46 protein-coding genes and 1 pseudogene are annotated in these 49,345 nt (G+C 75.1%); 32 read left to right on the forward strand and 15 right to left on the reverse strand.

The genetic code is table 11. The features are described from left to right. Positions 1-279: 279 nt before the first annotated feature. Genes ACI2LW_RS23935 through ACI2LW_RS23945 form a run of 3 tightly spaced genes read left to right on the forward strand, consistent with a single transcriptional unit; the run spans position 280 to position 3,034 of the window. The gene (locus ACI2LW_RS23935; protein ID WP_404733270.1) at positions 280-1,362 is read left to right on the forward strand and encodes a thiamine pyrophosphate-dependent enzyme; all 1,083 of its coding nucleotides are present in this window, start codon (positions 280-282) and stop codon (positions 1,360-1,362) included. After that, on the forward strand, positions 1,359-2,012 hold the full coding sequence (locus ACI2LW_RS23940; protein ID WP_404733271.1) for an SRPBCC family protein: 654 nt from the start codon (positions 1,359-1,361) through the stop codon (positions 2,010-2,012). The genes ACI2LW_RS23935 and ACI2LW_RS23940 overlap by 4 nt, the downstream gene beginning before the upstream one ends. Next, positions 2,009-3,034 carry a 3-oxoacyl-ACP synthase III family protein gene (locus ACI2LW_RS23945; protein WP_404733272.1) on the forward strand — a complete coding sequence of 342 codons (1,026 nt, stop codon included), beginning with the start codon at positions 2,009-2,011 and terminating at the stop codon, positions 3,032-3,034. The genes ACI2LW_RS23940 and ACI2LW_RS23945 overlap by 4 nt, the downstream gene beginning before the upstream one ends. Before the next feature lie 117 nt (positions 3,035-3,151). On the opposite strand, the gene ACI2LW_RS23950 is transcribed toward ACI2LW_RS23945, so the two are convergent. Continuing rightward, positions 3,152-3,643, reverse strand: a complete 492-nt coding sequence (locus tag ACI2LW_RS23950; RefSeq protein ID WP_404733273.1) for a GNAT family N-acetyltransferase — start codon at positions 3,641-3,643, stop codon at positions 3,152-3,154. Between the two features lie 100 nt (positions 3,644-3,743). Here ACI2LW_RS23950 and ACI2LW_RS23955 point away from each other — a divergent pair, with 100 nt between their 5' ends. Continuing rightward, positions 3,744-4,907, forward strand: a complete 1,164-nt coding sequence (locus ACI2LW_RS23955; protein ID WP_404733274.1) for a PP2C family protein-serine/threonine phosphatase — start codon at positions 3,744-3,746, stop codon at positions 4,905-4,907. 25 nt (positions 4,908-4,932) lie between these two features. Here ACI2LW_RS23955 and ACI2LW_RS23960 read toward each other — a convergent pair whose 3' ends face one another. After that, positions 4,933-5,754, reverse strand: coding sequence for a helix-turn-helix transcriptional regulator (locus ACI2LW_RS23960; RefSeq protein ID WP_404733275.1), 822 nt, complete (start codon positions 5,752-5,754; stop codon positions 4,933-4,935). 135 nt (positions 5,755-5,889) lie between these two features. On the opposite strand from ACI2LW_RS23960, the gene folE reads away from it, so the two are divergent. Further along, positions 5,890-6,594 carry a GTP cyclohydrolase I FolE gene (gene folE, locus ACI2LW_RS23965; RefSeq protein ID WP_404733276.1) on the forward strand — a complete coding sequence of 235 codons (705 nt, stop codon included), beginning with the start codon at positions 5,890-5,892 and terminating at the stop codon, positions 6,592-6,594. Positions 6,595-6,713: 119 nt separating this feature from the next. Here folE and ACI2LW_RS23970 read toward each other — a convergent pair whose 3' ends face one another. After that, on the reverse strand, positions 6,714-8,354 hold the full coding sequence (locus ACI2LW_RS23970) for an FAD-dependent monooxygenase (RefSeq protein ID WP_404733277.1): 1,641 nt from the start codon (positions 8,352-8,354) through the stop codon (positions 6,714-6,716). Positions 8,355-9,065: 711 nt separating this feature from the next. Between ACI2LW_RS23970 and ACI2LW_RS23975 the strand changes: the two genes are divergently transcribed. From ACI2LW_RS23975 to ACI2LW_RS23985, 3 genes are read left to right on the forward strand one after another with little or no spacing between them, the layout of a single operon-like run. After that, positions 9,066-9,752, forward strand: coding sequence for a FadR/GntR family transcriptional regulator (locus ACI2LW_RS23975; protein WP_404733278.1), 687 nt, complete (start codon positions 9,066-9,068; stop codon positions 9,750-9,752). Further along, positions 9,749-11,131 (forward strand): hypothetical protein, encoded by a 1,383-nt coding sequence (locus ACI2LW_RS23980; protein WP_404733279.1) that lies wholly within the window; start codon positions 9,749-9,751, stop codon positions 11,129-11,131. The genes ACI2LW_RS23975 and ACI2LW_RS23980 overlap by 4 nt, the downstream gene beginning before the upstream one ends. Further along, positions 11,128-12,963, forward strand: a complete 1,836-nt coding sequence (locus ACI2LW_RS23985; protein ID WP_404733280.1) for a GMC family oxidoreductase N-terminal domain-containing protein — start codon at positions 11,128-11,130, stop codon at positions 12,961-12,963. Before ACI2LW_RS23980 ends, ACI2LW_RS23985 begins: the two co-directional genes overlap by 4 nt. Positions 12,964-13,158: 195 nt before the next feature. Here ACI2LW_RS23985 and ACI2LW_RS23990 read toward each other — a convergent pair whose 3' ends face one another. Then, on the reverse strand, positions 13,159-13,611 hold the full coding sequence (locus ACI2LW_RS23990) for a flavodoxin family protein (RefSeq protein WP_404733281.1): 453 nt from the start codon (positions 13,609-13,611) through the stop codon (positions 13,159-13,161). Positions 13,612-13,737: 126 nt separating this feature from the next. After that, positions 13,738-14,742: a GAF domain-containing protein gene (locus ACI2LW_RS23995; RefSeq protein ID WP_404733282.1), complete on the reverse strand. Its 1,005-nt coding sequence runs from the start codon at positions 14,740-14,742 to the stop codon at positions 13,738-13,740. A gap of 718 nt (positions 14,743-15,460) precedes the next feature. On the opposite strand from ACI2LW_RS23995, the gene ACI2LW_RS24000 reads away from it, so the two are divergent. The 12 genes from ACI2LW_RS24000 to ACI2LW_RS24055 all read left to right on the forward strand — a co-directional run bounded on the left by ACI2LW_RS24000 (position 15,461) and on the right by ACI2LW_RS24055 (position 28,358). Further along, the gene (locus tag ACI2LW_RS24000; RefSeq protein ID WP_404733283.1) at positions 15,461-17,413 is read left to right on the forward strand and encodes a beta-ketoacyl synthase N-terminal-like domain-containing protein; all 1,953 of its coding nucleotides are present in this window, start codon (positions 15,461-15,463) and stop codon (positions 17,411-17,413) included. Further along, the gene (locus ACI2LW_RS24005) at positions 17,410-18,954 is read left to right on the forward strand and encodes an amino acid adenylation domain-containing protein (RefSeq protein WP_404733284.1); all 1,545 of its coding nucleotides are present in this window, start codon (positions 17,410-17,412) and stop codon (positions 18,952-18,954) included. The genes ACI2LW_RS24000 and ACI2LW_RS24005 overlap by 4 nt, the downstream gene beginning before the upstream one ends. 237 nt (positions 18,955-19,191) lie before the next feature. Then, positions 19,192-20,376, forward strand: coding sequence for an FAD-dependent oxidoreductase (locus ACI2LW_RS24010; RefSeq protein WP_404733285.1), 1,185 nt, complete (start codon positions 19,192-19,194; stop codon positions 20,374-20,376). Positions 20,377-20,624: 248 nt separating this feature from the next. Continuing rightward, positions 20,625-23,477, forward strand: coding sequence for a nitrate- and nitrite sensing domain-containing protein (locus tag ACI2LW_RS24015; protein ID WP_404733286.1), 2,853 nt, complete (start codon positions 20,625-20,627; stop codon positions 23,475-23,477). Positions 23,478-23,489: 12 nt separating this feature from the next. Then, positions 23,490-23,921: a roadblock/LC7 domain-containing protein gene (locus ACI2LW_RS24020; RefSeq protein ID WP_404733287.1), complete on the forward strand. Its 432-nt coding sequence runs from the start codon at positions 23,490-23,492 to the stop codon at positions 23,919-23,921. Then, a complete protein-coding gene (locus ACI2LW_RS24025) occupies positions 23,914-24,288 on the forward strand; it encodes a DUF742 domain-containing protein (RefSeq protein WP_404733288.1) in 375 nt (124 codons plus the stop codon). The genes ACI2LW_RS24020 and ACI2LW_RS24025 overlap by 8 nt, the downstream gene beginning before the upstream one ends. Continuing rightward, complete coding sequence (locus tag ACI2LW_RS24030; RefSeq protein ID WP_404733289.1) at positions 24,269-24,865, forward strand: GTP-binding protein; 597 nt, start codon at positions 24,269-24,271, stop codon at positions 24,863-24,865. Before ACI2LW_RS24025 ends, ACI2LW_RS24030 begins: the two co-directional genes overlap by 20 nt. A gap of 292 nt (positions 24,866-25,157) precedes the next feature. Next, entirely contained in the window at positions 25,158-25,514 is a 357-nt protein-coding gene (locus ACI2LW_RS24035) for a PRC-barrel domain-containing protein (RefSeq protein ID WP_404733290.1), read from the forward strand. 25 nt (positions 25,515-25,539) lie between these two features. Next, positions 25,540-25,713: a hypothetical protein gene (locus ACI2LW_RS24040; RefSeq protein ID WP_404733291.1), complete on the forward strand. Its 174-nt coding sequence runs from the start codon at positions 25,540-25,542 to the stop codon at positions 25,711-25,713. A gap of 126 nt (positions 25,714-25,839) precedes the next feature. Next, positions 25,840-26,055, forward strand: coding sequence for a hypothetical protein (locus ACI2LW_RS24045; RefSeq protein WP_404733292.1), 216 nt, complete (start codon positions 25,840-25,842; stop codon positions 26,053-26,055). Between the two features lie 66 nt (positions 26,056-26,121). Next, positions 26,122-26,784 (forward strand): ArsR/SmtB family transcription factor, encoded by a 663-nt coding sequence (locus ACI2LW_RS24050; RefSeq protein WP_404733293.1) that lies wholly within the window; start codon positions 26,122-26,124, stop codon positions 26,782-26,784. Between the two features lie 194 nt (positions 26,785-26,978). Further along, the gene (locus ACI2LW_RS24055) at positions 26,979-28,358 is read left to right on the forward strand and encodes an MFS transporter (RefSeq protein ID WP_404733314.1); all 1,380 of its coding nucleotides are present in this window, start codon (positions 26,979-26,981) and stop codon (positions 28,356-28,358) included. Between the two features lie 228 nt (positions 28,359-28,586). On the opposite strand, the gene snpA is transcribed toward ACI2LW_RS24055, so the two are convergent. Then, complete coding sequence (snpA, locus tag ACI2LW_RS24060; RefSeq protein WP_404733294.1) at positions 28,587-29,297, reverse strand: snapalysin; 711 nt, start codon at positions 29,295-29,297, stop codon at positions 28,587-28,589. Between the two features lie 185 nt (positions 29,298-29,482). On the opposite strand from snpA, the gene ACI2LW_RS24065 reads away from it, so the two are divergent. Beyond that, the gene (locus ACI2LW_RS24065; RefSeq protein ID WP_404733295.1) at positions 29,483-30,427 is read left to right on the forward strand and encodes a LysR family transcriptional regulator; all 945 of its coding nucleotides are present in this window, start codon (positions 29,483-29,485) and stop codon (positions 30,425-30,427) included. A gap of 124 nt (positions 30,428-30,551) precedes the next feature. Here the strand turns inward: ACI2LW_RS24065 and ACI2LW_RS24070 are convergent, their stop codons facing one another. Next, positions 30,552-30,686 carry a winged helix-turn-helix transcriptional regulator gene (locus ACI2LW_RS24070; RefSeq protein ID WP_404733316.1) on the reverse strand — a complete coding sequence of 45 codons (135 nt, stop codon included), beginning with the start codon at positions 30,684-30,686 and terminating at the stop codon, positions 30,552-30,554. 12 nt (positions 30,687-30,698) lie between these two features. On the opposite strand from ACI2LW_RS24070, the pseudogene ACI2LW_RS24075 reads away from it, so the two are divergent. The 5 genes and pseudogenes from ACI2LW_RS24075 to ACI2LW_RS24095 form a co-directional block, all read left to right on the forward strand. Continuing rightward, positions 30,699-31,031, forward strand: a pseudogene (locus ACI2LW_RS24075) (FMN-dependent NADH-azoreductase); the annotation flags it as partial. Positions 31,032-31,401: 370 nt separating this feature from the next. Continuing rightward, complete coding sequence (locus ACI2LW_RS24080; RefSeq protein WP_404733296.1) at positions 31,402-32,877, forward strand: dihydrolipoyl dehydrogenase family protein; 1,476 nt, start codon at positions 31,402-31,404, stop codon at positions 32,875-32,877. A gap of 373 nt (positions 32,878-33,250) precedes the next feature. Then, the gene (locus ACI2LW_RS24085; protein WP_404733297.1) at positions 33,251-34,690 is read left to right on the forward strand and encodes an amino acid permease; all 1,440 of its coding nucleotides are present in this window, start codon (positions 33,251-33,253) and stop codon (positions 34,688-34,690) included. A 212-nt stretch (positions 34,691-34,902) separates the two neighbouring features. Continuing rightward, a complete protein-coding gene (locus tag ACI2LW_RS24090) occupies positions 34,903-35,835 on the forward strand; it encodes an SGNH/GDSL hydrolase family protein (protein WP_404733298.1) in 933 nt (310 codons plus the stop codon). A 185-nt stretch (positions 35,836-36,020) separates the two neighbouring features. Further along, positions 36,021-37,259 carry a spore photoproduct lyase family protein gene (locus ACI2LW_RS24095; protein WP_404733299.1) on the forward strand — a complete coding sequence of 413 codons (1,239 nt, stop codon included), beginning with the start codon at positions 36,021-36,023 and terminating at the stop codon, positions 37,257-37,259. Positions 37,260-37,409: 150 nt separating this feature from the next. On the opposite strand, the gene dps is transcribed toward ACI2LW_RS24095, so the two are convergent. Beyond that, complete coding sequence (gene dps / locus ACI2LW_RS24100; RefSeq protein WP_404733300.1) at positions 37,410-37,973, reverse strand: DNA starvation/stationary phase protection protein Dps; 564 nt, start codon at positions 37,971-37,973, stop codon at positions 37,410-37,412. 234 nt (positions 37,974-38,207) lie between these two features. Between dps and ACI2LW_RS24105 the strand changes: the two genes are divergently transcribed. Next, a complete protein-coding gene (locus tag ACI2LW_RS24105; protein ID WP_404733301.1) occupies positions 38,208-38,912 on the forward strand; it encodes an alpha/beta family hydrolase in 705 nt (234 codons plus the stop codon). Between the two features lie 530 nt (positions 38,913-39,442). On the opposite strand, the gene pgm is transcribed toward ACI2LW_RS24105, so the two are convergent. Together pgm and ACI2LW_RS24115 are read right to left on the reverse strand one after the other, a co-directional pair. Continuing rightward, positions 39,443-41,083 (reverse strand): phosphoglucomutase (alpha-D-glucose-1,6-bisphosphate-dependent), encoded by a 1,641-nt coding sequence (pgm, locus tag ACI2LW_RS24110; protein WP_404733302.1) that lies wholly within the window; start codon positions 41,081-41,083, stop codon positions 39,443-39,445. Positions 41,084-41,285: 202 nt separating this feature from the next. Further along, positions 41,286-42,140, reverse strand: coding sequence for a DUF4232 domain-containing protein (locus tag ACI2LW_RS24115; protein WP_404733303.1), 855 nt, complete (start codon positions 42,138-42,140; stop codon positions 41,286-41,288). A 277-nt stretch (positions 42,141-42,417) separates the two neighbouring features. On the opposite strand from ACI2LW_RS24115, the gene ACI2LW_RS24120 reads away from it, so the two are divergent. The 4 genes from ACI2LW_RS24120 to ACI2LW_RS24135 all read left to right on the forward strand — a co-directional run bounded on the left by ACI2LW_RS24120 (position 42,418) and on the right by ACI2LW_RS24135 (position 45,101). After that, the gene (locus ACI2LW_RS24120; RefSeq protein WP_404733304.1) at positions 42,418-42,792 is read left to right on the forward strand and encodes a hypothetical protein; all 375 of its coding nucleotides are present in this window, start codon (positions 42,418-42,420) and stop codon (positions 42,790-42,792) included. Positions 42,793-42,995: 203 nt separating this feature from the next. Then, positions 42,996-43,361, forward strand: coding sequence for an ArsR/SmtB family transcription factor (locus tag ACI2LW_RS24125; protein ID WP_404733305.1), 366 nt, complete (start codon positions 42,996-42,998; stop codon positions 43,359-43,361). Between the two features lie 233 nt (positions 43,362-43,594). Next, positions 43,595-44,017, forward strand: coding sequence for a DUF6003 family protein (locus tag ACI2LW_RS24130; protein ID WP_404733306.1), 423 nt, complete (start codon positions 43,595-43,597; stop codon positions 44,015-44,017). Positions 44,018-44,471: 454 nt separating this feature from the next. After that, positions 44,472-45,101 (forward strand): hypothetical protein, encoded by a 630-nt coding sequence (locus tag ACI2LW_RS24135; protein ID WP_404733307.1) that lies wholly within the window; start codon positions 44,472-44,474, stop codon positions 45,099-45,101. Between the two features lie 181 nt (positions 45,102-45,282). Here the strand turns inward: ACI2LW_RS24135 and ACI2LW_RS24140 are convergent, their stop codons facing one another. Both ACI2LW_RS24140 and ACI2LW_RS24145 read right to left on the reverse strand, forming a co-directional pair. Further along, complete coding sequence (locus tag ACI2LW_RS24140; RefSeq protein WP_404733308.1) at positions 45,283-45,591, reverse strand: SHOCT domain-containing protein; 309 nt, start codon at positions 45,589-45,591, stop codon at positions 45,283-45,285. A gap of 75 nt (positions 45,592-45,666) precedes the next feature. Then, a complete protein-coding gene (locus ACI2LW_RS24145; protein ID WP_404733309.1) occupies positions 45,667-46,125 on the reverse strand; it encodes a DUF6325 family protein in 459 nt (152 codons plus the stop codon). Between the two features lie 460 nt (positions 46,126-46,585). Here ACI2LW_RS24145 and ACI2LW_RS24150 point away from each other — a divergent pair, with 460 nt between their 5' ends. Next, positions 46,586-47,575: an aldo/keto reductase gene (locus ACI2LW_RS24150; protein ID WP_404733310.1), complete on the forward strand. Its 990-nt coding sequence runs from the start codon at positions 46,586-46,588 to the stop codon at positions 47,573-47,575. 120 nt (positions 47,576-47,695) lie between these two features. On the opposite strand, the gene ACI2LW_RS24155 is transcribed toward ACI2LW_RS24150, so the two are convergent. The 3 genes from ACI2LW_RS24155 to ACI2LW_RS24165 all read right to left on the reverse strand — a co-directional run bounded on the left by ACI2LW_RS24155 (position 47,696) and on the right by ACI2LW_RS24165 (position 49,254). Further along, on the reverse strand, positions 47,696-48,544 hold the full coding sequence (locus ACI2LW_RS24155) for an RNA polymerase sigma factor SigF (RefSeq protein ID WP_404733311.1): 849 nt from the start codon (positions 48,542-48,544) through the stop codon (positions 47,696-47,698). Positions 48,545-48,664: 120 nt separating this feature from the next. Beyond that, positions 48,665-49,012, reverse strand: a complete 348-nt coding sequence (locus tag ACI2LW_RS24160; RefSeq protein WP_404733312.1) for a hypothetical protein — start codon at positions 49,010-49,012, stop codon at positions 48,665-48,667. A 35-nt stretch (positions 49,013-49,047) separates the two neighbouring features. Next, the gene (locus ACI2LW_RS24165) at positions 49,048-49,254 is read right to left on the reverse strand and encodes a hypothetical protein (RefSeq protein WP_404733315.1); all 207 of its coding nucleotides are present in this window, start codon (positions 49,252-49,254) and stop codon (positions 49,048-49,050) included. Positions 49,255-49,345 lie beyond the last annotated feature (91 nt).

The following is a 49,345-nucleotide window of genomic DNA, read 5'->3' on the forward strand; positions in this document are numbered from 1 at the left end:
GACCACCACGCGCCGAACTCAGGCACGCCGACCCCGAGGCCGGACCGCCACACGCCGGCCCCGGACACCCCGACCACGGCGCCCGACCATCACCGCCCGGCCTCGGGCGCCCCCACCACGGCGCCCGACCATCACCCCACGGCGCCCGACCGCCACCCCGCGAGCGCTGCGGCGCCGGCGGCGTCGGGCGCACACGGTGCCGCGGCGCGCCCGGACGCGGTGTGGGAGGCGGCTACACCGGGTCCGGGAGCGCCGGTTGACGCCGCCGCGGTGGCCGGCGTGGCGGACGCGCTGCGCGGGGCCGCCCGGGTGCTCGTGATCGCCGGTGACGAGGTCGCCGCCGCGGACGCCCGGGCCGAACTGGCCGAACTGGCCCGGCGGCTCGGGGCGTGGGTGGCGGTCACCCCGGACGCCAAGGACGTCTTCGACAACCGCGACCCCCGTTTCGCGGGCGTGGCCGGTGTGATGGGTCACGCCAACGTCGCGGACTGCCTCGGGCGGGCCGACGTCTGCCTGCTGGCCGGCACCCGGCTGCCGCTGCTGGCGCGCGGCGGCCTGGACCGGGCGCTGTCCGGCACCCGGGTGGTCTGCCTGGGCTCCGAGCCGCCGTTCGTCGCGGCCACCACGGTGGACGGGGACCTGCGCCGGGCGCTGAGCGCGGTGACCGGCCGGCTTCCGCCCGGCGACCGCCCCAGCCCGGCGCACGCCGGCCCCCGTCCGACCCCGCCGCGGGGTCCGGTGGCCGCGACCGGTGGCCGGACCATCCCCTACGCCCAGGCGGTCTCCGCCGTGGCGGCGGCTCTCCCCGAGGACGCGCACGTCTTCGTGGACGCCGGCAACGCCGGTGCGAGCGCGATCCACCTGCTGCCCGCCCCTGCCCGCGGCCGCTTCGTCGTCGCCGTCGGCATGGGCGGCATGGGCTACACCTTCGGCGCCGGCATCGGGGCCGCCCTGGCCACCGGGCGGCGCACCTACGTCCTCGCCGGCGACGGGTCCTTCCTGATGCACGGGCTGGAGGTGCACACGGCCGTCCAGCACCGCGCGCCCGTGACCTTCGTGGTCTTCAACAACAACGCCCACGCGATGTGCGCCGTGCGCGAGGAGCTCTTCCAGGGCGGTGTCCGGGACGACGACCTGTTCACCCGCACCGGCCTGGCCGCCGGCGTCGCCGCCGCCTTCCCCTCCCTCGACGCCACGGCCGCCCGCGACGCCGCGGAGCTGCGCGAGGCGCTGCTGCGCGGCAACGCGGGCGCCGGGCCCGCGTTCGTCGAGCTCGAGTGCGAGCCGTGGGAGATCCCCCCGTTCCTTCCCTTCCGGTCCCTTTCCGTTCCCACCCCCCGAGCGCAAGGAGACGAAACATGAGCGAGCAGCCGTCCGCCCTGGCCGGCATCCCCGGTCTGATGCGGATCGAGGAGACGGGCAAGGAGGCGCTGGCCGCCCACTGCCTGGAGCTGACCCGGGCCGCCTACCCGCACGAACAGGTCCACGGCCGGTTCTGCACCGTCCACGCGCACATCGACTGCCCGCCGGAACAGGTCTACGACTACCTGCGCCAGGGCCACCACCTCGAGGAGTGGACCTGCAGCCTGCGCGACTTCGCTCCCTCCGGCACCCCCGGGGTGTGGGCCGGCCGCGACCTGCTGGAGGCGGACACCAGGATCTACTGCAAGGTGGTGGCCGACCCCGGCGCCCTCACCGTGGACTACCACTGCTCCTGGGACCAGGGCGAGAAGCTGTGGATGATCTACCTGATGCGCGTCGTCCCGGCCCGGCTGGTGCTGGACCGGCCCGGTTCGGTGGTCACCTGGACCAACTGCCGCCACCCCTACTACGACGCCAACCCGCGTCCCGAGCTGTCCCCCGACCCGGGCCGGCCCTGGGTGGGCGACTACTGGGACCTCTTCTACGCGGGGCACACCGTGGAGATGAACAACCTCAAGGCGATCCTGGAGCACCGTCACCGCAGCGGGCTGCCGGTGAGCGTGCCGCCGTCGAGGACGGTGACGCGGTGACCGCCGCGGTCGGCATCACGGACGTGGCGAGCTATCTGCCCGGCGAGCCCGTCCCCGCCGAGTTCTACACCGGCACCGCCGCCGCCGGGGACGAACTGCGCGGCCACCCCATGTTCAAGGTGCCGCGCTCACGGCACCACGTCGCCCCCGACGAGACCAACACCGACATGATCGAGCGGGCCGTGCGGCCCCTGATCGAACGGCACGGCAGGAAGGCGATCCGCGGCGTCGACGTCCTGCTGGTGCACAGCCAGCTGCCGGACCTCCCGTTCGTGGGCGCGGGCACCGAGGTGGCGCGGCGGCTCGGGCTCGCCCCCGAGTGGCTGGTCGACGTGGCCAACGCCGGCTGCGGCTCGTTCGTCCACATGCTGAAGCTGGCCCGGCAGATCATCGGCACCACCCGGGCGAGGAGCGCGCTGATCTGCAACGCGCAGAGCGCCGCCGGCCAGTGGTTCACCCAGTCGGAGGTGCGCCGGCTGGCCCAGGCCGCCGTCCCCGGCGACGGGTGCGGCGTGGCGTACGTGACGGAGTCGGCGCGGACCCCGGTGCTGGACGTGGAGGCACGGCACATCGCCGCCCACGCCGGGGACATGACGGTGGCGGTCGACGACGGCCGCAAGTACTGGGAGCCGGGCGAGTCGCAGGTGCGGATCGGGTTCACCGAGGCCGGCGTCGCGAAGGTGCTGGAGCGCGGCAACCGGCTGGTCCCGGAGGTGGTGACGGCGTTGTGCCGGCGGCTCGGCGTGAAGACCGGTGACATCGACGTCCTCATCACCAACCAGCCCAACCGGACCTTCCTGCGCAACTGGCGCGACGCTCTCGGGCTGCCGGCCGAGCGGCACCTGGACACCTTCGACCGGTGCGGCAACCTGTTCGGCGCGGCACTGCCCGTCACGCTGGACCACGCGGTGCGCGCGGGACGGGTCCGGGACGGCGACCTGGTGGTGCTGGCGGCGTTCGCGCACGCGGGCGACTTCGCCGGCGCCGCGGCCGTCCGCTGGCACGGCGGCGCGAGCGGGTGACCGGGAAGCGGCCGTCCCGGTGCGAGCGGGCACGGTGACGGCCGCCGCGTCGGGCGTCGGGCGCGGGGCGCGGGGCGCGGGGCGCGGGGCGCGGGGCGCGGGGCGCGGGGCGCCGGCTCAGGGTGCACCGAGGTGCCACACCGCCTCGAGGACGGCCTGCTGCCACTGCCATGCGACCCGGCCCGGCGCCAGGTGCCGCACCAGACGTCTGGCCCGGCCGTTGGCCGCCTGCACCGAGAAGGTGACGGCCGGCACGCCGGCGTCCGCGGCCCAGGCCGGCACCGCGGCCATCAGCCGGGTGCCGATGCCGCGGCCCTGATGGGCGTCCTCCACCAGCAGCGCGAGTTCGGCGGAGGGTGCGTCGGGGGTGTCACGCAGGAGTTGCAGACAGCCCACGACCGCGGGGCCCGCCGTCGCGACGAGCACCGCGCCCGGCCCGTCCCGCAGGGTCGCCCGCAGCGAGCCGGCGAGATCGCCGCGGCGGGTGCCGCCGTGCATACGGTCCTGGATGCTCTCGGCCGAGCAGCGGGCGACCATGCGCTCCAGCTCCTCGAGGTCGCCCGGGTGCGCCCGGCGCACGGTGACGGCCCCTTCTATGACGGCGGTCATAGCACCCAGGCTGCTTCATGACAGTCGTCATAGTCAAGGGACGGACAACCGCGCCGCCCCCGCGAGGTCGTGACCGTTGTGTGCCGATATGATGCAATTTGTGATCATTCCCGGTCGGCTGTGGCGTCGTCTCCCGTTCGAGGGTCGGCAGGAATCCACCGCCGTGCTGCCGCCGGTGATCCTCACGGTCGTGATCGTCGCGCTGGCGTTCTCCACGCCGCGCGAGATCGCCTTCAGCCGGCTGCTGCCCGCCGCCCCGGCCCTGGCCGCCGCGATGTGGCCCGTGCTGCCCACGATCGCGCTCGGCGCGTTCTGCCTGGTGGCCATGGTGGTGCTCAGCTTCTTCTACACCGATCTCGGCACGCCCTACACCGGCGCGGCGATCGTCACGGTCACCCTCGCCGCGGCGTACGCGAGCCATGTGCGCATCCAGCGGGAGCAGGCCCTGCTGCACGTCCGGCTCGTCGCCGACGCGGTGCAGAAGGTGCTGCTGCGCCCGCTCCCCACACGCATGTGCGAGATCGAGATCCAGTCGCTGTACCTGGCCGCGCAGGAACAGGCCCGGGTCGGCGGAGATTTCTACGAGGCGACCGACACGCCCTACGGAGTGCGGGTGCTCATCGGGGACGTACGGGGCAAGGGGCTGTCCGCCGTGGGCGCGGCCTCCTCGCTGATCAACTGTTTCCGGGAGGCCGCGCACGACGAGCCGGACCTGAGGAGCATCATCCACCGCCTGGAGACCAGCATCACCCGGCACTCCGCGATGTCCTCCGCCCCGGACCTGCCGGAGCACTTCGCCACCGCGCTGATCGCCGAGATCCCGCACGGCGGCGGCCATGTCCGGCTGCTCAGCTGCGGGCACCCCCCGCCACTGCTGATGCGGCAGGGAAAGGTCACCGTGCTGGAGGCGACCGCGCCCTCGGTGCCGCTGAACCTGTCGACACTCGTGAACGACCGCAGCTTCGTCGACACCGTGGATTTCATCGCCGGCGACCAGCTGCTTCTCTACACCGACGGGGTGACCGAGACCCGCGACCGCCACGGCGAGTTCTTCCCGCTCGACCAGTGGCTGCACCAGCAGTACCTGGAGCGACCCCGTGACCTGCTCGACCAGCTCCACCGGGACCTGCTGCACTACAGCCGGGGACGGCTCGACGACGACATCGCCGCCCTCGTCGTACGGCACACCGGCGACCCGGCGGCCGCCACGGCTCCGGCCGCCCCATCGCCATCGCCGTCGCCATCGTCACCGCCGTCGCCGTAGCGACTCGGGCACGGGCAGCCGGCCGTCAGCCGCCTTCGCCGGGCTCCGCGCCGTCGTCGGCGCGGGCCGACTCGTCCGCGCGGGCGGCTTCCTCCGTGCCGTCCGTGCGGGCGGACCCGTCCGAGCGGGCCGGGTGGCCGGTGCCTACGGGGGCGAGCCGTACGCAGCATTCGCCGGGCCGGGGGTCCAGCACCGCGTCGATTCCGCCCACCCCCAGACCGTCCAGGCAGCCGGCGAGGAAGGCGCGGTTCATCGCGCACACCAGCTCCGGCGCCCTGGCCGCCAGCGGATGGAAGGGGCAGTTGCGCAGGCGCAGCCCGGTGGGCGACTCCCGGAAGGGCTCGTAGCCCTGCTCGTCGAGCAGGCGCTCGCAGACGGTCAGCCCGCGTTCCGCGCCGAGGCGCCCCGGGCGCGCGCGGTCGCGCTCGGCCTCGCCCAGCTCCTGCCCGCGTCGCCGGGCGACCCGCACCGCCGCCTCCAGGGCGTTCTCGTCGCGCCCCTCGTCCAGGACGGCGTCGACGAGCAGACCGGCCAGGAGCTCGTGGCGCCGGTCGGGGATGTTCAGGGTGATCTGGGCGTCGGTGGCCTCGTAGACCTTGGGCTGCCGGCCGACCCTGCGGACGCCGTCGGGTGCCGCGTAGCGGGCGCGCAGCAGGCCGGCGTCGACGAGCTTGTCCAGGTGGAAGGCGGCGAGCTTGCGGGAGATGCCGACGCTCGCGGCCGCCTCGTCGCGGGTGACGGGCCGGCGCGCACGGCGGATGAAGGCGAACATCCTCCGCCGTGAGTCCTCGCCGAGGACGCTGACCGAGTCGATCACGGCGTCACCGGCGGGCTGGGGCTGGGTCATGTCGGGGGGCACTTCTTCACAGTAGCTCGCATCGGTATGGGAACGGCAGTGTTTCCGAGCCTGTCACCAGGGGCTCTTGACCGGTCGGAGAAATAAGACCAAGATTTGTTGGTGAAAAAGAGAGGAGGTCCGCTCATGGACACGTCCGCGCGGATCGTGGACCGGACCGCCGTACCGGGCACCCCCGCCACCCCCGTCGCCCCCGCCACCCCCGTCGCCCCCGCCGTCTCCGCGAGCCCCGCGGCCGCTCCGGCGCCCGCGCTGCGGGTGGTGCGCGACACCGGCGGCGTCGATCTCGCCGCCGCCGAGCAGGCCGCGGGCCGGTTCCTGGAGGCGCTCGGCGTGCGCACGGACTCCGAGAGCCTGCGCGGCACGCCCGGCCGGATGGCGCGCGCCTACGCCGAGCTGTTCAGCCCGCGCCCGTTCGACCTCACCACGTTCCCCAACGACGAGGGCTACGACGAACTCGTCCTGGCCCGCGGCATCCCGGTGCGCTCGGTGTGCGAGCACCATCTGCTGCCGTTCGTCGGCACCGCCCACGTCGGCTACCTCCCGGGGCGGCGCATCCTGGGCCTGTCCAAGCTGGCGCGCGTCGTGGAGTTCTTCGCGTGCCGCCCGCAGGTGCAGGAGCGCCTCACCAAGCAGGTCGCCGACTGGCTGCACAACCAGCTGGAGCCCAAGGGCGTCGGCGTCGTCATCGAGGCCGAGCACAGCTGCATGACGCTGCGCGGGGTCCAGGCGGGCGGCACCAGCACCCTGACCTCCACCCTGCTCGGCACGCTGCGCAGCGACGCCCGCTCCCGCGCCGAGTTCCTGGCCCTGACGGGCATGCCGCGCTGACCGCGCCCCGCGCCCCGCGCCCCGCGCCGGGCGCCGGGCGCGGGGGCGGGGCCGGGCGAGGGCGGATACGGCCGCGGTGGGGCGGGATGTCGGCCGCGGTGGGGGCGGGCGGTCGCCGGTCAGGCGAAGACGCGGGTGAGCGCGGCCAGCACCCCGACGTGCCCGGCCGGAGCGGTCCGGGCGGCGAGATGACCGTCCGGGCGGATCAGGAGGGCGGTCGCGCCCTCGGCGCCGTACGCGCGGCGGAACTCCCCGCCGCCGTCCCGGATCACCGGCGTCATCAGGTCCGAGGCGTCCACGTCCGGGGCGAGCAGGGCGTAGCAGACCAGTGCGCCCCGCGCCACGTTCCCCGCCTCGTCGGTGAGTTCGTCGAAGCCGTCCAACTGCTCCCGGGCGTCGGCGTAGAGCAGCAGTACGTGGTCGCGGCCGCGCAGCAGGTCGTACAGGCGCAGCGGGTGGGTGGTGATCCGGTCGCGCAGGCCGCCGCAGTCGGGGGCGCGGTCGCCGGCGGCGGGCCCGGGCCCGTCGGCCGAGGGCTCGACGACGGGGCTTCCCCGGTAGGAGACCAGCAGCTGCGCCTCCCCCAGTACCACCGTGGCGGCGTCCGTTTCCCCCTCCGACCCGTACCCGCGCGTCGCGTGCCGCACGGTGCGGCTCACCACCTCCTGCCCGACGGGCCGGCGCTCGGTGCCGTAGCTCTCCAGCAGCCGGGGCTGACCGATGCCCTGGACGGTGAGCGCCAGCTTCCAGGCCAGGTTGTGGGCGTCCTGGATGCCGGTGTTCATGCCCTGGGCGCCGGTGGGCGGGTGGATGTGCGCCGCGTCCCCGGCGACGAACACCCGGCCCTCGGCGTACCGGTCGACGATCCGGTGGCTGACGCGGTACACCGACGACCACCGCATCGTGGAGGCCGCGACCGGAACGGGCGACAGGCGCTTCAGGGCGGCCTCGATGTGCTCGGTCCGGGGCGCCTGCGGCATCTCGAAGCCGTGCTCCTCCTCTTCCGCCTGCCGCGTCCGGGCCGTCCCCGGCTCCTCGGCCCGCGGGCTCCGCAGCTCGGGGGGCACCCGCGTGGCCACGCGGTAGCGGCACGGGCCGGGCAGCGGGACGCAGACCAGCGAGTCGTCCACGGAGCCGTCCGCGGCGCGGTGCAGGGCGCGCACCACGTAGCCGGCCGGCAGGTCCCAGTCCAGCTCCACGTCGGCCAGCATGTACTCCTCGGGGAAGGCGCCGCCCTCGAAGGCGAGCCCCAGCCCCTTGCGCACGGTGCTGTGCGCGCCGTCGCAGCCGACCAGGAACTCCGACCGCACCTCGGTCAGTCCGCCGTCGGCGGTGCGCAGCACGCTGGTGACGCCGTCCGCGTCCTGGGTGAAGGAGACGAGTTCGGTCCCGCGCGCGACGGCCGCGCCGTGCTGGGCCAGCCGTTCCTCGAGGACGCGTTCGGTCTCGCACTGCGGCAGCGCGGCGAAGCCGTACGGCACTTCGGGCGGCAGCGCCAGCTCGACGTGCTGCTGCTGCGCTCCGTCGGCGTACACCAGTTGTCCGTGCACGGGGACCGCCGCGTCCAGGGCGGCCCGCACCACTCCCATCCGGTCCCAGATCTCCAGGGTCCTCGGCGTGATGCCCACGGCCCTGGAGTGGGGCAGACGTTCCGGCAGGCGGTCGACGACACGGCAGTCCACTCCGCGTCGCCGCAGTTCCAGGGCCGCGGTCAGGCCCACGGGGCCGGCTCCGGCGATCAGGACTTGGGTATGGGTCATGCGCGTCTCCCCACGAAGGCAGCGCGCGCAGACGGTCCCTGCCCGGTGGGATCGCGTCGATCGTCCGCGCGGCCCGGATCCGTTCCCCTCGATGGTCGCGCGCCGCGCGGACGGCCGCCACCGGACGCCGGGGCACCTCCGTACGACCGCCACCGAACGCCCGGACACCTCCGTACCCACCGGACGCCCGGACACCTCCGTACCCACCGGACGCCCGGACACCTCCGTACCCACCGGACGCCCGGACACCTCCGTACGACCGCCACCGAACGCCCGGACACCTCCGTACGACCGCCACCGAAGGCCCGGGTGCCTCGGTACGGCCGCCGGGGCGCCTTCGCCAGCCCTGCGCCCGGCCCCTGCGGCGCCCGCGCACGACTCGGCCGCCCCGCGCGGCGCCGGCGCCCGTCCATGGGCCCCGCCCGGCGAGCGGGCGGTCGCCAGGGGTGATCCGCAGGGGTCCGGCCTTCCCGTCCCCCCTCCTCGGCTCTCCGCACGCCGCACCCGGTCTCCGGCCCACGCCCCGGATGCGGATCCGCCCCCGGCCCACGTGGGCGAAGGCCGCGTCCCCCGTCCCTCCCCCGTGTTCCCCCGTCCCCGCCCGACTTCCACCGCCCTTGTCAGGCACGGGGATTGACGGCACGTCACCCCCACTGGTTCAGTGGCTCAGCCACTGAACCAGTGGGCCACCGTACGACCGGAGGAGGGATCGTGGAGGCGCTGCCCCGCGAGACGATCGTGGACGTCCTGGAGAGCCGGCTGCGCGAGGACATCCTCGACGGCCGTCACCCCGCGGGCAGTTACCTGCCCCCGGAGCGGCAGCTCGCCGACGGCTACGGGGTCACCCGCACCACCCTCAAGCACGCCTTCGGCCGGCTCGTCCAGGCCGGTCTGCTGGAGACCCGGCACGGCGTCGGCACCCGGGTGCGCGACTTCGCCCGCCTCGGCGGCGCCGACCTGCTGCCGATGCTGGTGCGCCACGATCCGCGCTGGATCCACGAGGTCTTCGAAGTACGGCGCGGCATCGGCGCGTTGATCGCCGAACGGGCCGCCGCGCGCGCCACCGCCGCCCAGCGCCGGGAGCTGGCCGCCGCACTGGAGGCCGTACGGGCGGCGCACACCCCCGACGCCGTGCAGCTGGCCGACGTCGAGGTGCACCGCGCCCTGGCCCGGGCCACCGGCAACCGCGTCTACGTGCTGCTCACCAACACCCTGTTCAACGCCTATCTGCCGGTGCGCGCCGCGCTGCGCGGACCGTTCACCGACGCCGGGGCCGCCCACCGCCGGCTGGCCCCCGTGGTCGACGCGGTGGGCTCGGGCGACACGGCCGCGGCGCGCCGGGCCGCGGACGCCTATCTGCGGGACACCGAGCGGATCATGCTGGAGGGACTGTCATGAGGGGCACCACGTTCAGCGAGACCCTGTTCGGCACCGTCCGGCTGGACGGCGACACGCGTGACCGGCGGATACGGCTGGACCTGCGCGCGGAGGCCGACGAGGTGCTCCGTCCGCACCGCACCACCCTGGCCCGCCTCAGCGGCCGGCTGCGCATCGCGGAGCTGGCCGACGACGCCGGCGTGGCGGGCGGGATGGAGATCTCGCCGCTCGCCCGCCGCCGTATCCGCTACCGCCTGTCGTTCACCGCCGGCGGCCGCACCCTGGCGCTCGACGGCTGGAAGTCGGTGACGCCCCGGCACCCGGTGGCCTCGATGACAGTGCTGCCGTTCGCGGTGCTGGAGGACGGGGCGCGCGTCGGCACCGGCACCCTGCGCTTCCCCGTGGCCACCGGTCTGGTCCCCTTCCTGCTCGGCTTCCGCTTCCCCCGGCGCGAGGAGCCCGGCCGCTACGCCGCGCCCCGCTGGGACGGCAGCCCCGGCCGCACGGAGGTCTGGTACACCACCCTCACCGACCCGGCCACCGGCACCGGTGTGTGGCTGCACCACGAACTGACCGTGCCCACCGACGGATCGGGGCCCACCGCCCACGGCTGGGTGGCGACGTTCCCCCGGGAGGGGAAGGTGCGCCACGCCCGGTTCGGGCCCGCCCCCTGGCCCCGGCCCGCAGGGGGATTCAGCGCCGCCGGGGTCACCGCGGCCGGCGGCCGGCTGACCGGGACGGCGGGCGACTTCCACTGGGACCTGGCCGAGGAGCCCCTGGACACACCGCTGTTCACCTTCCCGCGCTGGTCGTGGCGGCACGCCGTGCTGCCCGCGGCCCACCTGCTCCCCGCGGCCCGCGCCGCCTACCGCGGCACCCTCCACGACGGCGAGCGCACCCTCACCCTCGACGGCGCGCCCGGCGCCTCCGCGCGCATCCACGGCCACGGCAACGCGCGACGCTGGGCCTGGCTCCACGCCGACCTGGGCCGGGGCGACGTCCTGGAGATCGTCGCGGCCACCTCCACCCGCCCCGGTCTGCGCCGGCTGCCCCCGCTGGTGTTCCTGCGGCTCAGACACCGCGGCCGCACCTGGCCGCGGCGGCCGGAGCGGTCGGCGGCCGGACTGCTGGGCCTGGGCCGGTTCCGGGCCCGGATCGGCCTGCCGGTGTGGACCGTCACCGGCCGTACGGCGCTGCGGCGGATCCGGGTGGAGGTCACCCAGCACGCCGACCGCACCCTCGCGCTGGACTACCGCGACCCGGACGGCGCGGCGGCGGTGTGCCGCAACAGCGAGACCGCCGACGCCCGGGTCCTGCTGGAACGCTGGTGGGGCCGCTGGCGCACGGAGGCCGTGTGGACGCTGGCGGGCACGGCGCACGCGGAGGTGGGAGACCGGTGAGCGCCGAGGGACTCGTCGCCGCCCTGCTCGCCGACACCGGCCAGGAGGCGTGGGCCGCCCGCGTGCCCGGCCGGCTCGACGCCCTGCTCGCGGCGCTGCCCGGCCCGGTGCGGGCCGCCAATCGGGCGGGCGCCGCGGCCGTCGGGACGTACGCCGTGCTGCGCACCGGTCGCCGTCTCGCCGGGCTGACCCCCGACGAGCGGGAGGCGGTCCTCGCCTCGCTCGCGGGCCGGCCCCGGCTGCTGCCCCTGCTGGACCTGCTGAAGGTGCCGGTGCTGCTGGCGGCGGGCACCGAACGCACGGCGCCCGCCGCTGTCCCCGCACCGCCCGAGGACCCGCCGCTGGACTGCGTGCCCGCCGCCCACTGGCCCGCCCGGTGCACGGCGGACGCCGTCGTGGTCGGCTCCGGGGCCGGCGGAGCCGTCGCCGCCCGCGTCCTCGCCCGCGCCGGACTCGACGTGGTGATCCTCGAAGAGGGCGACCACCACTCCACCGCGTCCTTCGCCCGCCGTGCGCCCCTGGACCGCTTCACGGACCTGTACCGCGACGGCGGCGCGACCGCGGCCGTGGGCGCCCCTCCCCTGCTGCTGCCCGCCGGGCGCGCCGTGGGCGGCACCACGGTCGTCAACTCCGGTACCTGCTACCGCACTCCGCGGCAGGTCCTGGACCGCTGGAGCGGCCGGTTCGGGTTCCGCCTCGCCGACGGCCTCGACGCGCACCTCGACGAGGTGGAGGCGCTGCTGCGGGTGGCCCCCCAGCCGCTCGGCGTGCTCGGCCGCAATGGGCGGCTGGCGCTGGCCGGCGCGGAGCGGCTGGGCTGGCGGGCCGGGCCCCTGCGGCGCAACGCGCCGGGGTGCGCGGGGTCCTGCCAGTGCGTGGTCGGCTGCCCCACCGGCGCCAAGCAGAGCGTGCAGCTGTCCGTCCTGCCCGGCGCGTGCGCGGCGGGCGCCCGCATCGTGACCGGCGCACGGGTGCGCCGCGTGCTGGTGGACCGCGACCGGCCCGGGCCGCCCCGCGCGGCGGGCGTCGCCGTCGAACGGCCCGACGGCAGCGCGTTCGAGATCCTCAGCCCGCTCGTCGTCGTCGCCGCCGGCGCCCTGCAGACCCCGCCGCTGCTGCGCCGCTCCGGCCTCGGCGGGCATCCGCGGCTCGGCGCGAACCTCAGCGTGCACCCGGCCACCAGCGTCGCGGGCCGCTTCGCCGAGCCCGTCACGTCCTGGAGCGGCGTCCTGCAGAGCGTCGGCGTCGAGGAGCTGCGCGGCCGCGGCATCCTCATCGAGGCCACCGCGAGCCCGCCCGGCATGACGAGTTTCGTCCTGCCCGGTCTCGGCCGTTCGCTGCGCCGCGAACTGGAGGACGCCGGACGGCTGGCCGTCCTCGGCGCCATGATCGCGGACCGCCCGTCGGGCCGGGTCCTCGGCCGCGACCGCACCCTCGTCCGCTACGGCCTCCACCCGCGCGACGGCCACCGGCTGCTGAGGGCCGTGCGCGCCATGGGACAGGTGCTCTTCGCCGCCGGCGCGCAGGAGGTCCTCACCGGGATACCGGGCGCCCCGTACGCCGCCGGCCCCGGCGAACTGGACGCGCTGGTCGCCCGGACGACGGCGCGCCGGCTGCACCTGTCGGCGTTCCATCCCACCGGCACGGCCGCGGCGGGCGCCGATCCGCAGCGCGCCCCGGCCGACGAGGAGGGCCGGCTGCGGGGCGTCCGCGGGGTCCTGGTCGCGGACGGCTCGGTGCTGCCCTCCTGCCCGGAGGTCAACCCGCAGCTGAGCATCATGGCCGCGGCGTCCGCCGTCGCGCACACCGCCGTGGCGAGGGCCGGGCGGTGAGGCGCCGGGCGGACCCGGAGGGTCGTACCCGCAGGACCGGACCGGGGGGAGGGCCGGACCGCAGGAAGGGCCGGCCGCGGGTGCGCAGCTTCGGGTGCGCTCCCGGGTGCGCCCGGCCGCGACGAGCGGGGTGAGGCGCTGAACCCGGCGACGGTGCACGGAGTCAGGCGCTCAGCCCGGCGACGGTGAGGGGAGTCAGTCGCTGAGCCCGGCGGCGAGGGTCGCGCCCAGTTCCCAGCAGGCCTCGGTGGCGGTCCGGTCCGGTTCGCCGGTCACCGTCACCGGGTCCGCCGCCCGTCGCCAGCCCAGTCCGGTCGTGATCGACTCGATGGCGCGTACGGCCCCGGTGACGTCGTTGCCGCCGTGCACGTAGAAGCCGAAGGGCCGGCCGCGCGTGCTGTCCAGGCACGGGTAGTAGATCTGGTCGAAGAAGTGCTTGAGCGCGCCGGACATGTAGCCGAGGTTCGCCGGGGTGCCGAGCAGCAGGCCGTCGGCGGACAGCACGTCGGACGCGGTCGCGGCGAGGGCCGCCCGCCGCACCAGCCGCACACCCTCGATCTCGGGGGCCGTCGCGCCGGCGACGACGGACTCGAACAGCGTCTGGCAGTTCGGCGACGGCGTGTGGTGGACGATCAGCAAGGTTGTCACCTCCCGACCGTACCCGCCGGGCCGCCGGCACCGGGCGGCGGCCGGTGCCGGCGGTGTCGCCCGCGGCGGACGGCCCGCGCCCGGCCGCCGCGGGCACACGGCGGGTGCCCCGCCCGCCGGGCGCGGTCAGGACAGCGGGCCGCCGCCGAGCTGCTCGAAGCGCTGCTGGACATTGGCGGCGAACGCCTGCGACTCCGCACCGCCGTACCCCTGGCCGGTGGTGTTCATCGCGACCGTGAGGACGCCCTTGTACGGCGCGCTCGGCGAGGTGCGCACCGGAGTGCACAGGAAGCTGAAGTCCTGCGGCGTGGCCGAGTCGTACGTCCTCAGCGACACACCGGGCAGCGTGGTGGTCCGGCCCCGGCGCAGCGCGTCGTCCATCGCGTTGAACACGCCGATCCGGTCGAGGCCGGGCAGCACCTGCCGGGCCGGGCTGAACTGCGGGACCATGCCGAAGGCCTGGCCCTGCTTGCCGTTGGCGTAGCGCAGCAGGTGCTCGGGGCCCTCGGTGAGCATGATGGGGAACGGCGCCCCGTCGAAGACGGCGAACAGCTCCTGCTGCTGGGCGAGCAGGCTGTCGCGCAGCTTGAACTCGGACAGCAGGGTTTCGGACAGTTCCTGCATGCCCTGGCGGATGCCGGCGTCCCAGTTGCGCGGCTGGAAGTCGGCCACGCACACCGTGCCGAGGATCATGCCGGTGTTGTCGCGCAGCGGGGTGCCCAGGTAGGAGCGCACGCCCAGGTCGTTGACCAGGGGGTTGCCCTTGAAGCGCGGGTAGTCGAAGACGTCGTCGAGGGCGAGCTGGGACTGCTGGGCCACCACATGGGGGCAGAAGCCGTAGTCGCCGGGGGCCTCGCGGGCCAGGTTGCTCAGGTCGAACGGTATGCCGCCGCCGTCGGCGTCGACCCCCTCCTCGGGGGAGGAGGCGGGCACGTACATGCCGCGGAACATCTGCCGCTCGTCGTTGATGAAGTTGACCATGGCCAGCGGAGACTGGGTGAAACTGGCCGCCAGGCGCGCCACACGGTCGAAAGTGGCCTCCGCCTCCGCCGCGTTGAGGCCGAGAACCGTCAGTCGCCGGGTCCGCTGCTCGCCGGCGCGACGGTGTTCTTCGGGTGACAGGGAATCCATGGGATTAGATGAAAGCAGAGATCCGGGCGGGGTGGATCACCTCTCCAGGTCATTCCCGTATCCGGTCCCCCACTGTTAACACCCGTGAGGCGTGCGGGACTTGATCCGTCACGTCAGCGGCGGCCGGCCTCCCGCGAGGCTCCGGCACGGCCCGCACCTGGCCATTCGGGGAGTCTGTCCAAATTTTTCGATGTTTCAACCATCGGCGATCACTTCCCGTCATTCTCGGGGCGCCCGTCGAACCGAAACGATTTTGCACCCGACAATCATTCGGTGGACTTGTGGTCGACACCGACCGAAGTGCCCGACGTGACAACAGGTGTTCGAATTTGCGTTCGGATTTGGGGTGGTGAGGCGGGTGCACGGTCCGCGGTCCGGGCCCGGCGAGGGGGAGCGTCGAGACCGCCGGCTTCCGTCCCACCGGTCGGTTTTAGGCCAGGGTTCAGGCCTTCTGCCGTGACCGTCCGACCCCGCCGCAACCGTCGCTCGTTGGCCTGATGACGACGACGGACGCACGGGGCGCGGCCGGCCGGGCGCATCGCGCGGCACCGCGACGCCCGGCCAAGGAGAGCCGGCCGGCCACCGCTTCCTCCACAGCGCCCGCGGCGCGCCCCCCGGGGGCCGCCGCGTGCCCGAGGGCTGTGCGGAGTCGCGCCGGAGCAGGGTCAACTACTCCCAGACGTAGGGACAGTGGCGACGTATGGAACGGAGTTCTCTCATGAACAGGCCCGATGTGGATGCCCGGTCGGTGGCGGTGATCGGCATGGCCTGCCGCCTGCCCGGCGCATCGGGGCCCGACGAGCTGTGGGCCCTGCTGCGCGAGGGGGGCGAGGCCATCAGCGAGACACCCCGCGACCGCTACGACGTGGACGCGCTCCACTCCCCCGCGCCCGGGCCGGGCCGGGTGGCGGGCCGGCGGGCCGGATACGTCGACGGCGTCGCCGACTTCGACGCCGCCTTCTTCGGGATGTCCCCCACCGAGGCCGCCGAACTCGACCCGCAGCAACGGCTGTTGCTGATGACCGCCTGGGACGCGCTGGAGGACGCCGGCCAGCGCCCCGACCTGCTCGCGGGCAGCCGCAGCGCGGTGTTCGTCGGCAACGCCCGCGCCGACTTCCTGGAGACGGCCCTGCGGCGCGGACCCGGGTCGGCGACGGCCGCCCAGCTCAACAACTTCCGGTCGCTGCTGTCCGCCCGCCTGTCCCACTTCTTCGACTTCCGCGGCCCCAGCGTCGTCGTCGACACCGCCTGCTCCTCCTCGCTGGTGGCCGTGCACCAGGCCGTGCAGAGTCTGCGCGCGGGCGAGAGCCCGCTGGCGCTGGCGGCCGGGGTGAACCTCGCGCTGCGCCCGGACGAGGGCCTGGTCCTCACCCACGCCGGGGCCATGGCCCGCGACGGGCGCAGCAAGTTCGGCGACGCCGGCGCGGACGGCTACGCCCCCAGCGACGCCGTCGCCGTCGTGGTGCTCAAGCGGCTGCCGGACGCGCTGGCCGACGGCGACCGGATCCGCGCGGTGATACGGGGCAGTGCGATCGGCAACGACGGCCGCACCAGCGACTCGGTGCTCAACCCGTCGCTGGAGGGCCAGCGCGAGGTGCTGCGCTGGGCGTACGAGGACGCCGGGGTGGACCCCGCCGAGGTGGACTTCGTGGAGGCGCACGGCTCCGGCTCACCCGTGCTCGACCCGCTGGAACTCAGCGCGCTCGGCGAGGTGCTGGGCGCGGGACGGCCCGCGGACCGGCCGCTGCTGGTCGGCTCGGTCAAGACCAACATCGGTCACGCGGAGGCCGCCGGAGGGCTCGCCGGGCTGATCAAGGCGGTGCTGTGCCTGGAACACGGCGAGGTGCCGGCCAGCCTGCACCTGGACACCCCGCATCCGGGCGTCGACTGGGACGGGCTGCCGCTGGCGGTCCCGGCCGAGCCGCGGCGGCTGCCCGACCGGGGGCGGCCCGCCGTCGCCGGAGTGGGCGGGCAGGGCGCCTCGGCCCTCAACGCGCACGTGGTGCTCCGCCAGGCCGAGACCCGGCCCAGCCCACCGCCCCCGCCGCGGCCGGACGGCGCCCCGTACGTCCTCCCGCTGTCCGCGCACACCCCGGCCGCCCTGGAGGCGCTGGCCCGGTCCTACGCCGCCTATCTGAGCCCCGGCGGCGCGGGGACGGCGTACGCCGTGCGCGACATCTGCCGCACGGCCGCCACCCGGCGCAGCCACCACGCGCACCGCACGGCCGTGGTCGGCCGCACCCACGAGGAACTGGCCGCGGCGCTCACCGGGGCGCCCGCGGTGGGCGGGCGGCCCCTGACGGCCGTGGCCGACCGCTACCGGCGGGGCGAGGACGTGGACTGGGAGAGGGTGTTCGGCGCGCCCGGCCGCTGTGTGCCGCTGCCCGCCTACCCGTGGCAGACCGCGCGGTACTGGCCCGGCGAGGAGTACGAAGACCCCGACGGCACCGGCGACCTGGCCGCGTGGGTGCTGCGCGAGCACGCGCGCACCGGCTTCGACGACGGCTCCACGCTCACCGACATCGGCATCGACTCGCTCGCCAAGCTGCGGATCGTCGTCGAACTGGTCAAGCGGTGCGACCGCGAGGTCGACCCGGAGGAGTTCGGCCGGCTGCGCACGGTCGGCGAGCTGAAGCAGTGGACGCGCTCCCTGCAGGCGGCGGCCCGATGAGCGGTCCGCGCACCCTGTACGACTGGTTCGCCCGCTCCGCCGCCGCGTACCCGGGCGAACCGGCCCTGGAGGTGGACGGGGCCCGGCTGGCCTACGGCGAACTGCGCGATCTCGCCGAACGGCTCGCCGCCCGTCTGGTCGAGGCGGCCGGCGGCGGACCGCCGCGCCGGGTCGGGCTGCTCGCGGCACGGTCGGTGACCGCGTACGCCGGCTACCTCGCCGTCCTGCGGGCCGGGGCCGCCGTCGTGCCGCTCAGCCCCGAGCACCCCGCGGCCCGTACCGCCGGGATCGTCGCGGCGGCCGGCTGCGACCTGGTCCTGGCCGGCACCGCCCAGGACGCCGAGGCCCTGACGGCCCCGGGCGTGCCCGTCCTGGTCGCCGGCCCCGAGGAGCCGGCGGGCCCGCGGCGGGCCTCCGCGCCCGGCGTGCCCGCCGGGCGGCCGGGCCCGGACGACCTCGCCTACCTGATCTTCACCTCGGGCTCGACCGGCGCGCCCAAGGGCGTGCCGATCGCGCACCGCAACATCTGCGCCTATCTCGAACGGGTCGCGGGCCGGTACGGCGTCGGGCCGGGCGCGCGGATGTCGCAGTCCTTCGAGCTGACCTTCGACGGGTCCGTGCACGACCTGTTCGTCGCCTGGGCGGGCGGCGGCACCCTGGTCGTCCCCGCGCGCGGCCAGCTGCTGTCCCCGGTGAAGACCGTCAACAGCCTCGGTCTGACGCACTGGTTCTCGGTGCCGTCGCTGATCTCGTTCGCCTCCCGTCTGGGCACCCTGAAGCCGGGCAGCATGCCGACGCTGCGCTGGAGCGTCTTCGGCGGCGAGCCGCTCACCCTGGAGGCCGCCCGCGAGTGGCGCGAGGCGGCGCCGGACAGCCGTCTGGAGGTGCTGTACGGCCCGACCGAACTGACCATCTCCTGCACCGCGTTCCGGTTCCCCGACGGCATGGCCGGCTGGCCGGAGACGCCCAACGGCACGGCCCCGATCGGCGTCTGCCACCCGGGCCTGGACATGCTGCTGCTGGACGACGAGGGACGGCCCGCCGACACCGGCGAGCTGTGCGTGCGCGGACCGCTGCGCTTTTCCGGCTATCTGGACCCGGTCCACAACGCGGGCCGGTTCCTCACCGAGGACCTGCGGCCGGCCGGTGACGGCCCGCTGTCCGAACGGCACTGGTACCGCACCGGCGACCGGGTGGCCGTACGGGAGGGCCGGCTGGTCCATCTCGGGCGCACCGACCACCAGGTGAAGATCCGCGGCCACCGCGTCGAACTCGGCGAGATCGAGGCGGAGCTGCGGCGGCAGCCCGGGGTGCGCGACGCGATCGTCGTCACGGTGCCGGCGGCCGACGGCGAGCCCGAACTCCAGGCCGCGGTCAGCGGATCGGCCTGCGTGCCCGACCGGCTGTACACGGCGCTGGGCGACCGGCTGCCGCCGTACATGATGCCCCGGCGGATCGCCGTCCTGGAGCGGCTGCCGCTGAACGCCAATGGCAAGATCGACCGCAGGGCGCTGCTCGGCGAACTCGGCGGCGTGCGTTGACCGTTCGGCGCGCGCCGGTCCTTCGGCGTCCGCCGGTCCTTCGGCGGGCGCCGGCCGTTCGGCGGGCGCCGGCCCTTCGGCGTCCGCCGGCCCTTCGGCGCGCGCCGGCCGTTCGGCGGGCGCCGGCCCTTCGGCGGGCGCCGGCCGCTCGGCGCCCGTGCCGCGGGTGCCGAGCGGCCGCCGCCCGCTTCCGTCCCCGATCCCCTCGAACCCCGACGTCCGTTGTGAGGCCTTCGCATGTACGACGCCATCGTCGTGGGGGCGCGCTGTGCCGGCGCGTCCACCGCTCTGCTCCTGACCCGTGCCGGGTACCGGGTGCTCCTGCTGGACAGGTCGGCGTACGGCTCCGACGTCCTGTCCACCCACCTGGTCCACCAGCCCGGCGTCGCGGCCCTCGCCCGCTGGGGCCTGCTGGACCAGGTCCGCGCCTCGGGGTGCCCGCCGCTGACCCGGACCCTCTACGAGGTCGCCGACATCCGCATCGAGGGCTGCGCGCGGGGCGTGGCCGGACAGCGGGCGGGCCTCGCCCCGCGGCGGCGCGTGCTGGACCCGCTGCTGGTCGACGCGGCCGTCGCGGCCGGCGCCGAGTTCCGCGACCGCTGCCGGGTCACCGGGCTGCTCCGGGACGGCACCGGACGCGTCGTCGGCGTCGAGGGCCGGCACGGCCACCGGACCTTCACCGAACGCGCACACCTGGTGATCGGCGCCGACGGCATGCGCTCCACCGTCGCCCGGCTCACCGAGGCGCCGTACACCGTGCACGACCCGCGGCTGACCTGCGCGTACTACACCTACTGGCCGGACGTGCCCGCCGATCTGGAACTGTACGAGCGGCCCGGCGGCTGGGTGGCCGCCGTGCCCACCAACGACGGCGCGACCCTGGTCCTGGCCTACTTCCCGCAGTCCCGTTTCGAGGAGGTCCGCACCGACGCCCGCCGCGCCTACCGGGAGCAGATACGCGCCACCGCGCCCGCCCTGCACGAACGGCTGCTCGGCAGGCGGCCCGTGGAGCGCCTGCACGGCACCGGCGACCAGCAGAACTTCTTCCGGCGGGCGAGCGGGCCTGGCTGGGTGCTGGTGGGCGACGCCGGGCACCACAAGGACTCCATCACGGCCCGCGGCATCAGCGACGCCTTCCAGCAGGTGGAGAGCCTGGCCGGGCTGCTTCAGGGCGCCCTGGACGGCGGCCCGGCCCGGCTGGACGCCGCCCTGGCCCGCTTCGCCGAGGACCGGGACGCCCGGCTGGCCCCGGGCTACGAGGCGACGCTCGGCGTGGCCCGGCTGGACCCCCACGAACAGCGGCTGTCCCTGCTGCGCGCGGTGCAGTCCGACGCCGAACTCACCGCCGTGTACCTGGACATGGTGGCCGGCATCGTCTCCGCCGACGCCCTGTGGACACCCCGGCTGCTCGCCCTGCTGTGACCCGGCGATCCCGCCCGAACCCTGCGGCGTCCGGCCGGAGTTCACCCCGGCAGGGCGCTGCCTGATTTCCCAACTCCTGTGAACATACGGCCCAGTTGCCCGAAGGCGGGAATGACGCTGCGCGATGATCCTGATACGGTGCAGCTCGCACCGGCCTTCGGTCACGGTGAGCCACCAGGCCACTGCACGGGGACGGGCGTTGCGCATCCCAACCAACTCCGGTGTATCGCTGCTGTACGAGGAATCAGATGCCAGGCACCCGCGACCGGCGGACACGTCACCGCGCCGCCCCTCGCAGATCTCTGCGGTCCTCGTTCGTCGTCCCCTTCGTCGTTCCCGCGGTCTGCCTGAGCGCGCTGTGGGGCTACACGGCGGCCGGACTCGTCGACGAGCAGGTCCAGTCGCACACCGACGCCGACCACCTCGGGTCGGTCGCCGGACCCGTCCAGGAGGTGCTGTCCCGGCTGCAGGCCGAGCGTGCCCGCACCTCGGCCTGGCAGGCCGGGCGCACGGCCGCCGCCCGGCGGGACCTCGACGCGGCCCGGCACGGGACCGACACGGCCCTCGCCCGGCTCCGCCGCACCGCCGCCCTGGACACCGGCGCGCTGCGCGGTCCCGCCGAGGCGCTGACCTCCACGCTGGACGAGCTGGCCGGGCGGCGCGAGGCCGTCGACGCCCGGACCCTGTCCGCCTCCGGCGCGTTCACCTACTTCACCGACGCCGTCTCCCGGGGCATCGACCTGCTCACCGCGGCCGTGCACGGCGACGACGGCGAACTGGAGGACGCGGGCGCCGCCACCGTGGCCCTGGTACGCAGCACGGAGATGCTCGCCCGGGAGGACGCCCTGATGGCCGGCGCCCTGTCGGCCCGCCGGCTCTCCGCCGAGGACCGCGCCCGGTTCGGCCAGTACCTGGCCGTCCAGCGCGCCCTGCGGGCGAGCCTGGCGCCCGGGGACCTGCCGTCCGAGGCGGCCGCCGGCTACGCCCGGATCACCGGGGACGCGCGCTGGACCACCGTGGGCTCCCTCGAGCAGCAGGTGAGCGGCGGGCGCGGTACCACCCTGCCCGGCAAGGCCGCCTCCTGGCCCACCGCCGCCGGCGGCGCCCTCGGTGACTTCCAGGACCTCGGCGCAGCGTCCCTGGACGCCCTGGCCGCCCGCGCCACGGACCACGCCGACGAACTGCTGCTGGCCACGCTCCTGGGCACCGCGATCACCCTGGCCGCGCTGGCCGCGGGCGCCCTCGTGGCGCTGCGCGGCAGGCGCTCCGCCCTCGGCCGCCTCGCCGAGGTCCAGTCGCGCACCGAGCAGTTGGCGGCCACGGAGCTGCCCGCCGTCCTGGCCCGCATAGAACGGGGCGAGCGTGTGGACCCGGCCGCGCTCGCCCCGCACCGCGAGCGCGCGGAGGACGAGCTCGGCCGGCTGTCCGCGGCCATCGACCAACTGGTGCGCATGGCCGCCGAGTCCACGCTCCGGCAGTCCGAGGGCCGCCAGGGCACGGAGAAGGTCGTCGCCCAGCTCATCCGCCGGGCCCAGAGCCTGATCCACCGGCTGATCTCGCTGCTGGACGACCTCGAGCGCAAGCACGAGGACTCCGACCTGCTCAAGGACATCTTCCGGGTCGACCACCTGGCCACCCGCGTGCGCCGCCACGCGGAGAACCTGATGATCCTCAGCGGTGCCCCGCCCAACCGCCGGATGACCCCGCCGGTCCCGGTGACCGACGTGATGCGCAGCGCGGTGGCGGAGACCGAGCAGTACACCCGCGTCCGGGTGCGCAACACGCCGGCCGACCGCCGGGTGGCCGTCGCCGGCCGGGCCGTCGCCGACGTCACCCATCTGCTCGCGGAACTCATCGAGAACGGCACCAGCTTCTCCCCGCCGCACACGCAGGTCACCGTCAGCGCCACCCGGGTCGCCAAGGGCCTGGCCGTGCACGTCGAGGACCAGGGCCTCGGCATGCCGCCGGAGCTGCTCGCCCGGGCGAACGAACTGCTCGCCCAGCCGCCCCGGGTCGACATGACCGCCCTGGGCGAGGACCCGCGCCTGGGGCACTTCGTGGTGGCGCGGCTCGCCGAACGGCACGGCATCCGGGTGGTGCTGCGCGAGTCCGACTACGGCGGCACCCTCGCGCTGGTCGTCCTGCCCACCGCGCTGCTGGAGGAGGTCGCCTCCCCGGTCGTGGACCAGTTGCGGTCGGCGGCCGTCGCCGCCGGACGGGCCGTGGGCGGCGAGCCGGGCACCGCGCTGCCGGGCGCGGACGGCCGGGACGGCGCGGCCGGTACGGACCGGGCGGCGCTCGCCGGCCAGGCCGCCTCCGCGGCCCACGGCACGCCCGCCCCCGCCCCCACCCCCGCCACCGCCGGCGGCCCGGGTGGGCGTACGGCCGCGGCCGGTCCCGCTCCCCGGGTGGCCGCCCGCGAGGAGGTCATCACCCACACGTCGCTGCCCGACCCCAGCGGCTTCCCCGAGTACGGAGGTGCCGGACTGTTGCCACCGGCGTCGGACCACCCCGCACCCCCCGCTGCGGAACCGGCCGGGTGGACGTCCCCGCGGCCGAGCGCTCCTGCCGCACCCGCGCGGCCGCGGGCGGACCGGCCGGCCACCACGGCCGGCCCCGCGGCCCCGGCAGGACCGGACGCACCCGGGCGACCCGCCGTGCCCCCCGAACCCGCCGCGCCCGCCGCGATGCCCGGCCCCGCCGCGCCCCCCGGACCCGCCGTGCCCGCGACCGGGCAGGCCGACCAGCCCGTTCAGCCCGATCCGCCGTCCCGCGGGCAGCGTCCCGCACCATCCGCGCCCTACGGCGTGCCCGCTCCGCGGGCCGCCGGGTCGTCCCGGGGCCTGACCACCCCGAACGTCCTGCCGCAGCGCGTCAGGGGAGCGAGCCTGGCGCAGCAACTGCGGCGGGAGGCCGCGCAGATGGAGCAGGGATCCGAGGGCGAGAGGGACGAGGACGCCTTCTCGCCCGAGGCGTCGGCCCGTGCGATGAGCGCCATCCACCAGGGACTGAAACGGGCCGGCATGGTCCAGGGCGACGAGCCGCGCGGCGCGCACGGGCGGCGGGACGAATCGGCAGACCCCAGTGCCGACGAACTGTGAGGACGTTACGCAATGACTGAGCAGGTACACACCGGACCCGAACTGGACTGGCTCCTCGACGCCCTGGTGGACCGGATCCCGGAGATCCGCTGCGCCATCGTGCTCTCCGGGGACGGCCTCCTCATCGGCAAGTCGAAGGACATGCCACGCGACGACGCCGAGCACCTGTCCGCCGTGGCCTCGGGTGTGCACAGCCTGGCCCGCGGCGCCTCGCGGCACTTCCACGGCGGGCCCGTCCAGCAGTCGGTCATCCAGATGGAGAGGGCCTTCCTGTTCGTCACGGCGGCGGGCAGGGGCGCACGGCTGGCGGCCCTCGCCTCCGAGGAGGTGGACGTCGGGATGATGGCGTTCGAGATGGGGACGCTCGTCAAGCAGGTCGGTCAGTACCTGACCGCGGCACCACGGGTGCAGTCCCCGTCCGGCGGCCCCTTCCAGGATGCCTGAACACCGGTGGCGCGACGGCCAGGAGGCCGGGCGCTACTTACGGCCGTACGCCATCACCGGTGGGCGCACCCGGCACAGCCAGCACGCGTTCGCACTGATCACCCTGGTCGTCGCGCGCTCCGCGCACGGCGGCGACACCGGGGCGCTGGAGCCGGAGGCGGCGCACATCCTGCACCTGTGCCGGGACCGCGCCCTCGCGGTGGCGGAGATCGCCGCCCTGCTGGACCTGCCGGTGAGCGTGGTGAAGGTGCTGTGCGGAGATCTGCTCGACGCCTCGCTGATCCTGGTCCAGTCGCCACCGGGGCAGGAGAGCCGGCCGAGCGTGGAACTCATCGAAAGGGTGATGGATGGTATCCGTCAGCTCTGAGCCGGTCCTGCCGACCGCACTGAAGATCCTCATCGCGGGCGGCTTCGGCGTGGGCAAGACCACCATGGTGGGCTCGGTGAGCGAGGTCCCGCCGCTGGAGACCGAGGAGCGCATGACCGAGGCGAGCCTCGGCGTGGACGACCTGGCCGGGGTGGAGGGCAAGGCGTCGACCACGGTCGCCATGGACTTCGGCCGCATCACGATCGCGCCGGAACTGGTGCTGTATCTGTTCGGTACGCCCGGCCAGGACCGTTTCTGGTTCATGTGGGACGACCTGGCCATGGGCGCGCTCGGCGCGGTGGTCCTGGCCGACACACGGCGGCTGGAGGCGTCGTTCGCGTCGATCGACTTCTTCGAGGAGCGCGGGGTGCCGTTCGCCGTGGGCGTCAACTGCTTCCACGGGCGGCGCGACTGCACGGCCGAGCAGGTGAGTGCGGCGCTGGACCTGGACCCCTCCACCCCGGTCGTACTGTGCGACGTACGCGACCGGGCCTCCAGCAAGCACGTCCTGCTCAGCGTGCTGGAGGCGGCCCGCGCCCGGGCGGCGGCCCGGCTCACGGCGGCGGGCGGGCGCTGACGACGACGGCGGGTCCGGGCGGGCCGGCGGATCGCCGCCGGTCTGCCCGGACCCGGTGCACCGCCGCCGGTCTGCCCGGACCCGGTGCACCGCCGCCGGTCTGCCCGGACCCGGTGCACCGCCGCCGGTCTGCCCGGACCCGGTGTAGCCGCCGGCCCCGGGCGGACCCGGGCGATCCGGGGCGGCCGATGGTGGCCCGTGTGCCGTAGGCACCGTGACATTCCCGGCGGCGGGGGTAAGTGATTCTCTGACTGTCCGGACCAGTGGATGCGCGGCACAGCGGAGGAACGCCATGTTCGAGGCCCAGGACGTCCGTCAGTGGCGGGGACACCCCGTGCACGGCGCGGACGGCAGCAAGATCGGCGAGCTGGAGGCGATCTACGTCGACACGATCACCGACCAGCCCTTCTTCGCCACGGTGAAGACCGGCATGCTGGGACGTCAGCGGCTGGCGTTCGTGCCTCTGACGGGTGCCACCGTCAGCCCCGGTCACCTCAACGTCGCGTTCGACAAGAAGGTGGTCAAGGACGCCCCGTCGATCGACACCGACGGCGAGCTGCTGGTGGAGGGCGAGCCGGCCGTCTTCGAGCACTACGGCCTCGCGTACAAGGCCGGATCGGCCGGAGAGCGGCGCCTGGCCCGTCGGTGACCACGGCACACGGAAGCGGTGGACGATGCTGGTTCTTTTCCTCCTGCTCGTGATCGTGGCCGTGGCGCTCGCGGTCGTCGGCGTCACGGTCGCGGGCATGACCTACCTGCTGGCCATCGGCATCGCGCTGTTCCTCGCCGACGTGCTGCTGCTCGGTGTCGGCCTGGGCCGCCGCAGGGGCACACGGCCCTCACGCTGACCGGCCCGCCCTCCTCCGATCGGGTGTGCGCGGGCCACGGCGGCGGCGACAAGGGGCGCGATCCGGACCACGCTGGGGGTGGTGCCTCCCCACACGGCACCGACCCCCCGTGACGGAGGAGACGAGATGCCCATCGACACGATCGAGCGCTTCCTGGCCGCCCTCGACCCGCAGCACAGGGAGCACGTCCAGCGGCTGTCGCACGAGGAGCAGATGAGCCTCGCCGACGCCTGGGAGGCCGAACTCCGGCAGGACACCGACCTCGACACGCTGAGCGAGCTGTCGCCCCCCGCGGCGGAGAGCGAGGCGGCGGCCCGGGTCGCCAGGAGGCTCATGGACTGAAAAACCGCCAACACTTCTTCGCGAAGAAGTCTTTGCGAAGAAGTGTTGGCGGTCTACAGTGACGGCATGACCGTTCCCCCTGAGACGCCCGGCGCGCGGCCCGAGGCCGATTCCGTGGTCCTGGACGCCAAGGGCCTGCGCGCCCTGGCGCACCCGGTGCGCGTGCAGCTGGTCGGGCTGCTGCGCAAGTACGGCCCGTCGACGGCCACCCGCCTGGCCGAGCGGCTCGGCGTGAACTCCGGCACCGCCAGCTACCATCTGCGCCAGCTGGGCGCGGCGGGCTTCGTGGCGGAGGACACCGAACGCGGCAACGCGCGGGAACGCTGGTGGCGTTCGGTGCACCGGACGACGGAGCTGAGCGACCATGAGCTGGCCGACCGCGAGCCGGAGGCCGTGCTCGCCTACCTCCAGTCCGTCGCCGCCGCCTACACCGTCCGTCTCCAGCAGGCCATCAGCGAGCTGCAGACGATGCCCCGGGAGTGGCGGGGCGGCTTCGACATGAGCGACTGGGCGCTGCGGCTGACGCCCGAGGAGACCGCCGCCCTGCGCCGGGAGCTCAGGGACGTCATCTCCCGTTACCGCAGGGACACTCCCGAGGAGGCGGCCTCCGCTCCCGAGGGAGCCCTGCGGGTCGGCGTGATCACGCAGCTGCTGCCGGAGCTGGACGCGCCCGCCGTACCGGCCGCCCCCGCCGCCGGCCGGCGGGCCCCCGGAACGGAGACGTCGTGAGGTACGGCGCCACGGGCGGCGAGGGCAAGGGCGGGAGCGACAACGGAGGCGGCAGCGGGGTCGGGAGCGGGGCGGCGGTGCCGGCCGGCCACGACGCCGGGACCGCCGACAGTACTGGCGACAGAGCCGGCGCCGGGGCGCGTACCCGAACCGACACCGGAACCGGCTCGGGGACGGGCGCCGGGCACGGCGGCATACCCGGCCGGCGGACACTGCGCCCGCTGGGCGGGGTGCTGGCCGCCATCGCGGTGTCGCTGACCGGAACCCGGGTCTCGGCCGTCGCCCTGCCCTGGTTCGTCCTGGTGACGACCGGCAGCGCCACCCGGACCGGACTGGTCGCCTTCTGCGAGATGGCCCCCTACGTCCTGGTCAAGGCGCTCAGCGGGCCGGTGGTGGACCGGATCGGCCCGCGCGCGGTGTCCTGGACCACCGATCTGGCCAGCGCGGCCGCGGCCGTCGCGGTGCCCGTCTGCCACGCCCTGGGTCTGCTGTCCTTCCCGTTCCTTCTCGCCCTGGTCGCGGTGATCGGCGCGGCCCGCGGCCCCGGCGACCTGGCCAAGGAGGTCATGGTCCCGGAGGCCGCCGACCGCGGCCGGGTGCCGCTGGAGCGGGCCACCGGACTGTGCGGGGTGACCGAGCGACTGGCCTCCACCATCGGCCCGGTGGCCGGGGGCGCCCTGGTGGCGCTGGCCGGCCCGCTGACCGGGCTCGCGGTCAACGCGGGCTGCTTCGCCCTGGGTTCGGTGATCGTCGCGCTGTCGCTGCCCCGGGGCATGGGGCGCGGAACCGGGCGGGCACGGGCACCGGAGGGAGCGGCGCGGGAGCCGGGCTACTGGCGGCAGTTCGCGGAGGGCTTCACCTTCCTGCGCGGCGAGCCGCTGCTCCTCACCGTCATCGTCATGGTCGCCGTCACCAACCTGCTGGACGCCGCGTTCGCGACCGTCCTGCTGCCGGTCTGGGCGAAGGAATCCGGCAACGGCGCGGCCTCGCTCGGCCTGCTGGGCGGTGTGGCGGGGGCCACGGCGGTCGGCGGGAGCCTCGTCGCCGCGCTGGCCGGGCACCGGCTGCCGCGCCGGGTGGTCTTCTTCACCGGGTTCCTGCTGGCCGGGGCGCCGCGATTCCTGGTCCTGGCCTGCGACGCGCCGATCGGCGCGGCCCTCGCCGTGTTCGCCGTCGGCGGGTTCGGCGCCGGTTTCCTCAACCCGGTGCTGGGCGCCATCCGCTTCGAGCGGGTGCCGCGCCACATGCTGGGCCGGGTCGGCGCGATCGGCGACTCGATGGCCTGGGCCGGCATCCCGCTGGGCGGACTGATCGCCGGGGCGGCGGTGGCCGCCGCGGGACTGGCGCCGGTGCTGCTGGCCGCGGGGGCGGCGTACTTCCTCACCACCAGCCTGACCGGACTGCGCCCCGAATGGCGGGAGATGGACCGCGGCCGGGTGCGCGCCCGCGCCGGACGGCGCACCGCGCCCGCCGGCGGACCGGCCGGCACGGAGGTGACCGCCGGCACCGCCCCGGCAGCGGCCGCCGAACCCGGCGGTCCTGGCGGCCCGGCCCGGGAGCAGGCCCCGGCCTGAGCCGCCGTCCGCCCGCGGGTGCCCGTCCGCCCTCGGGGCCGCCCACCCCCGGACCCGCTCGGTACGCGGGACCGCGGGGCGGGCGGCCCCCCTCCCCCCGGATCCGGCAGCCGGTCCTCCCTGGCCGCCCGCGGGCGGGACGGACCGCCCGGCAGGGGCGGGCGCACCGCGGCGGTGGGGGGACGCGGGGAGGAAGGACCGGAGCCGGTGTGCGGCGGGCGTGGCCCGTCAGCGCGCCGCCTTCACCTCGGCCAGCGCCTTGGCCAGACCGTTGGCCCACAGCTGGTTCACCCGGGACCGCTCGGCGGAGTTGGGGTAGCGGTTGGTGCAGGACGGGCCGGGGCCGCCGCCCGACATCAGCTCGCTGCACGGACCGCTGTAGTGGTCCGGCAGGCCCAGCACGTGTCCGGTCTCGTGGGCGGTGACGCGGATCGAGTCGTACTGCTGGTTCTGCGCGTAGTCGAGGAAGATGTAGCCGCTGCCGTGGCCGTCGGTGGAGGCGTACGACCCACGCGAGTCGTTGCCCTCGTAGTAGGCGAAGTCCGCGCCGCCCGAGGTGGCCTGGAGCTTCACGTTGGACACGGAGCTGTTCCAGACCGAGGCGGCGCTCGATATCTGGGAGCGGAAGCTGGGCGCGTTGGTGGCGTTGTAGTACACGGTCACCGACTGCAGGCCGGGGTTGGCCGCCTGCTTGCGGGCGACGGACTTCAGCACGGCGTCGAAGAACGCCTTGTTGCCGGCGGCGTTCTCGGCGGACCGCTCGTAGGTGGCGTACGAGGCGGCAGGGGAGGCGGATGCCGTCCGTCCGGCGCCGGCCGTCTGCGCGCTCGCCGGCACCGCGGTGCCCAGGGCGGCGCCGGCCAGGCCGAGGCCGAGCGCGAGGGACAGCAGTCTGCGGGAGGTCCGTGCGGACGTGGAAGTCGTGCGCGACGACGTCATGTGGGGGACTCCTCATCGTTCCTGTGGGGTGGTGAACGATCGCTCACGCAGGAGTCTCGGACACACAAGAGGGCTGCGGATGATGGCAGTTGGGGATAGCACGGCGCTATCGGCGGCCGACTCGTACAGTTCCGTTGGGATTTGAACATCTGGTGTCGCGCAGCGCCCCGCCCTACGCTCCCCTCATGGAGCTGGAGGTGAGGCACCTGCGCGTGCTGTGCGCCATCGCCGACCACGGGAGCCTGCACCGGGCGGCTCGCGAACTCGGCCTGACGCAGCCGACGTTGAGCACCCAGTTGGGCCGTATCGAGCGCGCGCTGGGCGGCCAGCTCTTCGTGCGCGGCCGCAACGGCTGCCGTCCCACGCCGCTGGGCCACGTGGCGCTCAGCCGCGCCCGGCCGCTGGTCGCCGAGCTCGCCGCGATCGTCACCGAGACCCGGGCGGCCGCCGCCCGCGCGGCCCGCGGGCCGCAGTTGCGCATCGGCGCCACCGCGAGCCGGGCGATTCCCGGCTGGCTGCGCCGGCTGCGCGCCCGCGTCTCCCCGGCCGCGCCCGTCCTCCAGATGGACGTGTCCGCCAACTCCCTGCTGCGCATGGTCGCTTCGGGCCGGCTGGACATGGCCTTCGTGCACGAGGTGGAGGGAAGTCCGCTGCGCGTCCCGCCCGGCCTGCGCACCCGGGTCCTCGTCGAGCGGGAGCCGCAGTTCGTCACGCTGGCGGCGGACCACCCGGCCGCGGCGCGGCGCGAGGTACGGCTGGCCGATCTCGTCGGAGACCGCTGGATGATCGACTCCACGGTGGACGGCGAGTGGGAGGGGCTGTGCCGCGTGCTGCGCGAGGCGGGGCTGGTGCCCAACCTGCTGCACGGCGACTACCTCACCGCGTACTCCCTGGCCGCGACCGGCGAGGTGGTCACGGTCAGCCAGCCCACCGCCGCCCCGCGCGCGGACGTGGCCGTCCGGCCGCTGGAGGGTGACCCGATCGGCGTGCGACTGCTGCTGGCGGCCCGCACCGAGGCCGAACTGGACGAGGGGTACGCCGAGTTGGAAGAGGCCTACTGGGAGGCGGCACAGCAGGCGCCGGCGTACCGGGAGTGGCTGGAACGCAGACGGGAACTGGTCCCCGCCTGATCACGGCGGCCGACCCGATCACGGCGCCCCGCCTGATCACGGCGCGGCCTGATCACGGCGCCCGGCCGGCGGCCCGGAGCCGCCGTTCACCGGTCCCCGGGGACCCCCGGGCCCGGAAGCCGGGTCAGTCGCAGGTCTTGCCGCCCGGGCAGCCCCCGCCCTCCGGCAGGTGCACCTCCGCCCATGCCCCGAGCGCCTCGAGCGCCGGTCCCAGCGCCGCGCCCGACTCCGTCAGCCGGTAGCTGACCGCCCCCGCCACGCACGCCCTCGGCAGGCCTGGCCGGACAACGTGGTCCTGTTCGGCCGCACCGCCGGGGAGACCCCCTCGGCCAAGGGCACCCCGGTCACCGTCGTCGCCGGCCGCGGCGGCTCCTACGCCGCGGGCACCCCCCGGGAGGGCTACGAGTACGTCCAGAACTACCTGGAGGCGGTCCTGGCCGACACCCTCGGCATGGACCTCGACTTCATCGTCCCGGAGCTGACCATGGCGCCGCACAACCCGGCCATGGCGAGCCTGGTCCCGCTGTTCGAGGCCTCCCGCGAGCGCGCCCTCGGGGACGCGGCCGCCAGGGCGAAGGAGCTGGTACGGCGCCTCGCGGCCTGACGGCGTGACGGCCTGACGGCGTGACGGCCTGGCGGCGTGACGGCCTGGCGGCGTGCGGCCCGGCGGCGTGCGGCCCGGCGGCGTGCGGCCCGGCGGCCCGGCGGCCCGAGGGACGGATATGCGTGACGGCCCGACGGCCCGACGGCCGCACGGACCGATGTCTCGACGGCCCGACGGCGGGGAGCGTCCGGCCGGCGCCGTCGCGCGAAGACGCGCCCCCGCCCATAGGGTGGCCTCATGCCGTGGCCGCCGGCCGGACCGGCTGACGCGGCGGCCCCCGCGCCGCCCCGCGCCCCCACGGCCGACGCACCGGATCCCACCGCACTGAGCTGTCGCCCCGTCCGGCGAGGGCGCGGCCGGGGAGGCTCCCATGACCGCTTCAGTGAACCCGGACCGGTCGGAGTGGGACGTGATCGTCCTCGGCGGCGCCGCCGCGGGCGAGAACGCCGCCCAGTACGCCGGTCAGTTCTCCGGTCTCACCACGGTGCTCGTGGAGGACGACCTGCTCGGGGGCGAGTGCTCGTACTGGGCCTGCATGCCCAGCAAGGCGCTGCTCCGGCCGGTCGAGGTCGTGGACGCCGCCGAGCACCTGCCCGGGGTCTCGGCCCGGCTGGACCCGGTCGACGTCCTGGTGCGGCGCGACACCGTGATCAACCACCTCGACGACGGCTCCCAGGTGGACTGGGCGCTGCACACCGGCATCGACGTCGTACGGGGATACGGCCGGCTGGACGGCGAACGCACCGTCGTGGTCAGCGGCCGGGACGGTACCCGCAGAAGGCTGACGGCCCGGCACGCCGTCGTGATCGACACCGGCTCCTGCCCGGCCGTGCCCGACCTGCCCGGACTGCGCGGCGCGCTGCCGTGGACCTCGCGGGACGTGACCAATCTGCGTGAGGTGCCGCGCCGGGTGGTCGTCGTCGGCGGCGGTGTGGTCGCCTGCGAGGCGGCGACCTGGCTCCGGGGGCTGGGCACCGCCGAGGTGTCCGTGGTGGAGCGCGGCCCGCGGCTGCTGTCCCGGCAGGAGCCCTTCGCGGGCGAGCTGGTCGCCGAGGCGCTGCGGACGGCCGGCGTGCGGCTGTTCCTGGAACACGGCCTGTCGCAGGTGAAGCGGTCCGACCCGCGCGACACCGGCCGCGGCCACATCCACGGCGGCGAGGTCAGCGTCACCCTCGACGACGGCACGGTCCTGGTGGCCGACGAGCTGGTGGTGGCCACCGGGCGGACGCCGAACACCGACGACATCGGCCTGGAGACCGTCGGCCTCTCCCCCGGCGGATACCTCCCGGTCGACGACCACCAGGCGGTGCGGGGAGCGGCGGGCAGCTGGCTGTACGCCATCGGCGACGTGTGCGGCCGGGCGCTGCTCACGCACATGGGCAAGTACCAGGCGCGGATCGCCGGCGAGGTGATCGCCGCCCGGGCCGGCGGCTCCGGCGAGCTGCCGTCGGCGGCGGCCGGGCACTACGGCCTGCCCCAGGTCGTCTTCACCTCGCCCGAGGTGGGTTCCGCCGGCCTGACCGAGCGGCAGGCGCGGGAGGCCGGGATCGAGGTCGAGACGGCCGAGTACGACCTCGCCGCCCTCGCCGGGACGTATGTGATGCGCGCCGACTACCGCGGCCGGGCCAAGCTCGTGGTGGACCGCGGCGCGGACGTCGTGGTGGGCGCCACCTTCGTCGGGGCGGGCATCGCCGAGCTGGTCCACTCGGCGACGACCGCGATCGTGGGGCGGGTGCCGCTGTCCACCCTGTGGCACGTGGTGCCGAGCTATCCCACGGCGAGCGAGATCTGGCTGCGGCTGCTGGAGACCCTGCGCGCGCAGCGCCACGCGGCGGCGTCCGGGTGACCGCGCAGCGCCCCGGGTGACCGCGCAGCGCCACGCGGCGGCGTCCGGGTGACCGCGCAGCGCCACGCGGAGGCGTCCGGGTGACCGCGCAGCGCCATGCGGAGGCGTCCGGGTGATCGCGCAGCGCCATGCGGAGGCGTCCGGGTGAGGTTGACCGCGCCGCGGTTCCGGCCGGTACATCACTGAGCGACCCCCCGACGAACCACCCCCGCACGATTTCCCGGCACACAGCCGCCGCCGGTGCAGCTTTTGCGACGTCCACCCGGCCCATACAGGACAAAAGTGTGTGATTTGGAGCAGTCCCGGGTGATGCCCGACCATTGCTTCCGTCCGGCGATCCCGGGCATCAGTTCGAAGAGAGGCGCACCACCCCATGCACGTCCCCGGGACCGCCCCCCAGCCGGCTCCGGCCCCGCGGGAGACCCCCGCGGTCACCGCGACCATCCCCGCCCCCACCGCTCCCGCCTCCGCCTCCGCCCGGGACTCCGCCGGCGACGGCGGCCGGCACGCCCGCCGGTTCGGGCTGCCCGTCGCCACCGCGCTGGTCATGGGCAACATCATCGGCGGCGGGATCTTCCTGCTCCCGGCGTCCGTCGCCCCGTACGGCACGGTCAGCCTGGTCGCCTTCGGCGTCCTGACCGTCGGCGCCATCGCGCTCGCGCTGGTCTTCGGCAGGCTCGCCGAGCGCCATCCGCGCACCGGCGGCCCTTACGTCTACGCCCGGGAGACGTTCGGCGACTTCGCCGGGTTCCTCGCCGCATGGGCGTACTGGATCACCACCTGGGTCTCGAACGCGGCCCTCGCGGTCGCCGCCGTCGGCTATCTGGACGTGCTGATCCCGGTGGGCGGCAACCGCTGGACCGCCTGTCTGGCCGCGCTGGTCCTGCAGTGGCTGCCCGCGCTCGCCAACTTCGCCGGCACCCGGTACGTGGGCGCGGTCCAGCTCGTGTCCACGGTGCTGAAGTTCGTGCCGCTGCTGCTCGTCGCGGTGGGCGGGCTGTTCTTCTTCGACCCGGGCAACCTCGGCCCCTTCCACGCGGGCGGCGGCAGCACGCTCGGCGCGGTCTCCGCCTCCGCCGCCCTCCTGCTCTTCTCCTACCTGGGCATGGAGTCCGCCGCCGTCAGCGCCGGCGAGGTCAGGAACCCCCGGCGCACCGTGGGCCGCGCCACCGTGATCGGCACCGCGGGCGCCGCCCTGGTGTACCTGCTGGGCACCCTCTCCGTCTTCGGCACGGTCGCCCACGACCGGCTGGTGCGGTCCACGGCGCCGTTCTCCGACGCGGTGAACGCCATGTTCGGCGGCGCCTGGGGCGGCTGGGCGGTCGCGCTGGCGGCGCTGGTGTCGATGACCGGCTGCCTCAACGGCTGGACGCTGCTGAGCGCCCAGACCCCGTACGCCGCGGCCCGCGACGGGCTGTTCCCCGCCGCCTTCGCGCGCAGGCGGCGGGGCGTGCCGACGGTGGGCGTCGGCGTGACCGTCGTCCTCGCCTCGCTGCTCACCGTCTACAACTACGCCTCCGGCTCGGGCCGCGTCTTCCAGACACTGGTCCTGGTCACCACGTTCACCGCGACCGTCCCGTACCTGCTGGCCGCCGCCGCGCAGATCTTCCACCTGCTGGCCGGGCGGCGCGAGCGGGTCGACGGCGCCCGGCTGGCGCGCGACGTCGTGATCGCGGCGGTGGCCGCCGCCTTCTCGATGTGGCTGGTCGCGGGCGCCGGGTACGCGGCGGTGTACCAGGGGGTGCTGTTCCTGTTCGCGGGTGTGGTGGTGCACGCCGTGCTGTCGGCGCGGCGCCGCGCCGCGGCCGCCTGACCCTTCCGCCGCTTCCCGGCGGGTCGCGGGCGCTTGGGGAGCGGTCGCGGGGCGGTCGCGGGGCGGTCGTGCGGCGGTCGCTCCGGGACCGCTTGTTTCCGGCCTCTGGCCACCGGTACCTACCGGACGGTATACAAGCCCCGTCCAGCGTGCGCCGCACCCGTTCGCGAGTGCCGGCCGCACGCGAAGTCCGGTGCAGGGGGGAGACGTTCATGGCGCACGACGCACGTCCGGGTGGGGCAGCGGGCGGACCGCGGCGGCCGGTGGCCCTGGGGGCGGCGCTCGGCGGCTGCGCCCTGCTGGCGGTGTCGGCGACACCGGCCGCGGCGCACGGCCCGGGTCCCGGCCGGGCCACCGACTACGTGTCGCTCGGCGACTCCTACACCTCGGGCCCCGGCATACCCCGGCAGGTGGACGCCGGCTGCGCGCGGTCGGACCGCAACTACCCCTCGCTGGTGGCGGCACAGCGCGGCGTGAGCACGTTCAAGGACGTCAGCTGCGGCGGGGCGACGACCGCGGAGATGTGGAAGCCCCAGGGCGCCAACGACGCACAGCTGAACGCCCTGGGACGCGGCACCGACCTGGTGACCGTGCAGATCGGCGGCAACGACATCGGCTTCGGCTCGATCATCTCCACCTGTGCCCGGCTCGGTTCCCAGCAGCCGGCCGGGGACCCCTGCCGGCAGTACTACACCTCCTCCGGCGTCGACCGGCTGATGCTCGCGGTCGCGCAGACGGCGCCGAAGGTGGACCGGGTGCTGCGCGCCGTGCACGCCCGGGCGCCGCAGGCCCGGGTGCTCGTGGTGGGCTATCCGGACCTGCTGCCCGACGACGGCAGCGGCTGCTTCCCCTCGGTGCCGTTCGCGTCGGGGGACTTCCCCTATCTGCGGGACACCGGCAAGCGGCTGAACCTGATGCTGCGCCTGGTGGCGGGCTGGAACCACGCGGAGTACGTCGACACCTACCGCCCCACGGTCGGCCACGACATGTGCAAGGCCCCGGCGGACCGCTGGATCGAGCCCCTGCAGCCGGCCGCGCCCGCCGCCCCCGCGCACCCCAACGCGGCCGGCGAGCAGGCCATGGCGCGGGCCGTGCTGGCCGCACTGGACAAGGGGCACGGACCCGGACGCGGGCACGGGCACTGACACGCACTGACACGCACTGACACGGCTGAGCGCCGTACGCCGGAGGCGCCGGCTTCCCGGGGCGCCCGCTCGCCTCGGGAAGCCGGCGCCTCCGTTTACAGTGGACGGATGCCGTCCGGCGGCCCCGGGCCCGGACGGCACCGGGGCGGGAATGGACGTACGGCGCCGAGCACGGGCGGAGCACCATGCACGACCCTCACCACCACGGCCATGCCCCGCCCCCGCGCACCCGCCACGACACGGCCGGCAGGACGGGCCGGGGCGAGCAGCAGTCCCTGTTCGAACTCGCCGAGACGGCCCCCGGCGCGACCCCCGGCGCGGCGGACCCGCCGGACGCCGGGCCCGGGTTCCGCGACTCCCCCGCCGCCCGGCGCATGCTCGCCGTCCGGACCATCTACGCCGAGCCCGCGGCCGCCGCCTCCCCGCGCGGCCGGGAGATCATCGGCCGTTTCCCGCGGGCCGAGCTCGTCGAGGTCGACAGCCACTGGCGCATCCCCAGCCTGCACGGGAACGAGGGCAACCTGGACCGCTGGGTCCGGGTCAAGACCGAGACGCTGGTGCTCGGCGAACGCAAGACCATGACCACCCGGCCCAACGGCCGCTCGGCGGACTTCATCGCGCCCGGCCCGTCCAACGGCTGCGCCATGGCCTGCGCGTACTGCTACGTGCCGCGCCGCAAGGGCTACGCCAACCCGATCACCGTGTTCACCAACATCGAGGCCCTGCTCGGCCACCTGGACCGCCACATCGCCCGGCAGGGCCCCAAGCCGGAGCCCAACCAGTGCGACCCGCAGGCCTGGGTGTACGACATCGGCGAGAACGGCGACTGCTCCGTGGACGCGCTGATCAGCGACAACACGGCCGATCTGGTGCGCGCCTTCAGCCGCCGCGGCACGGCGAAGGCGTCCTTCGCCACCAAGTTCGTCAATCCGGACCTGCTCGCGCTCGACCCGCGGGGCCGCACCCGGATCCGGTTCTCCGTGATGCCCCCGGACGACTCCAGGCTCCTGGACGTGCGCACCAGCCCGGTCGCCGCCCGCATCGCCGCGGCCGGCGACTTCCTGGACGCCGGGTACGAGGTGCACTTCAACCTCTCCCCCGTCGTGCTGCGGCCCGGCTGGCAGCAGGCGTGGGCGGACCTGCTGCGCCACATGGACGACGTGCTGCCGCGGCGGGTCAAGGACCAGGCCGCCGCCGAGGTGATCATGCTCACCCACCACGAGGGTCTGCACACCGTCAACCTGGGCTGGCATCCGCGGGCCGAGGACGTGCTGTGGCGGCCGGAGCTGCAGCAGCCCAAACGGTCGCAGAACGGCGACCTCAACGTGCGCTACCGCAACCACGTCAAGTCGGCGGCCGTCGCCGAGCTGCGGGAGCTGATCGCGGCCCACGCGCCCTGGCTCGGGGTGCGCTACGCGTTCTGAGGATGCCGCGGATGCCCAGGATGCGGCGGATGCGGCGGGAGGAGCCCGGACACGCCCGGACACGGCCCGGACACGACGGAGGGCGCCCGCCAGGGGCGCCCTCCGCGCGTCCGGTACGGCGCCGGGCGCCCCGCCGCCCGGCACCGGCCGTCATCCCAGCGCGGCACCGCGCGAGGCGGCGTCCGCCTCGGTCGAGGCCCCGGCGGTCACCAGGCTGCCGCCCGCGTTCTCCAGGTGCGCCCGCACGAACCACTGGAACTGCTCCAGGTCGCGCAGCTGCTCGATGAGCAGGTCCTCCGTGGAGGGGTCGACCTCGCCGGCCTCCTTGACCGCCTCCCGTACGTCCTTGATCACGCCGGTGTAGACGAGGTCGAGGGCGCCGAGGTGGGCGATGGCGTCAGCCCGGCCGATCGAGTAGTCCTCCCAGGTCCGCTCGGCCACCAGCGCGCCGGGCGTGCCCTGCGCCACGCCGCCGAGCGCCGCGATGCGTTCGGCGACGTCGTCGGCCATCTCACGGACGCGGTCGACCTGCGGGTCGACCATCTCGTGCACCGCGATGAAGTGCGGTCCCACCACGTTCCAGTGGACGTGCTTGAGGGTGAGGTGGAGGTCGTTGAGCGCGTGCAGCCGCGTGCGGAGCAGTCCGATGAGCCGGCCCGCGTCCTTCAGCTCGACACCGGGAACCGTGTACTCGGGGGTGAAGTCCTGTGCCATCAGTCCTGTGACCTTTCGTCCTGCGTGTACGGCTCCTGCACGGATGCCCCGCCTCGCGCGCGGCAGACACGTTCGCGGGTGATCCGTGACGAAGAGGACAGTCCCGGTGACCGGTGCCCCCCCGGTCTCCCGGCCGGTACCGGCAGGGCACACTGGTCCGGGATTCTCCGCGGAGGGGCCGGGAGCCGCCCCCGCACGCCGTACGGGAATCCGATGTCCCACGGGAATGACGTGATGCCGATGCCGCGAGTGGACGGGGCGCGGTCCGCCCCTGCGGCGCTGGTGGTGCGGCACCGGCCCGAGCGGCCGCGGGCCGCCGTACTGGCCCTGCACGGGGGACGGCCGGACGGTCGCGAGACCGCGCGGCCCTGGCACCCGGCCGCCCTCAGGATGCGCCCGGTCCTGCGGGCCGCCGCGCTGTCCCTGGCCCTGGAGGAGGTGCTCCTCGGGCAGGTGCGCTACCGGCACCGCGGCTGGAACGGGGGCGATCCGGCGCAGGACGCCTTCCGCGCGCTGAGCGAGCTCGGCCGGCTCGCCGGCGACGTGCCGGTCGTGCTCGTCGGCCACTCCATGGGCGGCCGGGCCGCGCTGCGGGCGGCGGCCCACCCGTTGGTGCGCGGGGTGCTGGCACTGGCGCCGTGGCTGCCGCCCGACGAGCCCACCGGGCATCTGCGGGACGTGGGCGTGGTCGTCCTGCACGGCGACCGGGACCGGGTCACCAGCGCCGTGGCCTCCGTGGACTTCGTACGCCGGGCCCGGACCTCGGGTGCCCGGGCCGGAGCCGTGCTGATCGGCGGCGGCGACCACGCGATGGTGCGCCGCTCGGGCCTGTGGCACCGCTGCACGGCCCGTGTCGTGGCGGAGCTGCTGAGCCCCGGGCCGGTCACGGCCGGGCTGGCCGCGGACAGCTACGCGGCCGCGGAGGCACTCGTGCTGTAACGGCGGCCCGCACGTGCCGGACCCGGACGTCGCCGGCACGGCAAGGGCCGGCCCGCACCCGCCGCATGCGGACACCGCCGGCACAACAACGACCCGCCCGCACGCGGGACACGGAGACCGCCGACGCGACACCGACCGGCCCGCACACACCCCACGCGGACACCGCCGGCACAACAACGACCCGCCCTCACGCGGCGACCGCTCGTGCGGGAGCGGCCGACGCGCCGCTCCGGCGCCCGGCGCCCGGCGCCCGGCGCCCGGCGCCCGGCAGGAGCGTGCCGCAGCCCCGCGTCGCCGCGTGCTCCCGCTGCCGCGCCCTCGGGTGCGGCCGGCCCGGTAGGCGGGCGGCGGGGCGGCGAGTCGGCCGCCCACCTACCCGGGGCCGGCCGAGGGTCCGTCGGCGCCTCGGGCAGCGGCCCGGGGCCGGGGGGCCGGACGCCCGCGTTCCCCGACCGGTCACCGGTCACCGATCCGTACCCGCCGGAGCCGCGCCGGAGGGGCGGCTCCCCCACCCGGCCGGGCGGCCCGCGTCAGCCGCCCAGTGCCGCCAGCACCACCTGCTTGGCCTCGTCCTGCACCTGGCGCAGGTGGTCGGGGCCCCGGAAGGACTCCGCGTAGATCTTGTAGACGTCCTCCGTGCCCGAGGGGCGGGCCGCGAACCAGGCGTTCTCGGTGGCGACCTTGATGCCGCCGATGGACGCGCCGTTGCCCGGCGCCTCGGTCAGGATCGCGGTGACCGGCTCACCGGCGAGGGTGTCGGCGGTGACCTGGGCCGGGGACAGCTTCGCCAGGCGGGCCTTCTCCTCGCGGGTGGCGGGCGCGTCGATGCGGGCGTAGGCGGGTTCGCCGAAGCGCTCGGTGAGCGTCGCGTAGTGCTCGGACGGGGTCCGGTCGGTGACCGCGGTGATCTCGGAGGCGAGCAGGGCCAGGATGATCCCGTCCTTGTCGGTGGTCCACACCGAGCCGTCCCGGCGCAGGAAGGACGCCCCGGCGGACTCCTCCCCGCCGAAGCCGAGCGAGCCGTCGACCAGCCCGTCCACGAACCACTTGAAGCCCACGGGCACCTCCACCAGCCGGCGGCCCAGGTCGGCGGCGACCCGGTCGATCATCCCGGACGACACCAGGGTCTTGCCCACACCGGCCTCGGCCGGCCACTGGGTGCGGTGGGCGTACAGGTAGGAGATGGCGGTGGCCAGATAGTGGTTGGGGTTCATCAGGCCGGCGTCCGGGGTGACGATGCCGTGCCGGTCGGCGTCGGCGTCGTTGCCCGTCGCGATCCGGAACCGGTCGCGCTGCTCGATGAGCGAGGCCATCGCGTACGGCGAGGAGCAGTCCATGCGGATCCTGCCGTCCCAGTCCAGCGTCATGAACCGCCAGGTGGGGTCGGTGAGCGGATTGACGACGGTCAGGTCGAGGCGGTGCTGCTCGGCGATGCGGCCCCAGTACGCCACGGAGGCCCCGCCCAGCGGGTCGGCGCCGATCCGTACGCCCGCCGACCGGATCGCGTCCAGGTCCAGCACGCTCGGCAGGTCGGAGACATACGAGGTGAGGAAGTCGTGGCGGCCGGTGCCGGGTGCGGCGAGCGCCCGGGCGTAGGGGATGCGGCGCACGTCCTTCAGGCCGCCCGCGATGATCTCGTTGGCCCGGTCCTGGATCCAGGAGGTGGCGTCCGAGCCCGCGGGGCCGCCGCTGGGCGGGTTGTACTTGAAGCCGCCGTCGGTGGGCGGGTTGTGCGACGGGGTGACGACCACGCCGTCGGCGAGGCCGGAGGCGCGGCCGCGGTTGTGGGTGAGGATGGCGTGCGAGACCGCCGGGGTCGGGGTGTAGCCGTCCTCGGCGTCGATGAGCACCGTGACGTCGTTGGCGGCGAACACCTCCAGGGCGGTGACTCTGGCCGGCTCGGACAGGGCGTGGGTGTCCGCGCCGAGGAACAGCGGGCCGTCGGTGCCCTGCTGTGCCCGGTACTCGCAGATGGCCTGGCTGGTCGCCGCGATGTGGTCCTCGTTGAACGCGGTCGCCAGGGACGATCCGCGGTGTCCCGACGTCCCGAAGGCCACCCGCTGGCCCGGCTCGGCCGGGTCGGGGTGCAGGGCGTAGTACGCCGTCACCAGCCGGGCCACGTCGACCAGGTCCTCGGCTGCGGCCGGCCGGCCCGCTCGCTCGTGCTGCATGGCACCCACTCCTCCACATCGGTCGTGCGTCCGCTCGCGATCTATCTTCCCCCTTCCGACGGCGCAAGCCCCGAACCGGACGGCGAAGCACGCCGATCAATCGGACGGCAGGCGGGCCGCACCCGGGCCGGGTGAGCCGACGGGCCGAGGCCCCCGGTGCGGCGTACCGGACGTGGATGGCCCACCGGTGGGGGCCGCTCGGTCAGGACGGTTCCACCGCCGACACCGCGGTGGCGGTCACCTTGTTGTCGCACTCGGCGAACAGGCCGTCGTCCAGGGCGACCTGGTGCCGGCCGGCGCCGGACAGGCCGACCACCAAGGTGGGGTACGCGACGGGCGTCGCGCCGGACGCGCAGTAGCCGTCCGCCTCGCCCTGGACCTGCACGAAGGTGAGTTTGAGCCAGGCCGTCGCGCCCGGGGCAAGACGCACCGGGCGGGCTGCGCCCGCCCGGGTCACGGTCAGCGGCACGCCGTGCTGCGGGGAACCATTGCCGGCCCCGGCGACCGTCGGATGCCCCCGCAGCACGCAGGTCCGCCCGGAGACGTTGGTGAACGCGACGACGGCCGCCCCGGTACCGGTGCCGGCCGGGCGGTCGGCCGCCTGACGCGCGGACGCCCTGAGCTGGGTGGCCGCGCAGACCGGCGCCGGCCCGCCGGGCCGGGCGGAGGACGGGGAGGCGGCCGTGTCCGGCGCCGTCGCGCCGGGCGTACCGGACGGGGCGGACGAGCCGGAAGGGCCGGACGGGCCGGACGGCGGGCGGGACGAGGCCGGCGCGCCGTGCGTCGGAGTCCCGTGCGTCGGAGTCCCGTGCGTCGGAGTCCCGTGCGTCGGGATTCCGTGCGTCGGGATTCCGTGCGTCGCCGGAAGGCCGTGCGCCGGGGCGCCGTGGGCCGGGTCGCCGGGCGAGGTCGCCGCGGGCGGCGTACCGCCCGCGGACGGTCCGGTGCCCGCCACGTCGGCGCCGGGCCGGCAGGCGGCCACCGACAGCGCGGCCGAGACGGCGGCCACCGCCACCGCGGCCGAACGGAACGAGCGGATCCTGATCGCGTACTGCATGACGTCCCCCGAGTCGTGACACACGCCGGCCGTTCGCCGGCACTACCGCCCGTGGAGACAGGGCCGCGGCCCGCCGGGTTCCCGGGCCGGCCGCTTGATACGCGGCGGTGACAAGAGCGGTCGCCGAACTGTCGTCCGACGCCCCTTTCCGATCATCACGGGTCACCTGTGGAGAGCGTCCGCGGAGGCGGCGGTCGCATGCCTACGGTGCGGTCAACCGGGCGGGGACGGCACCAGCCGGCGGCCCGCCGCAACCGACGATCAAAGGGGAGGCGCTGTGGCGAGCGTGGAAGTATCGCTGAAGGAAATGATGACCGCGGTGGAGGGAGCGCTGGGGGCGGCGGTGGTCGACTACACCAGCGGCATGGCCCTGGGCACCCTCGGCGGGGGCAAGGACCTCGACCTGACCATCGCGGCGGCCGGGAACACCGACGTCATCCGGGCCAAGGTGCGCACCATGGAGCAGCTGGGACTCAAGACGCAGATCGAGGACATCCTGATCACGCTGGAGAACCAGTACCACCTGATCCGCCTGGTCACCGGCCGCAACGGCAACGGCCTGTTCCTCTACCTGGTCCTGGACAAGAGCCGCTCGAACCTGGCGATGGCCCGCCACCAGCTCAAGCGGGTCGAGGAACAGATCGAGATCTAGGACCGTCCCGCCGTTCCGGGCCGACGTGCGCCCACGATGTGAAGACTTCTTCAAGTCACCACATCAGCAAGATCCCAAGTCGTGGATGCGAGCGGGTCCGGGCGGCGAGGATCGGCGGGGCAGGACACCACCGCGGCGGCACCTCGGCGAGGTGCCGCCGTGACCCGCACGACCATTCCCGACGCGGCAGGGAGCGAGCACCCATGCAGGTCCCCCTCTACCAGGCCAAGGCGGAGTTCTTCCGCATGCTGGGCCACCCCGTACGGATCAGGGTCCTGGAGCTGCTGCAGCACGGTCCCGTGCCGGTGCGGGACCTGCTCGCGGACATCGAGATCGAGCCGTCCAGCCTCTCGCAGCAGCTGGCCGTGCTCAGACGCTCCGGCATCGTGGTGTCGATCCGCGAGGGCTCGACGGTCCGCTACGCCCTCGCCGGCGGGGACGTCGCCGAGCTGCTGCGGGCCGCCCGCCGCATCCTCACCGAACTGCTCGCCGGGCAGAACGAACTGCTCGCCGAGCTGAGGCAGACCGAATCCCCCCGGCCGCCGGTCCCCACCAGCAGCCGGGGCTGAGCGCACGCCGTCCCCACCTCCTCCGCGGCCGGCGCGCCCGCCCGCACCTCGTCCTCGGCCGGTGCGCCCGCCCGCAGCCCGCCCGCAGCCCGCCCGCAGCCGGTGCGCCCGCCCGCACCTCGTCCTCGGCCGGTCGGCCGGCGCGCGCCGTGCGGACGTGCGCGATGATCCGGCCGCGGCGGGGTATCGGGACGGCACGGACAGCCCGACCCCACGCCGAGGAGTAAGCGCGGATGACCGACGACGCCTACCTGTTCCTGCTGGACGACACCACCGCCGCCCTCGGCGTGCCGCCGGCCGCGCTCGGCGAGCTGTCGTGCATGGAGACCCCGGCGGTACGGGCCTGGCTCGACGCCCAGGGCGCCACCGCCGCTTCGCCCCGGCTGCGGCTGCTGCCGCCCGAGCGGTCCCGGGCCGTTCCCGGGGGCGCGGAGCGGCTGCCGGTTCCGCTGAGCGAGGAGGAGCTGGCCCGGCTGCGCCGGCACAGCGCCCCGGAGTCCACCGCACGTCTCGAGGAGGAGCTGCTGGCCTACCGGGACTGCGCCGGGGAGCGCGACGCGCTGCTCGGCCGCGCCCTGGCCGCCGGCATTCCCCTGGACCGCATCGCCCGGCTGACCGGCGAGGACCCGGCGGTGGTGGCCCGGGCCGCCGTGTGAGGACGGCCCTGTCCGGGCCGGCACACCCCGGCCGGCCGCCCGGGGGGACACGCGCGGCGCCCGGCCGGCACACGCACGGCGACCGGCCCGGCCCGCGTGAGCGGGGCCGGGCCGGTCGGCCGGAGCCGGGTCGCGGCACGGGCGTCCCGGGTCCGGACTCCGACGGCAGCGCGGGGCGGGCGTCCCGGGTCCGGACTCCGACGGCAGCGCGGGGCGGGCGTCCGGACGGGTGCCACCTGGGCGCACCTGCCGAGTCGCGCTCCCCGCCGGGCCGGTCAATCATGGGCCTGCCGGGTCCCCGCGCCCCCGACCGCGCGGGAGCCGACGACCGGGCCGCCGAGCCATGGGGGCTTCCGGCGGCCGGACCACCGAGCGGACACGGCCGCCGGCGGCCGGGCCGCAGGGCGGGACGGTGACCGAGCGACCGCGCGACGAAGGAGTCCGAGGAATCGTGATGCCCATCTGTCCCCCACCGCGTGCACGCGGCACGCGCACCCGTCACCTCCTCGCCGTCGCGCTGTGCGCCGTGGCCGCAGCGGCGCTGACCGGGTGCGGCGACGGCGGCGCGGGCGGCGGGTCCTCGCCCCGCCCGACGCCCACCCCGCCGGACACCGCGTCGTTCTCGGGCACGCCTCCGTCCGCGCTGGCCTCCTCGGCGGCCTCCGCCGCCTCCTCCGCGCGCGCGTCGGCCTCGGCGGCGGCGTCCTCCGCGGCGGCCCGCGCCTCGGAGTTCGAGGCGTCGGTGTCCGCCGACACCGCCCGGGCGGCCGCCGAGGCGCAGAAGCAGCTGGAGAAGGTCTCCGGCCGTGGCAACGCGCTCGGCGAGGTGGCCATGAAGGGGCTGCCCAAGGACCGGACGGGCGGGGTGCAGGCGGTGCTGGTCACCATCACCAACAAGACGGACCGGAAGGCGTCGTACGCCGTGCAGGTCGACTTCAAGGCCCCGGACGGCCATGTGGTGGAGACCCGCTACGTGGGCGCGCAGGGCCTGGAGCCCGGGCACACCGCGCAGCCCATCGCGTTCAGCCGGGCGCCGGCCCAGCCGCAGCTGACCCCGGTGCTCGCCAAGGCGCAGCGCTACTGACGACGGAACGCTTCCGCATGCGGGAGCCCGGGCCGAGGCGGCTTCGGCTCCGGTCCCGGGCTCCCCTGTTTGCCTCGATATAAGCGCGCAGCCGCGGCCCGCGGGCGGGCGGCGGCTGCGCGCGCGGGCGGGCGGGCGGCGCGCGCTGCGGCCCCGGCCGGCCCCCCGTGGCGGCCTCCGGTCAGCCGCCCAGTACCCGGCGCTTCTGGGCCTGGAACTCCTCCTCCGAGAGCACCCCCTGGGCCTTCAGCTCGCCCAGCTCCTTCAGCTGGTCGATCTTGCTCGTCATCTCGTCGGAGGTGGAGGGGGGCGCCGCGGGCGCGGGTTGTGCCGCCGGCTGCTGGGCGTACTCCTGCGGCGCCGCCTCCTGCCGGCCGGCGTCCTGCTGCGCCCAGCGTCCCGCCTGGCGCCGCGATACGCGGTTGGACACCGCGGTCGCGGTACCGGCGACCACCGCCGTGCGCGCCACACCTCGAAGAAGTCCGGGCATGTCTCTCATCTCCCTGCTGGGTGCGGAGGGCCGGGCGGCGCGGCACCGGCCCGTGCTGCGGTACACGCCGGGGCGTCACGCGGCCGCGGAGCCTCCCGGTCCGGTCGTGCCCTCGGCGGCGTCCAGGGAGGCCAGCAGGGCCTGGACGGGAATGCGGCCGCCCGCGACGAGCTGGGCGCCGCTGCGGCGCAGCTCCCGGGCCAGTGGCGCGGCCCATACGTTCTCGTACACCAGGACAGCGGCGGAGTTGCCGGGTTCCAGTGCGGCGCCGGCCTCCTCGAGGTCGCTCTGGTCCAGCAGGCCGGAGGAGGCGCCCTCGAACACCGACAGATCGATCTCGTCGCCGAGGTCGGAGAGTTCCAGTGCGACTACCGACCCGTCCGTGTCCTTGCGGACGAAGGTCAGGTCGATGATCCGGATGATCCCACGCTCCACCAGGTCGACCAGGAGGGGGAAGCCCTCGCCGGTCATGCGGTTGCCGGGGAACTCGATGACCAGGTAGTCGACGGGCCCCATGTCTTCCACGTCCGTCATGGCCGTGCCTCCCGGAGGTGACGGGAACCGGGGCCCGGGACGTCCCCGCCCGGGCGCCGAGCCCGTGGCTCGGGGGGCGGTGACCTGGCCCCTCCCCGCCCATTGCAACACGTGGTCCAGGGGGCCGCACGTCCGGCCGGACGGGGAGCCCCGGAGCCGTTCTTGACTTCGAGCGCACTTCAGCTTCTAGCGTCGGGGTACGCCGCACGGGCACGGCCGGGGCGCACTCCGCGCCGGAACGGCCGGGCGGCCGGGCGGGCGCCTCAGCGCCCGCGCACGGCGCCACGATCGGGCGTTTGCCGTGCGGGGACGCCGATACGGGGAAACCGGGGCCGAATGGACGACGAAGCCATGGCGCCCCGGCCGCGGCGGGCGGGTCACGGCGGGCGCGCCCCGCCGCGCCGTGCCGCGCCGTGGGCGAGCGAGGACCGGAAAACGTGCAGGAAAGGCTGGAACGCACATGAAACAGCGCAGGCTGCGGGACCTCCAGGTGTCGGCCATAGGGCTCGGCGCCATGGGGATGTCCGCCTTCTACGGCTCCACCGACGAGCAGGAGGGCATCGACACCATCCGGCGGGCCCTGGAGCTGGGCATCGACTTCATCGACACGGCGCAGCTGTACGGGCCGCTCACCAACGAGATGCTCGTCGGCCGCGCGATCAGGGGCCACCGGGACGAGTACGTCATCGCCACCAAGTTCAACTACCGCATGGACGACGCCGTTCCCGGCGACATCAGCACGATCGGGCGGCAGGACGGCTCCGCGGAGCATGTGCGCAGCTCGGTGCATGGTTCGCTGGAGCGGCTCGGCACCGACTACATCGACCTGTACTACCAGCACCGCGTCGATCCGCAGGTGCCGATCGAGGAGACGGTGGGCGCCCTGGCGGAGCTGGTCGCGGAGGGAAAGGTGCGGCACATCGGGCTGAGCGAGGCGGCTCCGGAGACCATCCGGCGCGCCCACGCGGTGCACCCGGTCACGGCCGTGCAGTCGGAGTACTCGCTGTGGACGCGGGACCCGGAGGCGGAGGTGCTGCCCACGTGCCGTGAACTCGGCATCGGGTTCGTGCCCTACTCGCCGCTGGGCCGCGGCTTCCTGGCGGGCCGGTTCTCCTCCCCCGACGAACTCGACGAGGGCGACTTCCGGCGCAGCGGGCCGCGCTTCACCGGCGACAATCTCCGCGCCAACCTCGCGCTGGCCGCGAAGGTCAAGGAGATCGCCGCGGAGAAGGGGGTCACGCCGGCGCAGCTGGCGATCGCCTGGGTGCTGGCCCAGGGCGAGGACCTGGTCCCGATCCCGGGCACCAAGCGCCGTACGTACCTGGAGCAGAACGCGGCCGCGGTCGACGTGGAGCTCACCAAGGAGGACCTGGCCCGCATCGACGCCGAGCTGCCGCCGGTCGCCGGGGAGCGCTACGACGAGGCGGGCATGCGTTCACTGAACCGCTAGGGCGGTCCTGACGGTACGGGCGGCCGGGGCCCGCCAGGGCGCTCCTGACCGTGCGGGCCCGGCCGGTCCGGCGCCCAGCCCGCACGGGGGGGGGCAACGGGGGTCTTCGGGCGGTTCCGGTCAGCGCTGGGAGAGCATCCCTTCGCGCAGCCGGGCCAGTGTGCGCGAGAGCAGGCGGGAGACGTGCATCTGCGAGACGCCGAGGCGCTCGCCGATCTGCGCCTGGGTCAGCTCCTCCACGAACCGCATGTGGATGATCCGCCGGTCCCGGTCGCCGAGCTCGGCGATCATCGGGGCGAGGGCGTGGAAGTCCTCGACCAGTTCCAGCGCCGCGTCGTCGGAGCCGATGAAGTCGGCGAGGACGGTCTCACCGTCCTCGCTGTTGCTCAGCGCGGCGTCCAGGGAGGAGGAGTTGTAGCCGTTGGCGGCGAGCCGGGCCTCGATGACCTCTTCCTCGGACAGGCTCATCAGCTCCGACAGTTCCCTCACGGTCGGGGTGCGGCCCAGGCGGCTGCGCAGTTCCTCCGTCGCCTTGGCCAGCTCCACGCGCGCCTCCTGGAGCCGGCGCGGCACGTGCACGGCCCATGAGGTGTCGCGGAAGAACCGCTTGATCTCGCCCACGATGTAGGGGATGGCGAAGGAGGTGAACTCCACTTCCCGGGTCAGCTCGAACCGGTCGATCGCCTTGATCAGTCCGATCATGCCGACCTGGACGATGTCCTCCATCTCCTCCGGGCCGCGGCTGCGGAAGCGGGCCGCCGCGTACCGGACGAGGGACATGTTCATCTCGATCAGCGTGTTGCGCGCGTAGCTGTACTCGGGCGTGCCCTCCTCCAGCGTCGTCAGCCGGTCGAAGAACAGCCGGGACAGCTCGCGGGCGTCCCGGGGCGCGATCCGAGACGGGTCGGTGACCTCCGGCAGCGGAGCCGTACCGGTCTCCGTCGCGGGCGCCGTGGTCGTTGCCGTCATCGTGTGTCCTCCCGGATCAGCCTGTGGCCTGCCTGCCCGATACGGACCGGCACTGCCGCGTCTACCCGGGTTCGCCGCGCCCATGCGCACCGATGTTCCGCCGGGTGCGGACAGGCGGTCTCAGGGCTGGTTGCGGGAACCGGACCGCAGGCCGACCATGCGCCAGATCCGGATCTCGCGCACGAGCCCGGGAAACTCCTTGATCAGCGCGGCGACCCCCAGCCCGCCGATTGCCAGGGCCTGCAGCGCGAGCACTTGCCTGCCCGTCATCCCCGGGCGCGCCCTGCCCGGGCCGCTGCCGTCCAGGCGCGCCGCGCGCATCGCCTGCGTCGCGCGCATCGCACGTGCCGCCTTCACGCCGCGCCGCGTGCCCCGCGAGCGCGCAAGGCGCTCAAGGCGCTGGACGCGCTGCATGCGCTGGAGGCGCTGCAGGCGCGTCGTGGGCTTTCCGCACTTCATCCGTTCCATGCTCGTGCCAGCCTTTCGTGGGTCGTCGTGATCGCTCAGCCGGGCGAGATGTTCGGCATGGTCTTCATGATCGCGTCGTGCTTCTTCCAGTGGATGCCGGTGGAGCGGCGCGCGTCCGAGGTGCCGTCCTCGTGGTGGCCCGTCTGCCGCTGGTGGGGGCCTTCGTTGCCCTCGTGCAGTCCGGAGACGTGCGTCGGGGTGTCCGGCCTCACGTCGGGTTTGCCGACCCGGATGTTGTTCATGGTGTGCCTGGTGTCAGGCATGGGGTGCTCCGTAGGTGGGGGTGTGGTGGGTGGTGAGGGTTTTGCCGTTGCCGAGGTACATGTGGACGCC

The sequence above is a fragment of the Streptomyces sp. NPDC004065 genome (genome assembly GCF_044903565.1).
In the GTDB taxonomy this organism is placed as follows: Bacteria; Actinomycetota; Actinomycetes; order Streptomycetales; family Streptomycetaceae; genus Streptomyces.

Bases quoted from the DNA above. Each gene is read 5' to 3' on its own strand.
- ACI2LW_RS24010 (WP_404733285.1), top strand. From the start codon at position 19,192: ATGTACGACGCCATCGTCGTGGGGGCGCGCTGTGCCGGCGCGTCCACC.
- ACI2LW_RS24020 (WP_404733287.1), top strand. From the start codon at position 23,490: ATGACTGAGCAGGTACACACCGGACCCGAACTGGACTGGCTCCTCGAC.
- ACI2LW_RS24145 (WP_404733309.1), bottom strand. From the start codon at position 46,125: ATGACGGACGTGGAAGACATGGGGCCCGTCGACTACCTGGTCATCGAG.
- ACI2LW_RS24045 (WP_404733292.1), top strand. From the start codon at position 25,840: ATGCCCATCGACACGATCGAGCGCTTCCTGGCCGCCCTCGACCCGCAG.
- ACI2LW_RS24005 (WP_404733284.1), top strand. From the start codon at position 17,410: ATGAGCGGTCCGCGCACCCTGTACGACTGGTTCGCCCGCTCCGCCGCC.
- ACI2LW_RS24080 (WP_404733296.1), top strand. From the start codon at position 31,402: ATGACCGCTTCAGTGAACCCGGACCGGTCGGAGTGGGACGTGATCGTC.
- ACI2LW_RS24000 (WP_404733283.1), top strand. From the start codon at position 15,461: ATGAACAGGCCCGATGTGGATGCCCGGTCGGTGGCGGTGATCGGCATG.
- ACI2LW_RS24030 (WP_404733289.1), top strand. From the start codon at position 24,269: ATGGTATCCGTCAGCTCTGAGCCGGTCCTGCCGACCGCACTGAAGATC.
- ACI2LW_RS24150 (WP_404733310.1), top strand. From the start codon at position 46,586: ATGAAACAGCGCAGGCTGCGGGACCTCCAGGTGTCGGCCATAGGGCTC.
- ACI2LW_RS24140 (WP_404733308.1), bottom strand. From the start codon at position 45,591: ATGCCCGGACTTCTTCGAGGTGTGGCGCGCACGGCGGTGGTCGCCGGT.
- ACI2LW_RS24115 (WP_404733303.1), bottom strand. From the start codon at position 42,140: ATGCAGTACGCGATCAGGATCCGCTCGTTCCGTTCGGCCGCGGTGGCG.
- ACI2LW_RS24035 (WP_404733290.1), top strand. From the start codon at position 25,158: ATGTTCGAGGCCCAGGACGTCCGTCAGTGGCGGGGACACCCCGTGCAC.
- dps (WP_404733300.1), bottom strand. From the start codon at position 37,973: ATGGCACAGGACTTCACCCCCGAGTACACGGTTCCCGGTGTCGAGCTG.
- folE (WP_404733276.1), top strand. From the start codon at position 5,890: ATGGACACGTCCGCGCGGATCGTGGACCGGACCGCCGTACCGGGCACC.
- ACI2LW_RS23995 (WP_404733282.1), bottom strand. From the start codon at position 14,742: ATGGATTCCCTGTCACCCGAAGAACACCGTCGCGCCGGCGAGCAGCGG.
- ACI2LW_RS24085 (WP_404733297.1), top strand. From the start codon at position 33,251: ATGCACGTCCCCGGGACCGCCCCCCAGCCGGCTCCGGCCCCGCGGGAG.
- ACI2LW_RS23950 (WP_404733273.1), bottom strand. From the start codon at position 3,643: ATGACCGCCGTCATAGAAGGGGCCGTCACCGTGCGCCGGGCGCACCCG.
- ACI2LW_RS24040 (WP_404733291.1), top strand. From the start codon at position 25,540: ATGCTGGTTCTTTTCCTCCTGCTCGTGATCGTGGCCGTGGCGCTCGCG.
- ACI2LW_RS24135 (WP_404733307.1), top strand. From the start codon at position 44,472: ATGCCCATCTGTCCCCCACCGCGTGCACGCGGCACGCGCACCCGTCAC.
- snpA (WP_404733294.1), bottom strand. From the start codon at position 29,297: ATGACGTCGTCGCGCACGACTTCCACGTCCGCACGGACCTCCCGCAGA.
- ACI2LW_RS23980 (WP_404733279.1), top strand. From the start codon at position 9,749: ATGAGGGGCACCACGTTCAGCGAGACCCTGTTCGGCACCGTCCGGCTG.
- ACI2LW_RS24050 (WP_404733293.1), top strand. From the start codon at position 26,122: ATGACCGTTCCCCCTGAGACGCCCGGCGCGCGGCCCGAGGCCGATTCC.
- ACI2LW_RS23960 (WP_404733275.1), bottom strand. From the start codon at position 5,754: ATGACCCAGCCCCAGCCCGCCGGTGACGCCGTGATCGACTCGGTCAGC.
- ACI2LW_RS24095 (WP_404733299.1), top strand. From the start codon at position 36,021: ATGCACGACCCTCACCACCACGGCCATGCCCCGCCCCCGCGCACCCGC.
- ACI2LW_RS24105 (WP_404733301.1), top strand. From the start codon at position 38,208: ATGCCGATGCCGCGAGTGGACGGGGCGCGGTCCGCCCCTGCGGCGCTG.
- ACI2LW_RS24025 (WP_404733288.1), top strand. From the start codon at position 23,914: ATGCCTGAACACCGGTGGCGCGACGGCCAGGAGGCCGGGCGCTACTTA.
- ACI2LW_RS24130 (WP_404733306.1), top strand. From the start codon at position 43,595: ATGACCGACGACGCCTACCTGTTCCTGCTGGACGACACCACCGCCGCC.
- ACI2LW_RS24015 (WP_404733286.1), top strand. From the start codon at position 20,625: ATGCCAGGCACCCGCGACCGGCGGACACGTCACCGCGCCGCCCCTCGC.
- ACI2LW_RS23970 (WP_404733277.1), bottom strand. From the start codon at position 8,354: ATGACCCATACCCAAGTCCTGATCGCCGGAGCCGGCCCCGTGGGCCTG.
- ACI2LW_RS24090 (WP_404733298.1), top strand. From the start codon at position 34,903: ATGGCGCACGACGCACGTCCGGGTGGGGCAGCGGGCGGACCGCGGCGG.
- ACI2LW_RS24125 (WP_404733305.1), top strand. From the start codon at position 42,996: ATGCAGGTCCCCCTCTACCAGGCCAAGGCGGAGTTCTTCCGCATGCTG.
- ACI2LW_RS24065 (WP_404733295.1), top strand. From the start codon at position 29,483: ATGGAGCTGGAGGTGAGGCACCTGCGCGTGCTGTGCGCCATCGCCGAC.
- ACI2LW_RS24160 (WP_404733312.1), bottom strand. From the start codon at position 49,012: ATGGAACGGATGAAGTGCGGAAAGCCCACGACGCGCCTGCAGCGCCTC.
- ACI2LW_RS24155 (WP_404733311.1), bottom strand. From the start codon at position 48,544: ATGACGGCAACGACCACGGCGCCCGCGACGGAGACCGGTACGGCTCCG.
- pgm (WP_404733302.1), bottom strand. From the start codon at position 41,083: ATGCAGCACGAGCGAGCGGGCCGGCCGGCCGCAGCCGAGGACCTGGTC.
- ACI2LW_RS24165 (WP_404733315.1), bottom strand. From the start codon at position 49,254: ATGAACAACATCCGGGTCGGCAAACCCGACGTGAGGCCGGACACCCCG.
- ACI2LW_RS23940 (WP_404733271.1), top strand. From the start codon at position 1,359: ATGAGCGAGCAGCCGTCCGCCCTGGCCGGCATCCCCGGTCTGATGCGG.